The 57,671-nt window shown below is 64.9% G+C and carries 43 protein-coding genes (2 of these 43 only partly in view); 18 read left to right on the top strand and 25 right to left on the bottom strand.

Annotation, left to right across the window (positions count from 1 at the left end; genetic code table 11):
* The 5 genes from CR918_RS15655 to CR918_RS15635 form a co-directional block, all read right to left on the bottom strand.
* Positions 1-181, bottom strand: partial view of a hypothetical protein gene (locus CR918_RS15655; RefSeq protein ID WP_025874099.1) — the 5' portion only. The gene continues 158 nt to the left of window position 1, outside the view; the window shows 181 of its 339 coding nt (coding positions 1-181); its start codon is at positions 179-181; its stop codon lies off the left edge, out of view.
* A gap of 78 nt (positions 182-259) precedes the next feature.
* Complete coding sequence (locus CR918_RS15650) at positions 260-1,201, bottom strand: DegV family protein (RefSeq protein ID WP_099843636.1); 942 nt, start codon at positions 1,199-1,201, stop codon at positions 260-262.
* Positions 1,202-1,296: 95 nt separating this feature from the next.
* The gene (locus tag CR918_RS15645; RefSeq protein ID WP_099785363.1) at positions 1,297-1,929 is read right to left on the bottom strand and encodes a 2-hydroxychromene-2-carboxylate isomerase; all 633 of its coding nucleotides are present in this window, start codon (positions 1,927-1,929) and stop codon (positions 1,297-1,299) included.
* A gap of 19 nt (positions 1,930-1,948) precedes the next feature.
* Positions 1,949-3,211, bottom strand: a complete 1,263-nt coding sequence (locus CR918_RS15640) for an amidohydrolase family protein (RefSeq protein WP_099843634.1) — start codon at positions 3,209-3,211, stop codon at positions 1,949-1,951.
* Positions 3,211-4,620, bottom strand: a complete 1,410-nt coding sequence (locus tag CR918_RS15635) for an amidohydrolase (RefSeq protein ID WP_033831986.1) — start codon at positions 4,618-4,620, stop codon at positions 3,211-3,213. The genes CR918_RS15640 and CR918_RS15635 overlap by 1 nt, the downstream gene beginning before the upstream one ends.
* A 255-nt stretch (positions 4,621-4,875) precedes the next feature.
* On the opposite strand from CR918_RS15635, the gene CR918_RS15630 reads away from it, so the two are divergent.
* The 3 genes from CR918_RS15630 to CR918_RS15620 all read left to right on the top strand — a co-directional run bounded on the left by CR918_RS15630 (position 4,876) and on the right by CR918_RS15620 (position 9,782).
* A complete protein-coding gene (locus CR918_RS15630; protein WP_025874104.1) occupies positions 4,876-8,292 on the top strand; it encodes an autotransporter domain-containing protein in 3,417 nt (1,138 codons plus the stop codon).
* Positions 8,293-8,422: 130 nt separating this feature from the next.
* A complete protein-coding gene (locus tag CR918_RS15625) occupies positions 8,423-9,199 on the top strand; it encodes an AMP nucleosidase (protein ID WP_099843632.1) in 777 nt (258 codons plus the stop codon).
* A gap of 43 nt (positions 9,200-9,242) precedes the next feature.
* Positions 9,243-9,782, top strand: a complete 540-nt coding sequence (locus CR918_RS15620) for a DUF924 family protein (RefSeq protein ID WP_059065070.1) — start codon at positions 9,243-9,245, stop codon at positions 9,780-9,782.
* A gap of 120 nt (positions 9,783-9,902) precedes the next feature.
* On the opposite strand, the gene grxD is transcribed toward CR918_RS15620, so the two are convergent.
* Entirely contained in the window at positions 9,903-10,829 is a 927-nt protein-coding gene (gene grxD / locus CR918_RS15615) for a Grx4 family monothiol glutaredoxin (RefSeq protein ID WP_025874107.1), read from the bottom strand.
* A gap of 60 nt (positions 10,830-10,889) precedes the next feature.
* Here grxD and CR918_RS15610 point away from each other — a divergent pair, with 60 nt between their 5' ends.
* Positions 10,890-11,696, top strand: coding sequence for a polysaccharide deacetylase family protein (locus tag CR918_RS15610; RefSeq protein ID WP_099843630.1), 807 nt, complete (start codon positions 10,890-10,892; stop codon positions 11,694-11,696).
* Positions 11,697-11,791: 95 nt separating this feature from the next.
* On the opposite strand, the gene CR918_RS15605 is transcribed toward CR918_RS15610, so the two are convergent.
* The 7 genes from CR918_RS15605 to CR918_RS15580 form a co-directional block, all read right to left on the bottom strand.
* Complete coding sequence (locus tag CR918_RS15605) at positions 11,792-13,891, bottom strand: peptidase domain-containing ABC transporter (protein ID WP_133119693.1); 2,100 nt, start codon at positions 13,889-13,891, stop codon at positions 11,792-11,794.
* Between the two features lie 3 nt (positions 13,892-13,894).
* Positions 13,895-15,214, bottom strand: coding sequence for an HlyD family secretion protein (locus tag CR918_RS15600; protein ID WP_099843626.1), 1,320 nt, complete (start codon positions 15,212-15,214; stop codon positions 13,895-13,897).
* On the bottom strand, positions 15,198-15,920 hold the full coding sequence (locus CR918_RS21075) for a TraB/GumN family protein (RefSeq protein ID WP_133119692.1): 723 nt from the start codon (positions 15,918-15,920) through the stop codon (positions 15,198-15,200). The genes CR918_RS15600 and CR918_RS21075 overlap by 17 nt, the downstream gene beginning before the upstream one ends.
* A gap of 140 nt (positions 15,921-16,060) precedes the next feature.
* Positions 16,061-17,173, bottom strand: a complete 1,113-nt coding sequence (locus CR918_RS15595; RefSeq protein WP_099843624.1) for an MvdC/MvdD family ATP grasp protein — start codon at positions 17,171-17,173, stop codon at positions 16,061-16,063.
* A 762-nt stretch (positions 17,174-17,935) separates the two neighbouring features.
* Positions 17,936-18,649, bottom strand: coding sequence for a class I SAM-dependent methyltransferase (locus CR918_RS15590; protein WP_099843622.1), 714 nt, complete (start codon positions 18,647-18,649; stop codon positions 17,936-17,938).
* Between the two features lie 4 nt (positions 18,650-18,653).
* Positions 18,654-19,271, bottom strand: a complete 618-nt coding sequence (locus tag CR918_RS15585) for an SGNH/GDSL hydrolase family protein (RefSeq protein WP_099843620.1) — start codon at positions 19,269-19,271, stop codon at positions 18,654-18,656.
* Between the two features lie 3 nt (positions 19,272-19,274).
* Positions 19,275-20,549: a pyridoxal phosphate-dependent aminotransferase gene (locus tag CR918_RS15580; protein ID WP_099843618.1), complete on the bottom strand. Its 1,275-nt coding sequence runs from the start codon at positions 20,547-20,549 to the stop codon at positions 19,275-19,277.
* Between the two features lie 121 nt (positions 20,550-20,670).
* On the opposite strand from CR918_RS15580, the gene rsgA reads away from it, so the two are divergent.
* Both rsgA and CR918_RS15570 read left to right on the top strand, forming a co-directional pair.
* A complete protein-coding gene (rsgA, locus tag CR918_RS15575) occupies positions 20,671-21,771 on the top strand; it encodes a ribosome small subunit-dependent GTPase A (protein ID WP_207759525.1) in 1,101 nt (366 codons plus the stop codon).
* Positions 21,772-21,963: 192 nt separating this feature from the next.
* The gene (locus CR918_RS15570) at positions 21,964-23,217 is read left to right on the top strand and encodes a flavohemoglobin expression-modulating QEGLA motif protein (protein ID WP_099843614.1); all 1,254 of its coding nucleotides are present in this window, start codon (positions 21,964-21,966) and stop codon (positions 23,215-23,217) included.
* A gap of 525 nt (positions 23,218-23,742) precedes the next feature.
* On the opposite strand, the gene CR918_RS15565 is transcribed toward CR918_RS15570, so the two are convergent.
* The 4 genes from CR918_RS15565 to CR918_RS15550 all read right to left on the bottom strand — a co-directional run bounded on the left by CR918_RS15565 (position 23,743) and on the right by CR918_RS15550 (position 29,517).
* Positions 23,743-26,031 (bottom strand): TonB-dependent receptor, encoded by a 2,289-nt coding sequence (locus CR918_RS15565; protein WP_099843612.1) that lies wholly within the window; start codon positions 26,029-26,031, stop codon positions 23,743-23,745.
* 176 nt (positions 26,032-26,207) lie between these two features.
* A complete protein-coding gene (gene phbB, locus CR918_RS15560) occupies positions 26,208-26,948 on the bottom strand; it encodes an acetoacetyl-CoA reductase (RefSeq protein ID WP_025874115.1) in 741 nt (246 codons plus the stop codon).
* A gap of 25 nt (positions 26,949-26,973) precedes the next feature.
* Positions 26,974-28,302, bottom strand: a complete 1,329-nt coding sequence (locus tag CR918_RS15555; protein WP_025874116.1) for a CitMHS family transporter — start codon at positions 28,300-28,302, stop codon at positions 26,974-26,976.
* Positions 28,303-28,380: 78 nt separating this feature from the next.
* Positions 28,381-29,517: an OprO/OprP family phosphate-selective porin gene (locus tag CR918_RS15550; RefSeq protein ID WP_025874117.1), complete on the bottom strand. Its 1,137-nt coding sequence runs from the start codon at positions 29,515-29,517 to the stop codon at positions 28,381-28,383.
* Positions 29,518-29,844: 327 nt separating this feature from the next.
* Between CR918_RS15550 and CR918_RS15545 the strand changes: the two genes are divergently transcribed.
* The 4 genes from CR918_RS15545 to CR918_RS15530 all read left to right on the top strand — a co-directional run bounded on the left by CR918_RS15545 (position 29,845) and on the right by CR918_RS15530 (position 33,699).
* Entirely contained in the window at positions 29,845-30,534 is a 690-nt protein-coding gene (locus CR918_RS15545; RefSeq protein ID WP_025874118.1) for a response regulator transcription factor, read from the top strand.
* On the top strand, positions 30,527-31,918 hold the full coding sequence (locus CR918_RS15540; RefSeq protein WP_032975453.1) for a sensor histidine kinase: 1,392 nt from the start codon (positions 30,527-30,529) through the stop codon (positions 31,916-31,918). Before CR918_RS15545 ends, CR918_RS15540 begins: the two co-directional genes overlap by 8 nt.
* On the top strand, positions 31,915-32,970 hold the full coding sequence (locus CR918_RS15535) for an ABC transporter substrate-binding protein (RefSeq protein WP_099843610.1): 1,056 nt from the start codon (positions 31,915-31,917) through the stop codon (positions 32,968-32,970). Before CR918_RS15540 ends, CR918_RS15535 begins: the two co-directional genes overlap by 4 nt.
* Positions 32,971-33,042: 72 nt before the next feature.
* Positions 33,043-33,699 carry a response regulator gene (locus tag CR918_RS15530; RefSeq protein ID WP_025874121.1) on the top strand — a complete coding sequence of 219 codons (657 nt, stop codon included), beginning with the start codon at positions 33,043-33,045 and terminating at the stop codon, positions 33,697-33,699.
* A gap of 45 nt (positions 33,700-33,744) precedes the next feature.
* On the opposite strand, the gene CR918_RS15525 is transcribed toward CR918_RS15530, so the two are convergent.
* From CR918_RS15525 to CR918_RS15515, 4 genes are all read right to left on the bottom strand, one after another.
* Positions 33,745-35,103 (bottom strand): GlcNAc-transferase family protein, encoded by a 1,359-nt coding sequence (locus tag CR918_RS15525; RefSeq protein ID WP_099843608.1) that lies wholly within the window; start codon positions 35,101-35,103, stop codon positions 33,745-33,747.
* A 58-nt stretch (positions 35,104-35,161) separates the two neighbouring features.
* Positions 35,162-35,824: a hypothetical protein gene (locus CR918_RS21070; protein ID WP_133119691.1), complete on the bottom strand. Its 663-nt coding sequence runs from the start codon at positions 35,822-35,824 to the stop codon at positions 35,162-35,164.
* 528 nt (positions 35,825-36,352) lie between these two features.
* Complete coding sequence (locus CR918_RS15520; protein ID WP_099843606.1) at positions 36,353-39,004, bottom strand: hybrid sensor histidine kinase/response regulator; 2,652 nt, start codon at positions 39,002-39,004, stop codon at positions 36,353-36,355.
* Between the two features lie 68 nt (positions 39,005-39,072).
* The gene (locus CR918_RS15515) at positions 39,073-40,242 is read right to left on the bottom strand and encodes an OprO/OprP family phosphate-selective porin (protein ID WP_025874124.1); all 1,170 of its coding nucleotides are present in this window, start codon (positions 40,240-40,242) and stop codon (positions 39,073-39,075) included.
* 331 nt (positions 40,243-40,573) lie between these two features.
* Here CR918_RS15515 and CR918_RS15510 point away from each other — a divergent pair, with 331 nt between their 5' ends.
* A complete protein-coding gene (locus tag CR918_RS15510) occupies positions 40,574-41,929 on the top strand; it encodes a dicarboxylate/amino acid:cation symporter (protein ID WP_025874125.1) in 1,356 nt (451 codons plus the stop codon).
* Positions 41,930-42,158: 229 nt separating this feature from the next.
* Positions 42,159-44,450: an NADP-dependent malic enzyme gene (locus CR918_RS15505; protein WP_025874126.1), complete on the top strand. Its 2,292-nt coding sequence runs from the start codon at positions 42,159-42,161 to the stop codon at positions 44,448-44,450.
* 531 nt (positions 44,451-44,981) lie between these two features.
* Here the strand turns inward: CR918_RS15505 and CR918_RS15500 are convergent.
* Positions 44,982-45,737, bottom strand: coding sequence for a basic secretory protein-like protein (locus CR918_RS15500; RefSeq protein WP_032951610.1), 756 nt, complete (start codon positions 45,735-45,737; stop codon positions 44,982-44,984).
* Positions 45,734-49,078: a GH92 family glycosyl hydrolase gene (locus CR918_RS15495; protein ID WP_099843604.1), complete on the bottom strand. Its 3,345-nt coding sequence runs from the start codon at positions 49,076-49,078 to the stop codon at positions 45,734-45,736. The genes CR918_RS15500 and CR918_RS15495 overlap by 4 nt, the downstream gene beginning before the upstream one ends.
* A gap of 437 nt (positions 49,079-49,515) precedes the next feature.
* Here CR918_RS15495 and CR918_RS15490 point away from each other — a divergent pair, with 437 nt between their 5' ends.
* The 4 genes from CR918_RS15490 to CR918_RS15475 all read left to right on the top strand — a co-directional run bounded on the left by CR918_RS15490 (position 49,516) and on the right by CR918_RS15475 (position 52,928).
* Positions 49,516-49,713, top strand: coding sequence for a zinc-finger domain-containing protein (locus tag CR918_RS15490; RefSeq protein WP_025874129.1), 198 nt, complete (start codon positions 49,516-49,518; stop codon positions 49,711-49,713).
* A gap of 15 nt (positions 49,714-49,728) precedes the next feature.
* Complete coding sequence (locus CR918_RS15485; RefSeq protein WP_025874130.1) at positions 49,729-50,844, top strand: glycosyltransferase; 1,116 nt, start codon at positions 49,729-49,731, stop codon at positions 50,842-50,844.
* Positions 50,825-52,156 carry an O-antigen ligase family protein gene (locus tag CR918_RS15480; protein ID WP_099843602.1) on the top strand — a complete coding sequence of 444 codons (1,332 nt, stop codon included), beginning with the start codon at positions 50,825-50,827 and terminating at the stop codon, positions 52,154-52,156. Before CR918_RS15485 ends, CR918_RS15480 begins: the two co-directional genes overlap by 20 nt.
* Positions 52,157-52,478: 322 nt before the next feature.
* A complete protein-coding gene (locus CR918_RS15475) occupies positions 52,479-52,928 on the top strand; it encodes an REP-associated tyrosine transposase (RefSeq protein WP_099843600.1) in 450 nt (149 codons plus the stop codon).
* Between the two features lie 108 nt (positions 52,929-53,036).
* On the opposite strand, the gene CR918_RS15470 is transcribed toward CR918_RS15475, so the two are convergent.
* A complete protein-coding gene (locus CR918_RS15470; protein ID WP_099843598.1) occupies positions 53,037-53,954 on the bottom strand; it encodes an LpxL/LpxP family Kdo(2)-lipid IV(A) lauroyl/palmitoleoyl acyltransferase in 918 nt (305 codons plus the stop codon).
* A gap of 60 nt (positions 53,955-54,014) precedes the next feature.
* On the opposite strand from CR918_RS15470, the gene waaA reads away from it, so the two are divergent.
* Positions 54,015-55,313 carry a lipid IV(A) 3-deoxy-D-manno-octulosonic acid transferase gene (gene waaA, locus CR918_RS15465; RefSeq protein WP_099843596.1) on the top strand — a complete coding sequence of 433 codons (1,299 nt, stop codon included), beginning with the start codon at positions 54,015-54,017 and terminating at the stop codon, positions 55,311-55,313.
* 235 nt (positions 55,314-55,548) lie between these two features.
* On the top strand, positions 55,549-56,877 hold the full coding sequence (locus tag CR918_RS15460) for an amino acid transporter (RefSeq protein WP_243379117.1): 1,329 nt from the start codon (positions 55,549-55,551) through the stop codon (positions 56,875-56,877).
* Positions 56,878-56,963: 86 nt separating this feature from the next.
* Here CR918_RS15460 and CR918_RS15455 read toward each other — a convergent pair whose 3' ends face one another.
* Positions 56,964-57,671: the 3' portion of a TolC family outer membrane protein gene (locus CR918_RS15455; RefSeq protein WP_025874136.1), read on the bottom strand. The gene runs 651 nt beyond the window's last position; only the last 708 of its 1,359 coding nucleotides appear in the window; its start codon lies off the right edge, out of view — the gene reads right to left on this strand; the stop codon is at positions 56,964-56,966.

The following is a 57,671-nucleotide window of genomic DNA, read 5'->3' as shown; positions in this document are numbered from 1 at the left end:
GCTCCACCGCATCCGGGTCCGGCTGCTTGTCGCGCCAGCGCTCGAACAGGCTGCCATTGCGCAGCGCGTTCTGCAGTTCTTCGGCGAAGCCGGCAGCGCCCTGCGAATGGAAAGACAGGTCGGGGTCGTTGCCGCGGGCCTTGGACGGTTCGGGCAGGCTGATGTGGTACTGCGCAGGCATGTTGATCTCCTTGAGGTGCGGCTAGGCTGGCATAGGCGCGGTGGAATCGATGTGCAGATTCCAGAGCGCGGTTGGCCTTCATTCAAATCGATGCGGCCCATCGGCAAAACCCACGGTGACCGCGCCCTTGCCGACGTTGACCATGCCGGTCAGGCTCATCACCGATTCGTACACGGTCACGCCATGGCCGGCGCAGACCTCCTTCATCTGCGCATAGCCGGGCAGGGCACGCAGCTCGTCCAGTTCGCCGCCGTAGCTGACGCACACGGTCGGCGTCATCAGGCCGGCGCGTACGCGCCGGCCGACCACGCCGAACAGCTTCAGCACGGCATTGTCGAAACCCTTGATCTTCGCCACCGGCCCGGTCTGCCCGCGATAGCCATGCAACACCGGCTTGATGTCCAGCGCACTGCCCAGTGCGGCGCTGAGCAGGCCGACGCTGCGGTCGCCCTTGTGCCGGGCGCGGGCACGCATGTAGTACAGGTCGCGGGTGACCATGTAGCCGTGCACGTTGCCGGCCAGTTCTTCCAGGCGCTCGCGGATCTGCTGCACGCTGGCATCACTGGCGCGCAGGCGCACCGCTTCCACCGCCGTCACCGCCTGGGCGGCGAACAGGTTCTGGGTATCCAGCACGCGCAGCGCGAACGGCGAGTTGAAGCCGGCCGCCTGCCGCACCGGCTTGTAGTCGTTGAGGATGGCGAAGCTGGCCTGCAGTGCGTTGTCGTGGATCGGGCTGCGGGTCTTGGTGATGGTCATGCAGAACACATGGTCGTAGTCGATCACCAAGCGTTGCAGGAACAGGTCTCGGATCTGGTTGACGCTGAAGGGGATGGTCTCCGCTTCGGCGCCGTGCTCGGCGACGTGCGCGTGCAGGAAGCTGAGCGTTGCCTGCTCGTCGCGGTGGTCGGCGAGCACCGCTTCGCCGATCCGCACGGTGATCGGCAGCAGCACGATGTTGTGCTCGGCAATGAAGTCCTGCGGCAGGTCGCAGGCCGAGTCGACGACGATTCCGATGCGCATCCGCGGCTCCCCCTCCAGGGCGGTTGTAGGTTCGGAAATGTGAAAACTATCTCAAAACGGGGGCGGGCGCGCGAGGGAAACGCGCCGCTCCCTGTTCAGCGACTGCGCTGCACCGCCACCGGCAGGGCCACCGCCTGCTGCCAGTCGGGGCGATCCAGCAGGCCCGGGTCGTCCAGCACCGCCGCCATCAGCGGGTGGCTATCGTTGCCCCAGAACAGTTCCCCATCGATGGCCAGGGTCGGCACACCGAACACCCCGGCCTCGATCGCCGCATCGGTGTTGCGTCGCAGCTGTTCCTTGATTGCCGGCTCGCCAATGGCCGCCTCTACGTCGCTGATACCCAGCCGGGCGGCGGGTTCGCGCAGGGCCTCGGCCGTGTCGCCGGCGTGGCCGTCGCGCCAGATCCAGTCGAACAGCACGTCCACCGCCGCAGTGCTGGCACCGGCGGCCAGGCACAGGCGCAGGGCCGCCAGCGGATTGAACGGGTGCCCGGGCGGGAAGCGCAGAGGGGTGCCCTCGGCCTGCGCAGTCCACAGCAGCTGGCGGTACATGAAGCGGCGCTTGGCCGGGATCTCCGCCGGGCCCAGGTTGCCCAGATGGTGCAGTACCGCACCAAAGGCGATGGGCACCGGTTGGATGCGCCCGAACTGCGGCAGCTGCTTCACCTTCTGCCAGTGCAGGTAGGAATAGGGCGAGACGAAGTCGAAATACCAGCGCAGAGTGGGCATCGATGGCTCCTGGTTACGGTCAGGGCTGCGCGTTGCGCTGCAGGTAGCGGTCGCGCAGTTCGGTCTGGCGCGAGCGCATCGGCATCGCGCGGCCGCCCAGCCAGACCTGCTCGGCATAGTGCGCCACATCCAGCGGATCGCCTTCCCACAGCACCAGGTCGGCACGCTTGCCCGGCTCGATGCTGCCGATCTGGTCGGCCACGCCCAGCACCTCGGCCGGCACCCGGGTCAACCCGGCCAGGCCGTCGGCCCAGGGCAGGCCATTGGCCACCGCGTTGCCGGCCAGCTGGCGCATCTTGCGTGCATTGTGCGAGGCGTCATCGCGCTGGGCGAAGGCCACCGGTACGCCCGCGCGCCGCAACCGCGCGGCGTTTTCCAGGGTGGCGCCGATCTGGTCGAAGGTCGTCGGCAGGTTGCCCAGCGCGTCCACGAATACCGGCACCCTGGCTGCTGCCAGTTCCGGCGCCAGCTGCCAGGCCTCGGCACCGCCGGCAATGGCGATCTTCACCTTCTCGCGGGCCGCCCAGCGCAGCAGCTGGCGGATGTCGGCCGCGCGGTCCACTTCCACCACGATGCGGCCCTGCCCGGACAGATAGCGGGCGAGCGTGCGGCGGCCGGCCGGGGTCAGCAGCGCATGCGGCGAGTCGGCGGCCACCTGGCCGCGTGCCTCGTCCACCATCTGCTGCAGCAGCATCCACTGCGCCGCGCGCGATTGACCGGTCAGTTCAGATGCTGCAGCACCCAGGCGCAGGAACAGCGCGCGCGGGCCGATCGGGTCGGCACTGCCATCGAAACGCACCACGCCGCCCTGGCCGGCGACGAAGCCACCGCCGGTGGCCGCGCCCAGCGCAGTGAAGCCGATGCCGTCCAGGCGCGCCACCGGAATCAGCACGGACGCCGGGTTATAGGCCAGTGTCACGTCGAACTCCGGGCGCAGCGGCTGCTCGCCGATCTTCAGGGCGCTGTCGACCGTGCTTGATTCACCGGATACCTCCTCGATGCCGATCTCGGTGATGCCACCGAACAGGGCAGGGGTCAGCATGCGTCCCTTGGCTTCGACCACCGGCACACCGGCCGGTGCGGACAGGCCCCGGCCCACCGCACGGATGATGCCGCCCTGCACCAGCACATCGGCATCTTCCACGTTGCCACGTGCGCTGGCGGTAGCGACGGTCGCACCGCGCACCAGCAGGTCCTGCGCCGAGGCTGCGGTTGTCATCACCAACAGCGCAACCAAGGTAGCGCCGGGCCATGCCCGGCGGCGCTTGTTCAACATGCCCATCAGCGCAACTCCTGTCCAAGCTGGAAATCCGACCGCGGCGTTGCCGGTGGCGTGCTGCGGTCGTACACACGGCGGCCGTCGACGAACACCTGTTCGGCCAGTGCATACGAACTGAAGGGATTGCCGTTCCAGATCACCACGTCGGCCATCTTTCCGGCCTCCAGCGTGCCGGTCTGCGCCTCGATGCCCAGCGCCTTGGCGGCGTTGGCGGTCATCCAGGTGATCGCGCGTTCCGGCGCGATCTCCGGCATGTGCGCGCGGCGCGCGGCGGCCATCACCTTGGCTGCTTCCTGGTTCAGGCGCTGGATGCCCTCGGGCGAGTCGGAGTGGACGATGGCGCAGCTGTTCTTCGGCCGGTCGACCAGCGCGATGTTCTCGGCGATGCCGTCGAAGGCTTCCATCTTGAAGCCCCACCAGTCGGCCCACAGTGCCCCGCACACGCCTTCGGCCGCCAGCCGGTCTGCTAGTTTGTAGGCCTCCACGCCGTGGTGGAAGGCGGCCACCTTGAAGCCGAATTCCTTGGACAGGTCGAGCATGGTGGCCATTTCATCGGCGCGATAGCAGTGGATGTGCACGCGGATATCGCCCTGGATCGCACCGGCGAGCGTATCCAGCTTGAGGTCGCGCTTGCCGCCGGCATCACCGGCGCTGTCGCCCTTGTCGCTGCCGAACCAGCCCTTGCGCTTGGCCGGCTTCGGCTTGTTCTTGGCGATGTAGTCGGCCGCGTCGATGAAGGCTGCGCGGTAACCGGCCACGTTGCCCATCCGCGTTGCAGGTGCCACGCCCTTGCCGCCACCGTAGACGCGCTTGGGGTTTTCGCCGCAGGCCATCTTCAGGCCCCACGGCGCGCCGGGGAACTTCATCGCCTGGTAGGTGGTGGCAGGCACGTTCTTCAGCGTTACGCCGCGGCCACCGACCAGGTTGGCCGAGCCGGGCAGCACCTGCATGCTGGTCACTCCGCCTGCCAGTGCCGCCTGGAAACCGGGGTCCTGCGGCCATACCGAATGCTCGGCCCAGACGTTGGCGGTGACCGGCGCGGTCATCTCGTTGCCGTCGCTGTGCGCGCCGACACCGGGGCTGGGATAGACGCCCAGGTGCGAGTGCACGTCGATCAGGCCGGGCGTCACCCACTTGCCGTCGGCGTTGATGCGGGTGACGCTGGCATCGACCTGCAGCGCATCGCCGACGGCGACGATGCGGCCATCGCGCAGCAGCACATCGGCGTTGTCGAGGCGCTGGCCGGTGCCGGTCAGCACCGTTGCGTTCTGGATCAGCAGCGGCCCATCGGGGTGCGCCTGGTAGGTGCTCGGGTAGGGATCGGCCACGAAGCGCGAAGCGCCCACGGCCGGCGCCGTGCTCAGCGATACCAGCGCCAGACCCAACCCGGCGCGCAACAACGTCGATGTCATGCAGATCCCCTTGGCAGCGTGTTCAACCCACCGACGCTAGCCGGGACGGCGGCGGTTTGCCAAGTGACGTTGGGCAGGGGCGCAGTAGGGACTTTTCCGACATCAAGTATGTGAAAAATGTATTAAGTTCTCGTGACGCCCGCCGATAGCGTCATGCGGGTGAGCGCGCGCTGTCTCGCCGCGCAGGTGTTCCCACACAGCTCCATGAGGGAGCAGCACCTGAAACAATCCATGGAATCAAGGACGTAATCCCCGATGACTGCTGCAACGTCGTATCGCTCCACCTCTCTCCGTCGTTCCTTCCTGCCTTCCCCGCTCGCATCGGCCATCGTAGGCTCGCTGCTGATGGCAGCCACCCTGCCGGCACTGGCGCAGGGCAACCTCGACGACCTGTCCCGCTACCAGTACCAGCGCAGCCTGCAGGCTGCATTCGCTGCGCCTTCGCAGTCGGCCTTCGCCGCGCCGGTTGCAGCGGTTGCAATGGTTGCACCGCCGGCCACCACCCCGGAAACGCCGGTGATGGGCAAGGCCGGCGATCGTGCCAGCTGGCGCACCAGCGAATTCAACCGTGACTGGGGCCTGCAGGCCGTCAATGCCGACGCCGCATACGCGCGTGGCTTGACCGGTGCCGGCATCCGCCTGGGCGTGTTCGACAGCGGCTCGGGCCTGGACCATGACGAGTTCGCCGGCAAGGATCACCGCAGCCTGCGCATCGCCGATCTGTTGCTCGACGGCAGCCGCTGCACCAACACCACGCTGATCGACGGGCCCGATGCCTGCTTCGCCAGCGACGGCGATGACGTGTCGATCGATTACGTTGTCTACGACGACAGCGTTCCGCAGGCGATCCGCGACATCATCGAGTCTGATCCGCGCTACCAGCAGGCGGGGATCGCCTTCCAGACCCATGGCACCCACGTGGCCGGCACCATCGCGGCCAACCGCGACGGCAACGGTACCCATGGCGTGGCCTTCGGCGCGGACCTGACCGCGGCCAAGCTGTTCTTCAACAGCGCCCAGATGTGGACGGACGTGGGCGGCGGCGACTACCGCGTCGTCACCGTGGGCGGCGTGGGCCCGGACGGCAGTGCGTTTGAGAGCATGTACGCGCAGATGAACGCCCAGGACGTGCGTGCGGTCAACCACAGCTGGGGGCTGACCAACGAGCCCACCGATCTGGCCACCCAGGACCAGCTGTATGCCGCCAACGCCGAGTATCTGGACATCTTCGCCGAGGGCTCGCGCAGCAAGGGCATGATCCAAGTGTGGGCCGCGGGCAACAACAACGCCAACGCAGCCACGCCGGAAGCCGCGCCGATTGCCGGAATCTACGCCACGCTGCCGCGCCTGTTTGCCGATATCGAGCAGAACTGGCTGAGCGTGGTCAACGTGCGCCAGGACAGTGCCGCCGGGTACATGCTCGACGTCAGTTCCAACCGTTGCGGCTACAGCGCCAACTGGTGCCTGGCCGCCCCGGGCACCGACATCCTGTCCACGGTCTACGGTGCCGATTCGGCGCTGGATGCACAGCTGCTCCAGGATTCACAGGGCAACGTCCTGCTCGACGTGCTCGAGCGCGTGCCGACCTACAGCTACGATCTGATGACCGGCACCTCCATGGCCGCACCCCACGTTACCGGTGCCCTGGGCCTGCTGTTCGAACGCTTCCCGTACCTGGACAACGCGCAGGTGCGCGACGTGCTGCTGACCACCGCCACCGACCTCGGTGCGGCCGGCGTGGACGACGTCTACGGTTGGGGCCTGATGAACCTGGCCAAGGCCATCGAGGGCTACGGTTCGCTGCGCGTGGATACCAACGTAGTGATGAACCAGAAGGCCGGCGGCCTGAAGGTCTGGGAAGGTGACGCCTGGGATGACTGGACCAACGATATCGGTGGCCCGGGTAAGCTGACCAAGAGTGGTGCCGGCTGGCTGCGCCTGAGCGGCGACAACAGCTTCAACGGTGCTGTGGTGCGCGAAGGCGTGCTGGAACTGGATGGCGTCAATACGCTGACCAGCGCAGTGGACGTGGCCGGTGGCACCTTCCTGTTGAACGGCACGCTGAAGAACACTGCATTGAACACCCAGGGCGGCATCAGCCGGGTCAACGTCAGTGGCGTGCTAGACGGTTCCAACCTGACCATCAATGGCGGCGTGCTGTCCTTCAACGGCGTGCAGACCGGCGGCACCACCTTCGTCGGCCAGAAGGGCACGCTGAAGGGTGTTGGCCAGCTGGGGGACACCACCGTGGCCGGCACCATCGCACCGGGCAATTCCATCGGCACGCTGACCATCAACGGCGACTACGTGCAGACAGAGACCGGCGTGTACCAGGCCGAGGTGGCACCGGGCAGCCGCAGCGACCAGCTGCATGTCACCGGCACCGCCACGCTCGGCGGCACCCTGGTGGCGCTGCCGGAGCCGGGCATCTACTACCTGGGTGAGCAGTTCAACTTCATCCGTGCCGATGGCGGCGTGAACGGACAGTTCGCCATCACCGACTTCAGCACGTTCTCTCCGTTCATGCAGTTCAACCTGGCCTACGGCGCCACCGGCGCACGCATTGAAGTGACCCGCGGCAACTCGCTGGCCAGCTCGGCCAACACCGCAAACCAGCATGCCGTGGCTACCGTGGTCGATACGCTGGCGATCAACCAGGGGCTGCCCAAGCCGTTGACCACGCTGTTCCCGCAGCAGGTGGGCGCAGCGCTGGACAGCCTCAGCGGTGAACTGCATGCAGCCACGTCGATCGCGCTGGTCGAAGGCAGCCGCCATGTCCGCGATGCGGCGCTGTCGCGTCGTGCGGGTGCGACCTCTCCGGGCGGTGACGAAGCGGCCGCGACCGGTGTGTGGGTGCAGGCAATCGGTGGCAGTGGCACGCTGGATGGCAATGCCAACACTGCCCGCACCGAGGCCAACAGCAACGGCCTGCTGATGGGCGTGGACCGCCAGTTCGGTGGTTGGCAGGTGGGCCTGCTGGCCGGCACCGGCCGCACCGACGTCAAGCAGCAGGACGGCCGTCGGGCGAAGTCGAAGATCGACAACACCCACTTCGGTGCATACGCCAGCCACAACTGGGGCGGTTTTGGTCTGCGTGGCGGCCTGGCGTGGAGCGAGCACGACATCGACAGCACCCGCGAACTGGCATTCGCCGGCTACAGCGATACGCTCAGCGCGCGCTACGACGGGCGTACCCGCCAGGCCTTCATCGAAGCGGGTTACCGTTTCGGCGGCCGCGAGGCAGGCCTGGAGCCGTACCTGCAGGTGGCACGTGTTGAAGTGGACATGAAGTCGATCAACGAGCGCGGTGGCGCGGCGGCCCTGCAGGGTGACGTGGACGATAGCCGCACCACCCTGGCTACGGCCGGTGTGCGCTTTGACAAGGGTCTGAAGGCTTCGTTCCAGCAGGACAGCTGGCTGCACGTGCGCGGCGGGGTGGGGTATCGCCACGCTTCGGGCGACCGCAACCCGATGGCCAAGCTGGGCTTTGCCAGCGGCGGCGATACCTTCGCGGTCAGCGGTGCGCCGATCGCCGACAGCGCGGTGGTGGCCGAACTGGGCCTGTCGGCCTGGCTGACGGCCAACCAGCAGCTGGAACTGGGCTACACCGGCCAGTTCGGCGATGAAAGCCGTGACCATGGCGCCAATCTGCGTTGGTCCGTGCGTTTCTAAGCCTGCCGGTTGCCAAGGCAAACCCCGGGAGGGCGGCCGCAGGGCCGCCCTTCTTCGTTGCCGCAGCCGCATGTATGGCGGGGGCGGGCGGGGGCCTACAATATCGGCCCCACGCCGTACCGGAGCGCCCATGAAGAGCAAGCAGGACATCGTCGACAACTGGCTTCCGCGCTATACCGGCGTGCCTCTGGACCAGTTCGGCCAGCACATCCTGCTGACCAACTTCGGGGGCTACCTGCATACGTTCTCCGCGCTGACCGGGGCGCCGGTGATCGGCCTGGACCGGCCGATGGCCACCGCCACCATCGACGGCATCACCATGATCAACTTCGGCATGGGCAGCCCCAATGCCGCGATCATCATGGATCTGCTGTCGGCGGTGATGCCCAAGGCCGTGCTGTTCCTGGGCAAGTGCGGCGGGCTGAAACGCAAGAACGAGCTGGGCGACCTGGTGCTGCCGATCGCGGCCATCCGCGGCGAGGGGACCTCGGGCGACTACCTGCCGCCGGAAGTGCCGGCCTTGCCGGCCTTCGCCCTGCAGCGTGCGGTTTCGACCATGATCCGCGACCTCGGCCATGATTACTGGACCGGCACCGTCTACACCACCAACCGCCGGGTCTGGGAGCACGACGAGGCCTTCAAGGAGCGGCTGCGGGCGATGCGCTGCATGGCCATCGACATGGAAACCGCGACGATCTTCGCTGCCGGCTTCGCCAACCACATTCCCAGCGGGGCCCTGCTGCTGGTTTCAGACCAGCCGATGATCCCGGACGGGGTGAAAACCGAGGCGTCCGACGCCAAGGTCAGCTCGCAGTTCGTGGAAAACCATATCCAGATCGGCATCGAGGCGCTTAAGCTTATCCGGCGCAACGGCAAGTCGGTCCGCCACCTGCGCTTCGACGAATGATGATGATGGCCTGGCGCGGCGCGCCGGCCCTGGGGAGTAGGTGATGGACGTTGCCGCGCAAGTGGTGGATTTCTGGAAAGACGCGGGCCCTGAAAAGTGGTTCACCCGCGATGATGCGTTCGACGCGCGGTTCCGTACGCTGTTCGCGGACGAACACCACGCTGCCGCATCGCGCGCGCGCGAGCACTGGCTGGGCAGCGCCGAGGGCGCGCTGGCGCTGATGCTGCTGCTGGACCAGTTCCCGCGCAACTGCTTCCGCGGCACGGCCCATTCCTATGCCACCGATGGCCTGGCACGGCACTACGCCACGCGCGCGATCGAAGAGGGGCTGGACCTGCAGCTGGTCCCCAAGCTGCGCGCCTTCATCTACCTGCCGTTCGAGCACTCCGAAGATCCGCTGGACCAGGACCGCTCGGTCGCGATGTTCGACGTGCTGGGTGACAAGGAATACCTGCAGTACGCCGAACTGCACCGCGACATCATCCGCCGCTTCGGCCGGTTCCCGCACCGCAATGCGGTGCTTGGCCGCATTCCGTCGCCGGAAGAACTGGATTACCTGGCCGAAGGCGGGTTTGCCGGGTAACCGGAACGTCAGCCCCCGCGCTTGGGGCACGGAAGGAGTAGATCCACGCCATGCGTGGATGGGCTCAACAGAAAACGCCGGCTTTCGCCGGCGTTTTTCCTATGCATCAAGCGCAGCCGATCAGTACTTCGGCACGCCGTTGTCCACTTCGTCCGACCAGGCATCGATGCCGCCGGTGACGTTGAACACCTTGCTGAAGCCCAGCGCACGGAACTGCTCTGCTGCCTGCGCGCTGCGGCCACCGTGATGGCACAGGAAGGCCAGGGCGGTGTCCTTGGGCAGGGCTTCCAGCTCGGCGCGGCCGTTGCCATCGAAGCTCTTGAACGGCACGCCGACAGCGGCAATGGCGCGTTCTTCGGCCGGGCGCACGTCCACCAGCATCACGTTGCCGGCACGCACCAGGTCGTCGGCATCACGCACGCTGATTTCCTGCACCGGCTTGGGCGCGTTCGGGTTGTCGATCGCCAGGCCCTTGCCACGGATGTCGTCGACCCAGTCGATGGTGATGCCATCGGCGCGGCGGGCGCTGGCCAGGTCGAACTGCACGCGCAGGCCGTTGGACTCGGCGGCGATCGCGCCTTCATCGTACGGGGCCAGCTGGAAGTTCGGCTGGAAGCGGGCATCGATGCCCAATTGCAGCGACGCACCCGGCGAATCGGCCAGCGCGCCCTTCAGCATTTCCACCGCGGCCGGGGTGACGGTGATGCGCGGCGGGGTGCGGTCCGGTGCAGCCAGGCCCAGCACGCTGCTCAGCTCACCGCTGGCGGCCATCTGCAGCACGATGTCGCTGCCGCCGACCAGTTCGCCGTCGATGTACAGCTGGGGGATGGTCGGCCAGTCGCCATAGGCCTTGATGCCTTCACGGATCTCCGCGTCAGCCAGCACGTTGACGTGGGCGAACTCCACGCCCAGGTCCTGCAGGGCACCCACGGCCTTGGCCGAGAAGCCGCACTGCGGCATCGACGGCTGGCCCTTCATGAACAGCACGACGCGGTTGTCGTTGAGGATGGTTTCGATGCGCGAACGCAGGGCGGGATCGAGGGACATGGCAGTCATGGGTCCGAAAAATTCGAATCATCAATTCTACCCCCCATGGCATCATGGGGCATGACCAACGCAGGAACATTGCATCGCATCCCGACCCGGCCCTGGCGCTGGGTGCCCTGGCTGGTGCTGTCGCAGCTGGCCGTGATCCTGGTCTGGGTGCTGGCGGGCTGGCACTGGGGTCTGGCCCTGATGGTGGCAAGCCACGCGTTGTTCATGGTGCCGGTGTTCCTGCCCAACAGCCGCTTCTACGCGCCGGTGCTGAGCCGGTTGCCCGAGGCCGGCAACAGCGTCTGGCTGACCATCGATGACGGCCCCAGTGAACAGACCCCGGCGGTGCTGGATCTGCTGGACCGGCACCAGGCGAAGGCGACCTTTTTCCTGGTCGGCGAGCGCGTATTGGCGCATCCGGCCCTGGTGGAGGAGATCCTGCGTCGCGGACACGACCTCGGCAACCACAGCCACAGCCATCCGCAGGCGCGCTTCTGGCGGCTGGGCCCGGGCACGATGGCGGCGGAAATCGAGGGCTGCCAGCAGGCACTGCAGGCGGTGAGTGGGCGACGGGTGCGCTGGTACCGCTCGGTGGTGGGCATGACCAACCCGTTCGTGGCGCCGGTACTGCGCAAGCTGGGCCTGGTGCGCGTTGGCTGGAGCGCCCGCGGTTATGACGGCGTCGGCTGCACCCCGGATGGCGTGCTGGCGCGTCTGCTCCCGGACCTGCGCCCGGGCGCGATCGTGCTGCTGCATGAAGGTGCCGCACATGGCCACAACCTGGCCATCATCGAACAGGTGCTGCAGGTGCTGGACGAGCGCGGCCTGAAGGCGGGGTTGCCCTGCAGTAATTCAGCCTCCCCTCGAGATCACGTCTAAGCGCATGCAGTAGGGCAACTGCGGGGACATGCTCAACGGCAGAACCAGTGCATTGCAGTGTGCCGGGCATGCACCGATTACCCCGCTCATTGACCTCAGGAAACGTCCTGGCGAACGGAACCGTTTCGCAGCTCTATAACCCGATCCGCACTTCTTATTGTTTCAGGACGATGCGCGATGATTATGCGGGTTGCAGCAGTGCTTGAGATATATCTATTAATTTCTTTTTCATTTCCAATGTCTAGGTGGCTCGTCGCCTCATCTAAGAGCAGTATTCTCGGTTTTCTGTAGAGTGCCCTGGCTAGGAGAATTCTCTGCTTCTGGCCGCCAGATAGGGAAGATCCCATGTCGCGCACTAAAGTTTCGTAGCCCATTGGCATGCGAATAATTTCATTGTGGACTTGTGCGGCTGCTGCTGCGTTGTGAATTGATGAGCTTTCCGCATCCATGTCAAAGAATGAGATGTTGTCTGCGATCGATCCAAAGAAGAGTACATCCTCCTGCATCACCGTGCTTAATTGCCGCCGATATGCAGATAAGCCCATATGATAAATGTCAACACCTCCAATCAAGATGCGGCCTTCGGTTGGTCGTAGTAGTCCCGTTAATAGCTTTGCAAGCGTTGTTTTTCCGCATCCAGAGGCGCCCGTGATGGCGATGCTTTGGCCTTCCGCGATTTTTAAGGAGCAGTTTCGAATAATCCAGGGGTCGGCCTCGGAGTATCGAAAGCTGACGTTCTCAATCTGGAGATCTGCTGAGGGCGCAGGGCCGCTGTAGGTAGAGTCCAGATCGATCTCCGTTGGCTCCAGAGCGATGTCGGAAATTCTCTCAACATGCATCCCGACTAGTCGAAGATCGATTATTTTGTCGATTAACGCTGCGCCTCTGTTAATGAATAGCTCGGAGTAGGAAATAACAACAACAAGAGAGCCCGCACTCATCCGCTGGTGCACTACCATCCATGCGCACAGACATATCAGCGCTATTCGCTGCAATCCAAATATCAGTTTGGAAAGCGCAGAGAAGTTGGCCAGAACTCCGCCTATAGCCGCATCATGGTTCGCAATTTCGAACGTGGCATTGCTGATGCTGTTGTGGCGCACTTGCTGATGATTGCCCAATTTTAGCGTCTGAATACCGCCCACAGCCTCGATCATGAGCGTTTGCTGTAGAGCTATCGAGGCCAGTTGATGCTCTTTCATTTGTCTAAGGCGACGAAAACCGATAAGGCGCAGGACTAGATAAAAGGCAAAAGCTATGATTACGGAAAGGGCGGAGACAGGGCTGTAGAATGCCATCAATAGCAGGGCCGAAACTATCATCAGGCTATCCAGTACAGACTCGAGAAGGCTCACGGTAAGTGACTGCTGGATCGAATTAATTGAGAGGAATCTGGATAAAACCCCGCCCATGGTTCTTCTTTCAAAGAAGGTCAGCGGAAGATTTAATAAATGCCCAGAGAGATTCTTGACAAGGTGGGCATTGAAAGAAGCGCCGAGACTGGAAAGGAATAGCCCTCTCGCTGAGGAGATCGCTGATTGAAATACTACTAAGCCAGCAAATGAAATGCCTGTCAGTGCCAGCAATTCCAAGTCGTTCGAGCCAAGGACATGGTCAATTACCACCTGCATGATAAGGGGGGCAATCAAAGTTAGTAGTTCGAGCGAAAGCGCTAACGCAATTAGCTGGAGTGCTGCCAGTTTAATTCCGTCAATCCTTCCAATTATCTTATTTATCGATATTTTCGATTTTTCAGATACTGGGGAGAACGAGTTGGTGCAACTAATCTCGAGAAGGACCCCGGTAAATTTTCTATTGAATTCCTGGGCGGAAATTCTAACCTCCCCTCGGGCCGGGTCATGTATACAAAATTCAGTTCCCTGTACTTTCTTGAGGACGACAAAGTGGTTGAGGCCCCAGTGCAGGATGGACGGTGACCTTAGCCGCCTGACGTACTCCACCTCCGCCCGAACGGCGCGTGCCTCCAATCCAAGTCTATCGGCGATGCTCATGATTTGAGAAAGACTCGCGCCTCTAGATGAAATAGGATGGCGGCGACGCAGGGCCGCTAGATCCAGATCATGGCCATAATATTTCGCGATCATTGCAAGACAAGCGAGTCCGCACTCGGCCATTTCGCTCTGTTGGATGATCGGCAGTTGCCGCATAGAGCTCTTGGTGTATCGGTTCTGCATCAACTAATCGCTCCGATTTTCGACGCTTGTGTTGAATCTCCCGCTACGCGCTGGAATAAGTAGCTCATAGATGTGCTTTCTTCCAAGTATCAAGTCTGCTTCTACGGCACTGCCAGGGCGAAGGTTGATATGGTCAAGATTATCTCTGGGAAGACTTCCAAGAGGGGCTGCCACAATCCTGAATGCGGGCTGCTCAAATTTCAATCCCGCTTTTGAGGTTATTTCCGAAGGAGTAAATGGGGTTCTCCCTAGCTCGATAATTTCGCCTTTCTGACTGCGTTGGAGTCCTCTTGCCTGGGCGCCGTAACGTATATACACGACGCTTTCATTGCTAAGTTGTTCCATCGCTCGAGAATTTACCCATAGCTCTGCATACAAGCTATCTCCTGCGGGAATAATGGAAAATAGTCGTTGTCCCTCTCTTACGGATTCTCCGGTATTGAATCCGATGGCTGATATCGTCCCTGATATAGACGCCTTGACGACTATGGACTGCTGTAAATCATTTTTAGCTATACTCTGTTCGACATCCTTTAGCTTCAGTTCAATTTCACCCTGCTGATTGCTTAACGTCACTGGAAGTTCGGAGATTAATCCAATGGTGTCTCCCAGTTCGCGTCTCAGCCGCAACACGTCTCTTTCAGCGGAAATTTTCCTGGAATCTGCATCGAGCAATGTGTTCTCATATTGCCGGATCTGGATCTCGCTGAGTATTCTTTCCTTCTGCAGCGGTCGAATTCTCGTAAGATTCTCCAAGGCGATCTCGCTCTGCCGAGATCGCAGCTCTACCTCTCGCTTGGCCGCAGCCAGCTCCTGCTGAATTATGGCCGCGCGGCCCTGCAATGCATTTTTCTCGTGCTGCATTGAGATGGATCGGTCAGCAAAAGATTGACGTAGACCGGCCGCCTGTTTTTGCAGCGATGCGGCTACTCTTTCTGCAACTGTACCGTCCAACGAAAAGCCATTCCTGTCGGTAGAAATGACCATAACAACGTCTCCGGAGGATACGAATTGCCCTTCTTCGACGATGGCCTTAATAATTGTTCCGGATGCGGGCGATAGTGTGGAATTTAGCCCCGAGGCCGGAATCATGCGCCCATGTACGCGCGCCTTCTGCTCTACATTTCCAAAAAATATCGCGGCAATGACGGCGCAAACTGCTAGGAATGAAAAGGCCGCTGTTTGCCAGCCCAGCCTAGGTAACGGGGGACTGACACATCCATACGAATCTCTTCGTGTTGCAGATACTGCTTCTTTACGAAAAAGCTGCGCGCCACCTTCGGCTGACATATCGGGACGTGCGTCCTTATTCAGCTGATTCATAGCTCATTTGCTTGGCTGTTATCGTTCGGGCCCTGAGGTACCCCGGGGGGGATGCATGTGACCGACCAAGATAGATCCAGTCAGGATGCCCAGCTGCGTGTGCAGGCGAGGTCCGTACTTTCAGCGATATTTCTTTCTCACCGAGATTATCTTGGCCAAATTTCTGGATTTGGCATGTTGGCGCGCATGTCCATGCACTGCCGCTCGAGTATTCTATTTCGATGACCTTGAGGTCGATGGGAGAAGTTTTGCTTCTATCGGATGCATCGGCCTGCATGTGGATCTTTCTTGCGTGCCCGTTTCCAACTAGTGCTACGATCTTGGTACCTGATTCTTGCTCCGAACTCATGATGTTTCTAAAAATTTCGTCGGTTTGACCAGGTCCCTCACCCCCTATCGCCCGAATGTAAATTTTCGCGCCAGTATGCTTTAGTTGTTTAATCCTCTCCAGCATCTGTAGCATCGCAGAACTAGTCTTTCCGTCTTGGAAATCACGGTTCCAGAATGGGGAAGAAGAAATTACTTCGTTTTTCTCCTTTTGGGTCTTGGCTTTCATGAAATCATCAAGCGTTGACTGTTCGCTTGGCGGGTGTTCGATGCCAACCGTAACTGGTGCGCTTCTGGCAATGTTGCACACAAGCTCCGCAACAAAACGCGGCGCTTCATTTGTTCCATGAATTTCTCCGAAAATAATGATTCTCGGCATGCTATTCCATGCGGTTGGAACGGCTTCACAATTTTCGTTGGCCGGGTCTTCTTGATTGTGGAAAAACAATAAATATATTATTGCGAATGTGGAGATGAATGTCGCCACTGCCATCATGGTCGCAGCTGTAGCTCTCGATTTCACAGCGCGCGAGCCTGATTTATTTCTAGTTCGAGCGACATTTTGTGTGTCGTGCTGAATCTCTCCGAGGCTAGATAATCGGAAAGATTGGGCCATTGCTCAGGAGTGAAGGTTATTCCGCTTTCGCGACATAGGAAGTCGCAGAACTCTCCGAGAATCGCTATCTCCGGGCATCTCTCCTCGATCCAGAGGAACTGCCCCTGCTCGTTAACTTCAAGAAACACATAATCTCCATCCTCGTCTCTTACAAGATCAATGCATCCAAAGCGAAGATTCATTTTCTTCATGAGGCATTCGATTTTGTCCGCGATCTCCCCGGGAATTTCATATGGCTCGATGGAGACTTTGTTCAGCAGGTCAACGCGCCAATCGGATTTTGTGTTTTCTTGAGCCTGCGATTCTATCTTTGCCGAAACAATTTTTGATCCAAGGAAATTTGCTCGAATTTCATATTTTTTTTGAATTTCTTCTTGATATATTCCCGGGCATAGCTCCAGTGCTCCGCTGTTTTCTAGCATCTCGTTGGTCACGGGGGTGGTGTATTGGACAAGTGACCGATTGGACTCATTCCAAAATCCGGGATGAAGTGGTTTGTACACTGTTCCGCCCTTCTGCCTGGAGACAAACTTTCGGATTTCGCTAGCGCTGTTGCTCATCAGGGTCGTAGGGATTTTGAGACCCGAAGCGGCGGCCAAATTCAGTTGACGGGCCTTGCTTCCGGCAACGTAGTGAGCGGGCAGAGGGTTTATCCATTTGCAGCTTTCTGGGAGGTTGGCAATGAGGCCGGCGCAGAACGACCGGCACTCACCGGCCACGTAGTGCAGGTCGCCGGAATGGACGCCGCTTAGCTCGAAGACGGATGTATTGGGTCTTCTTAGCCATATGGCGGTGGCATTCCTCAGGTTAATAATGTTTTCTTTGGTGGCGTCTGTTTCCCCGAACACTATGGATTGAGTAAGATCATCCGCCTTCGATATCGAAATGGTTATGGGTTGCTGTGTTGGAAAATTCGAGAAGTGAACGAGATGGTGAGGAATCTTTTGATGATTAAGCGCCCATGAGACCGCGTCTCCGTGGATGTCTTCCTTGAATCCGACAATCAGGATTGTCATGGTTTGATATTCCGTAGAATTGGCTTCGATACATTCACCAGAATTTCAGAAAGAGGCGGAATTGTTTTTCCGCCTCTTTCCGGTTAATGAATGGTGGAATTAGCCGAACGTCGGTGGGATGTCAATGAAGTCATCGTTCTGAATGCACTGCATGGACGTATTGCAGTTGGTGTTTCTCCCGCCGGACACCATGTCAATTTCCTCTCGGGTCAGCTCGCGCGCCACCTGTCGTCCCAGCACCCTCACGTTTTCCGGAGTAGTCATCTGCTTTATGTCCTTTTGATAGCCCACATTGGGCAATTTTTTTTTGCCAGTTGGTGCGTGGACTGTCAATTGGATGGCGAGACTGTTGATTTGTGCATTGAGTTGCGATAGGTGCGCAGAGCGGGGCGTGAATTGTCGTCCGCAGACCGAACTGTCACGGCCTCTCCCTACCCATGCAGATAGGGCTGTCTCTGAGAGATTATGTGGAAGGGAGCAGTGAGGCGCCTGGCGTTCCTCCAACTCCGCAGAATTGCTGGCTTTCGAAGAAAAAGTTGATGGTGTCAGTCATGGCGCCTCTGACTTCATTGCGGCTTTATCTTCGCTGCTTGAAACAATCCAGGAAGCACGAAGCGCCGGCCCCGCCAGAGGGCAACTCAAGAGATCGTGAATGTGCGGATGAATTCAGTTCGTCGCTTTCAGCCGGGCCTAAGGGATTTTTCTGTTCCGGCTTGCGGTCATTTGCGACTCGCTTACGCGGGTCGCCGCGTCAGAGCGTCTCTATAAGCGCTCGGCCACCAGCAACCAGCTGTTGAACGGCGTGCGCCCATGCAGCGGACGCAACGGAGCCACCTGCATGCCGGCAGCCGCCAGCGTGGCCTGCAGCCGCTGCGGATCCGGGTAGTGGCGCGGTTGCGTGCCCATCCAGCCGACCAGCCAGGCAAGGCGGTCAGCCACCCGCGTGGTGCGGTCGCGGCGGTCGCCGGTCGCCAGCGGTGTGCGCAGCAGCAGGCGGCCACCGGGCGCGACCCGCGCGCTCACCGCGCGCAGCAGCTCCAGTTGCGGCGCTTCGTCCAGGTACTGCAGCACATCCAGCAGCAGCACATGCCCACCATGCGCCGGCAACGGCGCCTGCACATCCAGACAGTCGAACCGTACGTCGGCCAGGCCGCTGCCGGCGCGCTGCGCACGGGCGATCTTGTCGCTGTCCACGTCCACCCCGAGGTACCCCTGCTGGCGACCGCGCTGGCGCAGCACATGCGCGAACAGGCCCAGCCCGCAGCCCAGGTCGAGCACCGGCTGGCCGTCATCGGGAAGGTGCTGCAGCACGCCGTCATACAGCGGGTCGCTGCCCAGCTTGCCGCGCGTGTAGTAGTAATCGCGGCGGCTGCCCCAGGCCTGCATCGGCCGGAAGGACTCGGCGATCAGGCGCGCCTGCCCGGCATCCAGCGGCGAGCAGGGCAGGGGCGTGCCGTTCCGTGGCGTGCCGTCCATCGTCTCAGTCCGTCCTGCCCAACAGGTGTGCGGCCACCGGCAGCGCACGCGCGCTCCACAGCGCGTACATCCGTGCGGACGGGTGCAGGCCATCCTCGGCGATCATCGCCGGGTCAGCGCCGGTGTCGCGGCTGATATCGGTGATATCGACGAAGGCCACGCCCTGCTGGGTGCTGATCACCTCGGCGGCAGCGTTGAACTCGTCGGTTTCCAGTTCGATCTGGCCCAGGTCGCGACCGCTGCCTGCACCGTACGGCGTGGTGCCCCAGTCCGGGAAGGACAGCACCAGGACCCGGTCCGCACGGCCGCCGGCAAAACCAATCGCGCGCTGCAGCAGGGCTTGGAACTGCACCTGGTACTCGTCCAGCGGACGCCCGCGATACTGGTTGTTGACGCCGATCAGCAGGCTGACGAAGTCGAACGGCCCTTGCGGCGCAACGTCGTTGATGCCGGCGTCGAGCTCGTCGGTGGTCCAGCCGGTGGTGGCGATGGTCTGCGGGTCGCCCAGCGCGATGCCCTGCGCGCGCAGGGCGGCGGCGAGCTGATGCGGCCAGCGGCCGTCGACCGCGACCGCTTCACCGATGGTGTAGGAATCGCCCAGGGCCAGATACGACAAGCCCATCGATCAAGCCACCGACCGGCGGGGCTTCATCGGCACCACCTTGGTGGCGTCTTCGGCACGGCGGGCGAGGGCGCGGTCGATACGGGCGAACACGTCGCGCATCACCGACGCCTCCGGCAGCAGGGTCACGCGGAAGTGATGGCGGTAAGGCACGTTGAAGCTCGAGCCCGGCACCACCAGCACGCCGTCGTTGTTCATCAGGTCCAGCGCGAAATTATGATCGTCGAAGCCCTTGGCAGCGGCACCGACCACGGCCGGGAACGCATACAGCGCGCCGGCGGGGGCAACCAGCGACAGGTGCTCGCTGGCCTCGCAGGCTTCGATCACCGCACGACGGGTTTCATACAGGCGGCCACCCGGTGCGCACAGCTCCGAAATGGTGTCCGGACCGTTCACTGCGGCGTCGATGGCGTACTGGCCCGGCACGTTGGCGCACAGGCGCAGCGCGCCCAGCAGGTCCAGCGCGGCGCGGAAGTCGCCCAGCCGCGCGTCGTCGCCGCTGAGGTGCGCCCAGCCCACCCGCCAGCCGCAGGCGCGGTGCACCTTGCTCAGGCCGCCGAAGGTCAGGCAGGGATGGTCACCGGCCAGCGGTGCGACCGGCTGGAACACCGCGTCGTCGTACAGGATCTGGTCGTAGATCTCATCGACCAGCAGCAGCAGGTTGTGGCGGCGCGCGATCTCCACCACCTGCTCCAGCAGCTCGCGCGGGTAGCTGGCACCGCTGGGGTTGTTCGGATTGATCAGCACGATGGCGCGGGTGCGCGAGGACACCAGCGTCTCGATCTCGCTCGGGTCCGGCTGGAAGCCGTTCTCGGCGGCGCAGCGGTAATACACCGGGCGGCCATCGTTGAGGATGGTCGAGGCCGACCACAGCGGGTAGTCCGGCGAGGGCACCAGCACTTCATCGCCCGGGTTGAGCAGCGCACGCAGCGACAGGTCGATCAGCTCGCTGACACCGTTGCCGACGAACACGCGGTCCGGATGGGCATCCGGTGCGCCACGGCGGGCGTAGGCGGCGGCGATGGCCTCGCGGGCGACCGGCAAGCCCTGCTGGTGGGTATACGGATCGGTGCGACCCATGTCATCGGCGATCGCGCGCTGCAGGTGTTCCGGTGCACGGAAGCCGAAAGCGCCGGGATTGCCGATGTTGAGCTTGATCAGCTTGTGGCCCTGCGCTTCCAGCTCCCGGGCTCGCCGTGCCAGTTCTCCGCGGATTTCGTAGCGCACTTCGGAAAGGCGCTCGCGGATGACCAGGGGTTTGGGCGAGGGAGTGGACATGGGCGGTGGGCCGCAAAAGGCATGGGGCTTCCATGGTAGCGGAATTGCTGCAGCGCATGGCAAGGGCCGCAGGGCCCGCCAACATTGGGCTGGGCGGCACCACACAGGTAGAATGGCGGCGATGACCCATACCCCCGATTTCACCGCTCTGCAGACCATTGGCTGGCCCTGGCCGGGCCCGCCGCAGCAGGCCGACTGGCAGGCTGTGATGGCCGCACACCCGCAGGCCCACCCGGCGCGGGTGATCGAGCAGCATCGCACCCACTATGTGGTGGCTGATGGCCCGGAGGCATCGATCAAGGCCGAATCGCTGCCGGAGTGGCAGCGCCCGCGCTTCCCCAGCCACGAACGGCCGGCGGTGGGCGACTGGGTGCTGCTGGATGGCATCCGCATCGTTGCCCTGTTGCCGCGACGTACCGCCATCAAACGTGGCGCTGCCGGTGAGCATTACCACCAGCAGGTGATCGCCGCCAACATCGATACCGTCTTCATCGTCTGTGGCCTGGATGCGGACTTCAATCCGCGTCGTATTGAACGCTACCTGCTGCTGGTGGGCGGTGGCGGTGCCGAACCGGTGGTGGTGCTGACCAAGGCCGACCAGACCGAGTACAGCGAAGATGCGCTGGCGGTGCTGGAAGAACTGGAGATGCAGGGCATCGCCCTGCACGCGATCAATGGCCTGGATGCCGACAGTGTTGCAGTGCTGGAGCCGTGGTTGGGCCCCGGCCGCACGGTGGTGCTGGTGGGTTCTTCCGGTGCGGGCAAGTCGACGCTGACCAACACGCTGTTGGGCGAGCAGCGGATGAAGACCAATACGGTGCGCGCCAACGATTCGCGCGGCCGCCATACCACCACCCACCGCGCACTGATGCCACTGCCGATGGGCGCCTGCCTGATCGATACGCCGGGCATGCGCGAACTGAAGCCGACCGGCGAAGAAACGCTGGCCGAAGGCGGTTTCGCCGACATCGAAGCGCTGGCCGCGCAGTGCCGCTTCCGCGACTGCATGCACCAGCAGGAACCCGGCTGTGCCGTGCGTGCGGCGATCGATGCCGGCGAGATCGAAGAGAGCCGGCTGCTGAACTACTTCAAGTTGAAGGAAGAAGTGGCCGCCGCCGCCGCCAAGCTGGCCGTGCGCCAGGCCGAGACCGCGCAGGAACGCGGTGGCAGGAAGGGAAAGAGCCAGCAGTTCCGCCCGGCGGGCAAACCGCGCCGGCGTTGACCCCGCGGTGCCGGAAACCCGCTTCCGGTAGGTGCCAACCTTGGTTGGCACGGAGGCGTCCGAAGCCGGCCTCTGCCCGCTCTTGGTGGGTGCCAACCTTGGTTGGCACGGAGGTGTCCGAAGCCCGCCGTCGGCGGATGCCAACCAAGGTTGGCACCTACCAACGCGCGGGCAGGGCGTTATAGTCCGCCCATGGAACCGACCGCGACGCTGGACCGTGACGTGGCCCACCATGCAGCGCTCGATGCGCGCCTGGTCGAGGCCGTAGGAGGCATCCGCCTGCTGGGCCTGACCAGCTGGCCGGCGACACTGCAGGCACCCTTCCTGGACAGCGTGGCCCGTGGCCGGCCGACGCTGCCGGTGGTCGACTACCCGAAGCTGGACTTCAGCGACGAGCGTCGCGCGCTGGCCGCGCTCGCTGCCGAGTGTGACGAAAGCCATCCGCTGGGCCATTACGTGCGGCAATCCGCGCAGAGCTGGGATCTGGCAGCGCAGCTGCTGGAAGGCCTCGGTACCGCGGCCGTGGATGCCTGTTCGATGCAGTTGTTCGGGTCACCCGAGCAGCCTTTGCCGGGCAACGGACCGAGCACGCGCGATGCGGCGCGCCACTTCATCCAGATTGCTGCCGAACTGGATCACGAGCTGCTGGCACCGGAAGAGCAGGTGCCGGTCTCGGCCATCGCCCTGCAGCTGCAGCTGCAGAATGATCTCGATGCGTTCTTTGAATCACGCATCATCCAGGTGCAGCTGGACCCGGAGCTGGTCTCGAAGGCGGCTGCCGGACCGACCCGCATCCGCCTGCGCACCAGTGCGCGTTTCAGCGCCTACGATCGCGCGCAGTTGTTCCATCATGAAGCGCTGGTGCATTCGTTGACGGCGTTGAACGGTCGCGCGCAGCCGGTGCTGCCGAGCCTGGCGCTGTCCTCGCCACGGGTGACGGCCACCCAGGAAGGACTGGCGACGTTTGCCGAGCAGATCACCGGCAGCATCGACATCGAGCGCCTGAAGCGCATCAGCCTGCGAACCGAGGCGATCGCGATGGCGCGCGAAGGTGCGGACTTCATCGAGGTGTTCCGCTACTTCTGCGATGCCGGGCAGAACCCGGAAGAGAGCTTCGCCTCGGCGCAGCGGGTGTTCCGCGGAGTGCCGCCAAGTGGCGGCCTGGCCTTCACCAAGGACACGGTGTACCTGCGCGGGCTGGTGTCGGTGCATACCTTCTTCCGCCACATGCTGGCCGAGGATCGCCTGCAGGTCTGCCGCTGGTTGTTCGCCGGCAAGATGAGCCTGACCGATGCGATTGCGTTCGCCCCGCTGTTCGAATCGGGTGTGCTGAAGCCACCGCGCTGGCTGCCGCACTGGATGAGCCGGGCCAACGGCCTGGCTGGCATGCTGGCGTTCTCGCTGTTCGCCAACCGCATCCGGATGGACCAGCTGGCGCCGGAATGAAATGCGTTGGCGGGATGATGCGCTGGCGCCTCGATTGATATCGGTTGGCGGCGGTGGGGCACCCTGGCCAGGACACGCCGTAAACCCATCCATGGGGGCTCGATCGGCGCATCCATGCGCCTCACGGTCCTGGCCAGGGTGCCCCACCGCCGCCAGACAGTTTCCCGCGCGGGCGGCAGCACATCACCGCGCCGAAGGGATTGCGCTTGAAAAGCAAAGAGCCGGGCACTGCCCGGCTCTTTGCTTTTGCTTTTGCTCTTGCTTTCCATTGCCTCCGCGCCGGCGCGGGGAACTGTCCAGCGCGGGTAGGCAGGCCCATGCAGGACCGTTGGCGCCATGGGCCAGTCGCATGCGACTGGCGGGTTGGGCAGGACGCCCAACCCCGGTCTTGCCGTGTGCGCAGGACAGCGCACGCGAGCAAGGCGCCATCGAGCCCCCATGGATGGGTTTACGGCGTGTCCTGCATGGGCCTGCCTACCCACGCCATGCAGGAACAATCAACGCGCCGCAGCGCCCGCTTTCGACTTAGAACTCCGCCGCCACCGTCATGAAGATCTGCCGCGGCGCACTCGCATGGATTGCATACCGCGTGCCCTTCGGATCGGTCGGTGCGAACGAACTCAGCTGGCCCGCATAGCGCTTGTTGGTCAGGTTGGTCGCGTTCAACGACACCCGCACGTTGCGCAGGCCCATGCCCGGGCCGAAGTCGTAGCCGGCGCCGGCATCGAAGGTGGTCACGCCCGGCACCGACTGGTCGTTGGTGTAGGTGTAGTACCGCTTGCCGGTGTACTTGGCGCGCAGGCTGGCGAAGAAGCCATCGCGGTTCCAGCTGATCTCGCTGGACGCCATGCGCTGCGGCGTATCCACGGTGATCTTGCCGGCCACCGGTACGATCGCACCGCCCGAGGTGTAGTCATCCTCGTAGGTGGTCTTGTTCCAGGACAGCGCGTTGTACCACTGCAGGCCATCGACCGGCTTGAGGATGAAGGTCAGCTCTGCGCCATGGCTCTTCACCGAGCCGACGTTGATGAAGCGCGTCACGCATTCCGGACGCGTGCCTACCTCGATGCTCGAGCACGGGTTCAACGACAGCAGACGGTTGTCGAACTTCACGTTGTAGGCCGCGATCGACGCCTGGTATTTCTCGCCGAAGGTACGGAAACCAGCTTCCAGGCTCTTGGACTTCTCCGGCTCCAGGCCGGCGCTGGCCGCGAACGATTCCGGCGACACCTGCAGCGGGCCGCCGCTGCCGCCGCCAACGAAGGCGGCGATGTTCTCGGCGTACGAGGCGAACACTTCATTGTTGGCGTTGAGCTTGAAGCCCACGCCCAGCTGCGGCAGCACCGATTCCTTGGCGGTCAGCGTACCCGAGGCGATGCTGGTTTCCACGCCCGGCTGGGCCTTGGCGCTCATGCGTGTTTTGGGGCTCTTGATGCCCACGTCCACGGTCAGGCGCTGGTCGAGGAAGCGCATGCGGTCCTGCACATAGAACTGGCGGGTACGGATGTCGAAGTCCTGGTTGAACAGGCGACGGTCCGGATTCTGCAGGTACAGGTCGTCCAGGAACGGGCCGCTGATGTAGTAGAAGTTGCGCGAAACGTTATGGTCGTTCTGCTCGTACCACACGCCGGCTTCCAGTTCGTGGATGCCCAGCGTCCACGACAGCGCAGCGGTCACGCCATCGCGGTTGATGGTGTAGTTGGTGCTGCGGATCGAGATCGGCAGCATCCTGTCGGTGCCCGGGTAGGACGGCTGGCCCGGTGCCCACCAGTGGCCCTGGCCTCGGTTTTCGTGGTGGTAGCCCAGTAGTTTCAGGCGGCCCTGTTCACCCAGGCGGATGTCGGCCTCGATCGAGTACAGGTTGTCATCGCGCAGCGCACGGCTCTGGTAGTAGGCATCGTCGATGCTGTTGACGCCGCCACTGAACGCACAGCGTGCCTTGTTGTAGGTGCCCGGTGCGCAGTATGCAGCCGCGACGGCGCGATCCCAGTCCGGTGCATAGATATTCCAGTCATAGCCCAGCCCGCGCGCCAGCATGTCCTTGGACAGGTAGGCATAGTTGGCCTGGCTGGCGCGCGAGGTGGCGACGAAGGCACCGAAGCGGTTGTCGCCCACGTTCCATACTGCCTTGGCATTGAACTGGCGGGTGGTCTGGTTCTGGTACGGCGCGGCCCACATGTCCTGGTCCTGGTGCACGCCGGACACGTAGGCCGAGAAGCCGTTGATGTCGCCGGTGTCCACCCGCAGGTAGCCGCGGCGCTGGTTGTCATCGCCGACGGTGATGCTGGCGCGGCCGCCGAATTCGGTGGACGGGTCCATCGAGAAGTACTGGATGGTGCCGCCAAGGTTGCTGGTCGAGGCCACGCCCAGCGAGCCGATGCCCTGCGACAGCTCGGCGCCGGCCAGGTTCTCGGCGATCAGTGCACGGGCGATGCTCAGGCCGTTGTAGTTGCCGTAGCTGTTGTCGCCCAGCGGGATGCCGTCCAGCGTGTAACCCAGGCGGCTCTTGTCGAAGCCACGCAGGCTGATGGTCTGCGATTCCTCATTGGCACCGAATGCATCGTTGGACTGCACCGACACGCCGGGCAGGCGGTCGAGGATCTTCTGGCCGCTGGTACCCGGCGGCAGCACCTGCTTGTCGACGGTGGTGATGCGCTGCACCTGGCGGGTCTCGCCCTGGCCGATGACCGAGACGGTATCCAGCGTCTGCGCGCTCAGCGCGGTGTCGGCGGTGGCGTCGGTGGCTTCAGCGGCATGGGCGCTGGCGGCGGAAAGCGCGATCGCCACGGCGATCGTCAGGTATCGGGTCTGCATGATGGTCCATTGCATGGGGGATGGTCACCGGCCCGGGGGCGTGGTGCACGGCCACTATGCGAACGGAACATGAAACCTTGTTTACGGAAAACCAACGAACGGCGTCGTGGGGGAAGCCGCGCAGGGCGTGAATCCATCGGGGGAGGGAAGCAGACCCACGCCCTGCGCGGAGAGGGCTAGCCCATGTACAGGCCACCGTTGACCGGATAGTCGGCACCGGTCACGTAGGAGGCTTCATCCGAAGCCAGCCAGGCACACAGGCCGGCCACTTCTTCCGGGCGACCCAGGCGCCGCACCGGTACCGACGCGGCCAGTCGATCCAGCACGTCCGGTGGGAAGCTGCTGATCGCCTGGCTGGCGATGTAGCCCGGCGACAGCGTGTTGACGGTGACCCCGCGCGAGGCGACTTCAGCGGCCAGCGCACGGCTGAAACCGTGCATCGCGGCTTTTGCCGTGGCGTAGTTCACCTGGCCGATCTGGCCCTTGTGGGCGCTGACCGAACCGATGTTGATGATGCGGCCCCAGCCACGCGTGGCCATGCCATCGACCACCTGCTTGGTCAGGTTGAACAGCGAATTGAGATTGGAGGCGATCACTGCATTCCAGTCCTCCACCGTCATCTGCCGGAACAGCAGGTCGCGGCTGCCGCCGGAGTTGTTGACCAGCACGTCCACCTCGCCGACCTCGGCACGCACCTTGGCGAAGGCCGCCGTGGTCGACGCCCAATCGGTGGCGTTGCCTTCGGAGGCGATGAAATCAAAGCCCTGTTCGCGCTGCTCGCGCAACCAGTTGGCCTTGCGCGGCGAGTTGGGCGCGCAGCCGGCGACCACGGTATGGCCGGAACGGGCCAGGCTCTGGCAGATGGCAGTGCCGACACTGCCCATCCCGCTGGTGACGTAGGCGATGCGAAGAGTCATTGCAGAACGCTCCTTGGTAAGGAAATCAGGCCGTGAAGGGATAGAGCCCGAACAACAGGCCGCCGATCATCAGCAGCAGCGAAATGGCGATCGCCCACTTCAGGGTGAATTTCTGGTGGTCGGCGAATTCAACCTTGGCCAGCCCCACCAGCAGATAGGTGGAAGGCACCAGCGGGCTGAGCAGGTGCACCGGCTGCCCGGCCAGCGACGCGCGGGCCATTTCCACCGGGGTGATGCCGTAGTTGCCGGCCGCCTCGGACAGGATCGGCAGCACGCCGAAGTAGAACGCGTCGTTGGACATGAAGAAGGTGAACGGCATCGAGGCCACGGCGGTGATCACCGCCAGGTACGGGCCCCAGCTGTCTGGGATGATCGCCAGGAAGCTGTGCGACATCGCCTCGACCATGCCGGTGTTGTTGAGGATGCCGGTGAAGATGCCTGCGGCGAAGATCAGCGCCACCACCGACAGCACGCTGCCGGCATGGCTGACCACGCGGCGGCGCTGTTCGGCCAGGTTCGGGTAGTTGATCACCAGCGCGATGGCGAAGCCGATCATGAACAACACCGGCATCGGCAGCACACCGATGATGAGCGCGCTCATCAGCGCCAGGGTCAGCACCAGGTTCACCCACAGCAGCTTGGGGCGCTTGGTGTCTTCGGCGTCTTCCACGGTCGGCAGCGTGTTGCCGTCATCGGACACGCTGTTGTCCATCCAGCTGCCGCCCTTGGGCAGGGTCACCACGCCCAGGCGACGACGCTCCTTCAGGCCCAGGTACCAGGCCAGCAGCAGCACGCCGGCGCAGGCGATCACCATCGAGGGAATCAGTGGCACGAACACATCGGCAGGATCCACGTGCAGTGCGGTGGCCGCGCGTGCGGTCGGGCCGCCCCACGGGGTCAGGTTCATCACGCCACCGGCGAGAATGGTCACGCAGGTCATGTTCAGCGCGTTCATGCCCAGCCGCTGGTACAGCGGCAGCATCGCCGAGACGGTGATCATGTAGGTGGTCGAGCCATCGCCGTCGAGCGAGATCAGCATCGCCAATACGGCGGTGCCAAGCACGATCTTCATCGGGTCGCCCTTGACGAAGCGCAGGATGATCCGCACCAGCGGATCGAACAGGCCTGCATCGATCATCACGCCGAAGTAGAGGATGGCGAACATCAGCATCACGCCGGTCGGCGCGATCTTCTTGATGCCTTCCAGCATCATCTCGTCGATGCCGGCGGCGAAGCCACCGATCAGGGCGAAGATGATGGGAATGGTGATCAGGGCAACGAGCGGCGACAGTCGTTTGCTCATGATCAAGTACATGAACGTAATGACCATGCCAAAGCCGAGGATGCTCAGCATCATCTGCGGACTCCTAGAGGAAACAGGACGTGGGACGTGGAAGGGGCTCGGGAGCGTGCGCGCCCGGGGGAAACGCGTTTAGAAATCAAACTGCAGGCGCCCGGTGACCGCGCGCGTGCGATCCACCGTGGTGCCGGCCAGGCGGTCGCGGTTGCGGCTTTCGATCACGTTGAGCATGAAGCGCAGGTTGTCGCGCAGGTACCAGTTGCCGCCCAGCGTCCAGCCTTCGGTGCTGCCCCGGCGCAGGTCCGGCGCACCATCGAGGTGCTGCGCGCCCCACATCTGGTCGTAGCGCAGGGCCACTTCGAAGGCACCGGCCTTGTGGCGGATGTTCTTGACCCGGGCGAAGCGGCCGGTCTTGCGGTCGTAGGCGCGGCTTTCGCCGGTAACGAACCAGCTGAGCATGCCGTAGGCGGCCATCACGTCACCGCGCTGGGCGCCATCATCGAAGGTGGCGCCGCTGAACTCGCCCTGCCATGACAGCGGGCCGCGCACCTGCGCATATTCCAGCGACCACTTGTTGACGTCGGTATCGCGGCCGGCGGAGAAGTCGACCAGGGTCAGGCGGCTTTCGTCGGACAGATGGCCGGCCGGACGCGGACGGATCTTCAGGCCCGGGGTGCCGTTGCCGCCCGGGTTGTCATAGGCCTCGCGGGCCAGCGACAGGCCCAGGTGCAGCACGTCGCCCTCGCTGGGTGACGGCGCCCAGGTAACGCGTCCACCCGCAGCGCGGCCCTTGACCTGCCAGGCGTCGATGCTCTCCAGGCTGTACACGCTGGCCGCCCAGGTGAAATCGCCCGGATTGGCCTGCCACGAGGCGCCCAGCCGGTACAGCGGCGCCAGCGTGGTGCCGGCGTTGCCGCGCTCCAGGAAGCTGCCGTAGTTGGAACCGGTGCGGTCGTCCAGCGAGAAATACTGCTTGAACTGGCCCACGGTGAGGCGGCCGGCATCGCCGAAGCTGCGGCTCAGGTAGACGTCCTTGGCCTCGACACGGTCGCCGGAGAAATCGGCTTCCAGCTTGTAATCGACCACGAAGAACTTGCCGGACACGTCAACCCAGGCGCGGCGGATCTCGGTGTCGTCCTTGTTCGGCGTACCCCGGTTGTCGTTGTCGAAGGTGGCGAAGTCCAGGTGCAGGCGGCCGCCCACCGTGGCGGTCACTGGACGCTCGTCTTCGGCAAAGGCCGGCGCGGCCAGCGCAGCCAGGGCCATCATGGCGGCAGGACGCCGCCAGGCAATGCTCAATTCCACAAACCCTCCCAGGTGCGCGCCAGGCGCGCGGCAATCGTGGGCACCGGACGGTGCGCGGCCGCAGTCTGTGTCGCGCAAGCTGTCATCGTCCTGTCAGCGGTTTGTGCGGTGCAGCGTAAATGGTCTCCGCTGCGCTCGCCGGGCATGGCCCGGCGCTACCCGGCGACGATGCACCCGGGGGCGCCGATCCATGACCGGCGGAACAGGTCAGCATCGGTAGCGCCCGGCCATGCCCGGCGAGCGCAGCGGCGCCATGCGGTAGCATTCGTTTCCCCTCCCACTGTTGTGCCCATGCGCCTGCTGCTGGTCGAAGACAACCCGGACCTGGCCGATGCGATCATCCGTCGCATGCGCCGCAGTGGTCACGCGGTGGACTGGCAGGCCGACGGCCTGGCCGCCGCCAGCGTGCTGCGTTACCAGAGTTTCGATCTGGTGGTGCTGGATATCGGCCTGCCAAAACTGGATGGGCTGCGGGTGCTGGCCGGCATGCGCGAGCGTGGTGACAGCACACCGGTGCTGATGCTGACCGCACGCGATGGCATCGAAGATCGCGTGCAGGCACTCGATGTCGGTGCTGACGACTACCTCGGCAAGCCATTCGACTTCCGTGAATTCGAAGCGCGCTGCCGCGTGCTGCTGCGACGTGCACGCGGGCAAGCCAGCGAAGTGGTGCAGATCGGCGGCTTCCAGTTCGACAACGCTGCGCACCGGGTGACCCTGGATGGCGAGCCGATCGAGCTGCCCAACCGCGAGTATCGCCTGCTGGAGATCCTGGTCGGGCGCTTGGGCCAGGTGGTGGGCAAGGATGAGATCGGCAATGGCCTGTTCGGCTTCGATGACGAAGCCGGGCCGAATGCCATCGAGCTGTACATCGGTCGCCTGCGCAGAAAGCTGGCGGGCGCGCCGCTGCGCATCACCACGGTGCGTGGTGTCGGCTATCTGCTTGAAGCCAGCGACGGCCCGGCCGATGCCGATGGCTGACGCGCGCAGCGCAAGTGCCGCCCCCGGGTCGCTGCGGCGCACCCTGCTGCTGTACCTGGGCGCGTTGCTGGCGGTGTTCGCGGTGGCGCTGCTGTTCGCTGCACGCGACTACGGCCAACGCGCCGCCAACCGCTCCTACGACCATCTGCTGGTGTCTTCGGCCCTGTCGATCGCCGATTCGGTGGCATTGGTCGATGGCCAGTGGCAGGTGGACCTTCCGTATGCCGCGCTGGACCTTCTTGCGATGGCGCCGGAAGACCGCGTGTTCTACCGGATCGCCGACAGCCGCGGCAACCTGATCACCGGCTACGGTGACCTGCCTGCGTCGCCGCGGCGGCCGGGCACGCAACCGCAGTTGTTCGATGCGCCCTACAGCGGCGAGATCGTGCGTTTCGTGGTGGTCGGCCGCAGCTTTGCCGCGGCCTCCGCGCAGGGCGAGGTGCAGGTGCAGGTGGGGCAGACCCGGCGTGCACGCGAAGCGGTGGCGCAGGAACTGGTCACCCGCGCGCTGTTGGCCATCGGCGTGTTGTCGGGATTGCTGCTGGCACTGGTGGCGTTCGGCGTGCACCGCGCGTTCCGGCCGCTGGTGCGGGTCGAGCGCGAGCTGTCACGCCGTGAGCCGTCCGACCTGAAACCGCTCGATGCGCGCGTGCCACGCGAGATGGACCAGATGGTGGCCGCGCTGAACCGCTTCATGGAGCGCCTGTCCAGCAGCAATGAAACCCTGCGCGCGTTCATGGCCGAGGCCGCGCACCAGATGCGCACGCCGTTGGCCGCGCTGCGTGCGCAGGCACAGCTGGCGCTGGACGACGACGATCCGGAAGACATGCGGCGCAGCCTGCAGGCGATCGAGCGCAACGCCACCCACATGAGCCGGCTGCTCAACCAGCTGCTCAGCGATGCCAGCGTGATCCATCGGTCACATCTGCAGCGCTTCGCCACCGTGGACCTGGCCGAGACCGTGCACCAGGCCCTGCATGAAGCGCTGCCGCAGGCAGGGCCCGCCCCGCGCGTGCAGCTGGCGATGACGGCCGAGCCGGTGCAGGTGCATGGCGACGCGCTGCTGCTGCGCGAAGCCATCAAGAATCTGGTCGACAACGCGCTGAAGTACGGCGGCGATGGCCCCTTGCAGATCGCGCTGACCGCTGAAGGCGGGCAGGCCGTGCTGACCATCGCCGACCACGGCACCGGCATCGCCGCCGCCGATGCCGAACGCGTGTTCGAGCGTTTCGCGCGAGGCGAAGGCGCACCCTCCGGCGGTGCAGGCCTTGGCCTGGCCATCGTCAAGCGGGTGGTCGACAGCCATGGCGGCCAGATCGATCTCAGCAATCGACCGCAGGGTGGCCTGGTCGCCACCATCCGCCTGCCCCGGAGCAGCACATGATCCGCCTGTTCGTCGTTGTTGTTGCCCTGTTGCTGGCGGTGCCGGTCCTTGCCGCGCCGGGCGATGTACGCCGCTTCCCCGCCCAGGGCGCCGCCACCGCGCAGCTGCGCATCCACGGCACCACCGATATCGAGGTCTTCGCCGAGGTCATCGCCGACTACCAGCGGCTGCATCCGGGCAGCGAGGTGGTGTACGAAGACATCATCACCCAGGGCCTGTACGCGCGTTACCTGCGCGACCGCAGCGGGCCTGCGTCGCCGGACCTGCTGATCTCCAGCGGCATGGACCTGCAGACCAAGCTGGTCAACGACGGCCACGCGTTGCCACACCGCTCGCTGCAGACCCAGGCGCTGCCAGCGTGGGCGCAATGGCGTGGCGAGGCATTCGGCATCAGCTACGAACCGGTGGTGATGGTCTACAACACCCGCAGTCTGCCGGCGGCGAAAGCGCCGCACACGCGTCGACAGCTGCTGGACCTGCTGCGCGCGGAGGGGGCGCCGTTGCGCGGCAAGGTTGGCACCTACGATATCGAACGCAGCAGCGTGGGCTACCTGCTGGCGACCCAGGACGCCCAGCGCGGCAGCATCGCCGGCGCGTTGCTCGGTGCGCTGGGCGACAACGCGGTGGTGCGCGAGGAGCGTACCGGGGTGCTGCTGGACCAGGTGGCCAGCGGCCAGTTGTCGCTGGTTTACAACGTGCTGGGCTCGTATGCGCAGGCGCGTATCGATGCGGGCGCACCGCTGGCCATCGTCGAGCCGGAAGACTACACGCTGGTGGTGCTGCGTACGGCGGTGATTCCGCGCACCGGCGCGCACCCGCAGGAAGCGCGGCGTTTCCTCGATTACCTGCTGTCGCCGCGCGGCCAGCAGGTGCTTGCGCGGGAAGCGCGGCTGATGCCGATCGTGCGCAGCGATGCAGGCGGCGGGGATGCCCCTGGCCGCAGCCGTCGCCCGATCCAGCTCGGCCCCGGCCTGCTGGTCTACCTGGATGCGCTCAAGCGCCGCCAGTTCCTGGATGCATGGCGCAGCAGCGTGGAGCCGGCGGGGCGGTAGCGCCCGTACTGGTGCTCCGGTAGCGCCGGGCCATGCCCGGCGGAGGCAGTTCGCTGCCCGTACAATGGCCGCATGAGCGAATACACCATCCTGATCGCCGATGACCATCCGCTGCTGCGTTCGGCGGTGGTGCAGTCGTTGCGGCAGAGTCTGCCGCTGGCGCAGGTACGCGAGGTTGCCAGCGCCGAAGCACTGGCCACCTCGCTGGACGCACAGCCCGATGTGGATCTGGTGCTGCTGGACCTGACCATGCCGGGCGCACATGGATTCTCCGCGCTGCTGCACGTGCGCGGTTCGCACCCGGACATTCCGGTGGTGATCCTGTCCTCCAACGACCACCCGCGGGTGATCCGTCGCGCGCAGCAGTTCGGCGCGGCCGGTTTCATTCCCAAGTCCGCGCCTGCCGAAACCATCGGTGAAGCGGTGGCAGCGGTGCTCGATGGTGGCCTGTGGTTCCCGGCGATGGCCGCTGAGCGTTCCGAGGCCGACGCGTTGCTGGCCAGCCGCCTGGCGCAGCTGACGCCACAGCAGTTCCGGGTGCTGCTGTGCCTGGCCGACGGGCTGCTCAACAAGCAGATCGCCTATGAGCTGGGCCTGGCCGAAAACACGGTGAAGGTGCACGTGACCGCCATCCTGAAGAAGCTCGAATGCCACAGCCGCACGCAGGCGGCAGTGCTGGTGAAGGCGCTGGAGCCGGAAGGCGATGCGCGGGCAGGGATGGATGGTTGAACAAGGCAGAGCGTTCAGGCGGAAATCCTTCGTCTACTGCTGCCGTCAGAGAAGGACCTCTTCAACGAAGATCGAAAGCTGATGGTCCGTCGGCGTATCGTCGCTGCGCACATGTACCGCATAGCGGACAGGCAGTTGGTCTAGCGGTGCCCTGAGTGTGTCGACATACTCGACTTGACCTTCTCTTGAAAGAGCTTTCATTTCGGGCTTGGACAACTCGCGGGTGGACTGCCTTGCGCCATCCGACGAGTAGGAAGAGACGAGCACCGAGGCCGGGAAGGAAGGACAGCGAGTGGTGCAGAAAATGTGGACTCGCATTGCGCGGAAGTAGACGAGACTCCGCTTCCATTCATTCTCCTCAATGGTCTCAGACAAACTGATTGGTTCTTGGACAGTAAGGGATTCCTTGCGAACTGCTCGGAGTCGAAAGTTGATTCCAGCGTATCGCTCATATTGAAGCAATGTGCGCTGTGAGCCCAGTCCAAAGATTCCTAAGTCTTCTATATCGGATCCCGCAAGAAGGCCGACCAGAGCGAGTGTCTTTCGTAGCGCCGCGCTGGAGCGATCTTCGAGTGTCATGGAGGTGGCGGAGTTGGCTGCTGGCGGCTCTGACTGGTCGTCCCAGACCTTTGGGGCATGGTTGTCGTACAGATGCCACAGTAGGGGTACATATGGATGGTAGAACTCATATCCCTTTGTGAACGCTCGTATGGATGTTGCGATCTCTTCCGTGCAGAAGAAATGATCAGGGTCGCTCATTACTTCCTGTGTGAAGCTCCCGTCGGAGAAGATGAATCCGCCGGCTACGAATTTCGCCTTGAATGCGATCTCGCCATGAGCTGGAGAGGGGAGGCGGACAGATCGAAATTTGACTACACCGCTTGGCGAGAAGGAGTCGACGATGATTGCAGCTGTGTACTCCTGCCTTCCCGAAGGATAGGTGTCAGGCTCGAAGCTGGGGGGATATCCTGTTAGAAGCGGTTTTGGTGAGCGTACCCTTAGAAGCTCGAGTAGGCTCTTCATCTTGACGTCCCATTCGCCTGAAAAGCGGTGGTGCGAGTCGATCTGAAGATTGTAGTGCTCACCCCGGTAGCGCCGCTGGGCCAGGTTTCTTGCCCATCCGCATCCCTCGGAGTGAACATAGTCCATGTCGATCAACTCGATGTTTGCACCATGCATCCGTAAGAAGTGGACTGTCGAGCCTTCTTCGCTTGCTGTATGGGTCAATTCAAATCCGTTCGCTTCAAAGGTCTGGAGGTCCTGCTCGGCTCCGTGTTGCCAGCAGACGACAATGCGCAACAGAAATGGTGAAGTCGCGTTTCCTATCATATCCTTCAGCGTGGGTAACAACTGAACGTCTCGATAGCTTGGTATCTGTACAAAGATGGTTCTTTCCAGATTCATCAGGGATGCGGGCCTTTTGCGACCTGATGCATTGGGATGCTTCAGTCTGGTTGAAGGATTAATTGCCGCTGATCGAATTCATCGCTGGATCGGTGGAGAATATGAATCTGTTCTCATATCCTGCGCCGAGATTCTCAGATGCTTCGGCGTAGCTGTAGGTCGGGGAGGACGTGTCTGATGCAAGCCTACGCCCCCAGGCTTCATGGTCGGCATTGCTTCTGGCTCGAGCGATGCCGATGCAGATGCTAAGGCCGCATGACAGACGCTCCAGTACGGCGTCCTCACTCATTGCGCGTGTTATTGAGGATCGGTAGTGCTTTGCGAGATCCTGTGCCTCGGTGCTGGAAGCAGCGTCCTGGGTCATGCGGTCGATCGCGTCTGACGTGCTTCTGCCGGAGCGCAGGAGGTCTCCGGCAATCTGGCTTGAGATTCCGCCGTCGAAGATGAGTGCGGATTCTGACTGAAGATGTTCGAGTGATGAGACTGCGCGATGGATGGTCGCCGCCGAGTTGTCTGTTTTTGATCGCGTAGCCAAGGGCTGTGTGCTGAGATCGCTCGATCTCGCTTGATTGATTTGTGCGTCTGCCTCGGTCTTATCAAAAATGGTGCTGGCACCTGACGCTCTGTCATCGGTACATCCTCCGCAGCACATGCATAGCAGTGTTGCAGTGATCAGGCGTGAGATTTGTATGATCGAACTGGGTATGTGATTGGAACTCACGGTGGATCCTCGGTCGCGGGCTGTGGCTGTCAATCAATGGGACAATCAAACGGCCCATTGCAGTCCGGCGGTCGGGTTGTCTGGAACACTGTTCTTACGCGTCCGCCACAGCAATCGGTGACTTTCCAAGCTCCGGAAGTGTCAACATTGACGACACAGCTGTTTGTGCAGCGGTACCTCACGCCATTGAAGGTTGTTTCACTTTCTGCACTTGCATCGCCGGTTGCCAGTGCCAAGCCAGCTGCAAGAACAACGCTACCAAGAGAACACTTGTCCATTATTTACCTACGTTGTGGTCGGCCGATCTGCCGGGGAACTAGATATTCCGTACTTCAGCAGCGTAGGTCTGTCAGGGGACTGCTTGTCTTTGCTCGGAATTTGTCCACGCCTTATGGGTCTATGCTGCGCATCTCGCTCTTTCTCACTCTGCGGATATAGCGCGAAGAGGCGAGGAGATTCGGTGCGGAGTCAGCAGGGAGCAACGCCACTCGGACAGTGGCACGGCGATGTCCTTCGTGGAGGAGTCGTCTATCGCCGATGCCGCAACAGCAGCTGCGTCATCAACGCCCGCAGCGCCGGCGGCCGCACGGGCTTGAGCAGGAAGCCCCAGCCGTTCTCGGCAGCATGCACTTTCAGCGCATCATCGCGCTCAGCGGTCACCAGGATCACCGGTGGCCGCGCCTTCCACAGCGTGCACAGCGCTTCATACAGGTCCGGTCCGTGCCATTGCCCCATGCGTACGTCCAGCAGCAACAGCTGCGGCACGTTCAGCGCACTGGCGATTTCCAGTGCCCCCTGGGGGCCATCGGCAAGTTCCACATGGCAGCCCCAGCGTTCCAGCAGAGCACGGGTTGCCGCACAGACGTGGGGGTCATCATCGATGCTCCAGACCCGACATTCGCGCAGCGGGCTGTCATCGGACGGTTCGGTCGCGACGACCGGCGCCGTCGGCGGCGCAATCACCTCGTCGGCGCGCCCGAGTGCCACGCTCACCGTGAATACGCTGCCCTTGCCCAGCGTGGAACGCAGGCTGATGCGGTGGCCGAGCAGTCGACCGATGCGTTCGACGATGGCCAGGCCCAGGCCGGCGCCACGTTCCTGCTCCACGCCGTCGTTCAGGCGCCGGAATTCTTCGAAGATCTCGCCCTGCAGGCTTTCCGGAATGCCTGGTCCCTGGTCATGCACCTCGATGCGCAGCTGGTCGCCTGCACGCCGGCAGCCGATCAGCACGCGGCCACGTGGCGTATAGCGCAGTGCATTGGACAGGAAGTTCTGCAGGATGCGCCGCAGCAGTGCTTCGTCGCTGACGATCACCGCACGGGTGTCCACCCAGTCCAGCTGCAGGCCGCGGCTCTGTGCGGCGATGCCGAACTCGCGCGCCAGGGTTTCCAGCAAGGGAGACAGCGCGAATGCGCGCACCCGTACCTGCAACGACCCCGACTCCAGCCGTGAAATATCCAGCAGGCTGTTGAGGATCGCGTCCTGCGCGGCCAGTGCGGCGTCGATATGGTCGCTGGTCTGTTGCTGTTCGGGGTCGGTGAGCTTGCCGCGCAGCACCGACACGAACATGCGCGCGGCGTTCAGCGGCTGCAGCAGGTCGTGCACGGCCGAGGCGACGAAGCGGGTCTTGTAACGGTTGGCCTGCTCGGCTTCGCGGCGGGCTTCGTCCAGATCCTGGGTGCGTTCGGCCACGCGGTGTTCCAGCGCATCGGCGAGCGAACGCAGCTCGCGTGCAGCGTTCTTGTAGCTGGTGATGTCGGCATAGCTGGTGACGAAGCCACCGTCGGGCAGCGGGTTGCCGCGGATCTCCAGCACCGTGCCGTCGTCCTTCTCGCTCTCGCGCATGTGTGGGCGGCCACTGCGCAGGTGGGTCAGGCGGCGTTCGATGGCCTCGTCGATCGGGCCGGGCCCCAACAGGCCGCGACGTGCGTTGAAGCGGAACAGTTCCTCGATCGGACGGCCCACCCGCACCAGCCCCGCCGGGAAGCGGAACAGCTCCAGATAGCGCGAATTCCACGCGACCAGACGCTGTTCCTTGTCGATCACCACCACGCCCTGCGGCAGATGTTCGAGGCTGCGGCTCAAGCCAACGTCGGCATCGGTCGCGGCTTCCAGCAAGCCGTCCTGGGCGGTCCGCAGTTCCTGTGCATGCTGCTTGAGCAGGGTTTCCAGTTCACGCCGGCTGCGCTGGCGGTGCTTGGACAGGCGACGCCGTTGCTGCACGAACAGCACCAGGAAACCCAGCGCCAGCCAAGCGGCGGCGCCGGCCACTGCCGCGCCGCGGCCGGCGCTGGTGGCCGCGCTGGCGTCGTGCAGCAGGTGCAGGCTCCAGTCTTCGTCGGGCAGCGGCAGGGTCTGCCACAGCATCGCCTGCGGCAGTGCCGGGTCGAGCAGGCGCACCATGCGGCCGCCATCGGCCAGCACGTCCTCGGTGCGCACGCGCAGCGGCTGCAGCGAGCGGTCGGCGTACTGCCGCGCCGCGCGCATCTCGCGGCGTTCCTCCGTGCCGAGCGGGCGCAGCAGGCGGTAGCGCCAGGCATCGCGGTTGGCCAGGAACACCACGTCGTGGTTGTCGCTGGTCAGCACCACATCCGGGCTGTTCAACCATTCCTGTTCCAGCGCCGACAGCTCGATCTTGATCACGATCACGCCGATGCGCTGGCTGTCGGCATCGAGGATGGCCTCGGACATGAAGTAGCCGGGCACGCCGGTGGTCATGCCGATGCCGTAGAAGCGACCACGACCATGGGCCAGCGCCTGCTGGTAGTACGGACGGTAGCTGTAATCCTCGCCGACGTTGCTGGTCGGCTGGTCCCAGTTGCTGGCGGCCACGGCCACGCCATCGCGGCCGACCAGGGTCAGTGTCGAGGTGCGGGTAACCTGGTTGGCGCGCTGCAGTTTGAGGTTCAGGCGCTGCCGCTCGGCGGGCTGGGGCGGCACCTGCAGCGCATGCAGCAGGTCCGGGTCCAGCGCCATCACCTGCGGCAGGGTGCCGAACCGGTCGATGCGCTGTTGCAGGCCCTGGCCATACAGCTGCAGCTGGCGCTGCACCTGCGCGCTTTCGGTGCCCAGTGCGCGACGCCAGGCATAGTGGCCTGCGGCAGCCGCGCACAGCACGGTGCCGGCCACCATCACCAGAACGGTCAGCAACTGCAGGCGGTGGCGGCTGAGCCAGTACATGGCGGCAGTCTACGCAGGGCCGGCGGGCGTGGCATGCACGCCCGCCGGGATCTGACGCGTGGAAGGGATCAGAAGTGCATCTGCGCGCGAAGTTCGAAGATCTCCGGGGTGCTGCGCACACCGCGACGGCTGGCGTCGACCTTCACGTAGTTGGCCTGGAACTTGAAGTGGCTGGTCAGGTACCAGTTCGCGCCCAGGGTCAGGTCGTGCTGGCGGCCACCAAGGATGCTGCCGTCGTCCAGGTCCAGGCGGCTGTAGCGGGCCACCAGTTCCACCGCACCGTAGTCGTGCGCCGGCTTGATGTTGGCAACGGCGCCGGCGTTGTAAGGGCGTGATTCGCCGGTCAGCACCCAGCTGGCCATCGCGTACTGACCGTGGCCGGTGTAGTCGGGCTTGCCATCATTGCGGGTGACGGTGGCCTGCAGCGCTTCGGCCTGCAGCGAGAACGGACCGCGGATCCAGATGCCTTCCAGGCCGGTGCGGCGGATCTGGTCGGCGGTGACCAGCGCCCCCGAATCGACCAGGCGGATGTCGGTCAGGCCGGCTTCCGGACGGGCCCGCAGGCGCGCGCTGGCTTCGTGGTGCACGTCGCGGCCATCGTGGTAACCGCGCGGATTTTCCTGCGAATAGGCCAGGCCGAGGTGGATCACATCGCCCGGTGCCTTCACCGGCGTCCACACCGCACGCACCGCCTGGGTGGTGCCGGGGTTGTCGCCCTGCAGGTCCTTGCCGCCATAGGCGCCGGCCTGCAGCAGGTACTGCGGACGCTCCAGCACCCATTCCACGCCGGTGCGGCGGCCTGCGTAGAACGCCTGCACGGGCAGCGCGGTTTCCAGGAAGCTGCCGGCGCGCGAGGAGGTGTTGGCATCCAGGCCGACCGGGGTCTTCATGTAGCCGAAGCGGAAGCGGCCGACATCGCGGCCGAAGAACGCCTTGCTCTCCAAGCGCACGAACACGTCCAGCCAGGTATCGGCCTGGAAATCGTAGTAGACCATCGCGTCGTACACGCCCTTCTTTTTCAGGGTCGCGCCGAACTCCTTGCGACGCACCGCATCGTCATCCTCGATGCCGCTGGCGGACGAGAAGTCGTTGTAGTCGTAGGCGATGTTGGCGGTAGCGGCCAGCTCGGTGCCGTCGCCGAAGGCGTACTTGGTCGGCCAGTTGTCGAAATCCGCAGCGGATGCGAAGGCGGGGAGGGCGGCCAGGGAAAGGGCCAGCAAGGTGGGAATCGGGCGCATGGGTGGTGCGGCTCTCTCGGATTGCGTGTGGACAGGACAACAACGGCCGCGATGGCCGGAACTTTCGCAATGACGCGCCCGGCCGTTCAGGTCGGGCCACCGGCGTCCCCGCGATCAGGGGTGCGGCGCCAGTGTAGGCAGCGCAGCCACCTGAACCGGGGGGCTAGTACCAATAGGTTATCTGCGCCGGCGTGCCCGGCGCGTACAAAGGCGTCCATTGGTCGCACCCCTGCGCCTGCAGTCACGGGGCGTGCGGTCAGTTTCCACGGTAACGGTTCCCGTGCATTTCCGGGGCCGTACGTGCCTGAAAACGCCCCTTCCGGAGTCCGCCATGCACATCCCGACCGCTGCGCCGGTGCCCAGCAAGCCGTTGCCGCTCTACCGCCAACTGTATTTCCAGGTGATCGTGGCGATCGTCCTGGGTGCTGTCCTCGGCCACTACGAGCCGCTGATCGGCGAGAAGATGAAGCCGCTCGGCGATGCCTTCATCAACCTGGTGAAGATGATCATCGCCCCGGTGATCTTCCTGACCATCGTCACCGGCATCGCCGGCATGACGCACCTGCGCACGGTGGGCCGGGTGTTCGCCAAGGCGATGGCGTATTTCCTGTTCTTCTCCACGCTGGCGCTGATCGTCGGCATGATCGTGGCGCACGTGGTGCAGCCCGGCGCCGGCATGAACATCAACCCGGCCGAGCTGGACCAGACCGCGGTGCACAGCTATGTCGAGAAGTCGCACGACCTGACCCTGGTCGGCTTCCTGATGGACATCATCCCGAAGACGCTGATCAGCGCCTTCGTTGACGGCAACATCCTGCAGGTGCTGTTCGTGGCGGTGCTGTTCGGCATCGCGCTGGCCTCGGTGGGCGAGAAGGGCAAGCCGATCCAGAACTTCCTGGAAGCGCTGGTCGCGCCGGTGTTCAAGCTGGTGCACATCCTGATGAAGGCCGCGCCGATCGGTGCCTTCGGTGCCATCGCCTTCACCATCGGCAAGTACGGCGTCGGCTCGCTGGTCAACCTGGCCTGGCTGGTCGGCTCGTTCTACCTCACCGCGTTCCTGTTCGTTGCGGTGATCCTGGGCGTGGTCTGCCGCCTGTGTGGCTTCTCGGTGTTCAAGCTGGCCCGTTACCTGAAGGCCGAGCTGCTGCTGGTGCTGGGCACCTCGTCGTCGGAGTCGGCGCTGCCGTCGCTGATGGAGAAGATGGAACGTGCCGGCTGCAGCAAGTCGGTGGTCGGCCTGGTGGTCCCCACCGGTTACTCGTTCAACCTGGACGGCACCAACATCTACATGACCCTGGCCGCGCTGTTCATCGCCCAGGCCACCAACACCGAGCTGACCCTGGGCCACCAGATCGCGCTGCTGCTGGTGGCGATGCTCAGCTCCAAGGGCGCTGCCGGCGTCACCGGTGCCGGCTTCATCACCCTGGCCGCCACCCTGGCAGTGGTGCCGGAAGTGCCGGTGGCCGGCATGGCGCTGATCCTGGGCGTGGACCGCTTCATGAGCGAGTGCCGCTCGCTGACCAACTTCATCGGCAACGCGGTGGCCACGGTGGTGGTCTCGCGCTGGGAAGGTGCGCTGGACCGCGACCGCCTGAAGCTGGCGCTGGATGGTCGCGAAAGCGAACTGCCGCCGCCGGTCGATGCCGTGCCGCTGGCGATGACCGAGGCGCTGCCCGCCAAGGGCTGATCCGGGTGTGTGGTACTGCGGGGCCGGTCACGACAGTGGCACGGCCCCGCAGCGTTTCAAGGCGTCCCACGGCTGTCATCGCCAGCGCCGAAGCTGTGCTCTGGTAACGTCGCATACGCCATGGAATTGTGCGGTCGCAGCATCACTGCGACAGCATAGCGACAGGTCCGACCGCTCCAACGGGGGTATGATCCCCTGTCCCTTCTGCCCATTCATGTAACCCACATCGATGTCCAACGAAGATTTCAAACAGGCCGCCCTCGATTACCACCGGATGTCTCCGCCCGGCAAGATCAAGGTTTCCGCTACCAAGCCCATGCTGACCCAGCGCGACCTGTCGCTGGCGTATTCGCCGGGCGTGGCGTACGCCTGTGAAGCGATCAAGGCCGATCCGCAGCAGGCCAGCGAGCTGACCGCCCGCGGCAACCTGGTGGCGGTGATCTCCAACGGCACCGCGGTGCTGGGCCTGGGCAACATCGGCGCGCTGGCCGGCAAGCCGGTGATGGAAGGCAAGGGCGTGCTGTTCCAGAAGTTCGCCGGCATCGATGTGTTCGACATCGAAGTGGACGAGAACGACCCGGACAAGCTGGTCGACATCATCGCCTCGCTGGAGCCGACCTTCGGCGGCATCAACCTGGAAGACATCAAGGCACCGGAGTGCTTCATCGTCGAGCGCAAGCTGCGCGAGCGCATGAAGATCCCGGTGTTCCATGACGACCAGCACGGCACGGCGATCATCGTCGGTGCTGCGGTGCTGAACGCCATGGCGATCACCGGCAAGAAGATCGAAGAAGTGAAGCTGGCGACCACGGGCATGGGCGCGGCCGGCATTTCCTGCGTGAACATGCTGGTGCAGCTGGGCCTGAAGCCGGAGAACATCCTGGCCTTCGACCGCGAAGGCGTGATCCACACCGGCCGTACCGACCTGGACCCGGAAAAGCTGCGCTATGCGCGCGACACCGACAAGCGCACCCTGGCCGAGATCGTCGATGGCGCGGACATCTTCCTGGGCCTGTCGGCGCCGGGCATCCTGACCGCCGAGATGGTCAAGACGATGGCGCCGGACCCGGTGATCTTCGCCCTGGCCAACCCGACCCCGGAAATCATGCCGGAACTGGTGCGCGCCGCGCGTCCGGACGCGATCATCGGTACCGGCCGTTCGGACTACCCGAACCAGGTCAACAACGTGCTGTGCTTCCCGTACCTGTTCCGCGGTGCGCTGGACGTCGGTGCGACCGCGATCAACGAGGAAATGAAGATCGCCTGCGTGCGCGCGATCGCCGCGCTGGCCCGCCGCGCCGCCACCGACATGGGCTCTGCCTATGGCGGTGAGACCCCCAGCTTCGGCCGCGAATACCTGATCCCGCGTCCGTTCGACCGCCGCCTGCTGGTGGAGCTGTCGGCCGCCGTGGCCCAGGCCGCGATGGATTCGGGCGTGGCCGCCCGTCCGATCGCCGACATGGAAGCCTACCGGCAGAAGCTGTCGCAGTTCGTCTACCGCACCAGCCTGATGATGAAGCCGGTCTACGATCGCGCGCGCAGCGACAAGCAGCGCGTGGTGTATGCCGAGGGCGAAGAAGAAGTGGTGCTGCAGGCGGTGCAGAACGTGGTCGACGACGGCCTGGCACATCCGATCCTGATCGGCCGCCCGGAAGTGATCGAATCGCGCATCGAGCGCCTCGGCCTGCGCCTGAAGATCGGCGAGAACATTGAAGTCACCAACATCAATGACGATCCGCGCTTCAACGAATACTGGCAGTACTACCACGGCCTGACCGGCCGTCGTGGCGTCACCGTGGCCGCCGCCAAGAACCTGATGCGTTCGCGCCCGACCCTGATCGCTGCAGTGATGGTGGCCCGTGGCGAAGCCGATGCGATGCTGACCGGCATCGTCGGCCGCTTCCACAAGAAGCTGGGTTACGTGCGCAGCGTGCTGCCGCTGGAATCGAAGGTCACCTCGACCTCGGCGATGACCGGCGTGATCAACCAGCAGGGTGTGTTCTTCTTCGTCGATACGCACGTGCAGGAAGACCCGACCGCAGAGCAGCTGTGCGAAGCGACCCTGCAGGCCGCTTACCGCATGAAGTTGTTCGGCGTCGAACCGAAGGTGGCACTGCTGTCGCACTCCAACTTCGGCAGCCACGATTCGAAGGATGCGCTGAAGATGCGCCAGGTGCGCGAGCTGCTGCTCAAGCGCAACCCGCGTCTGAACGTGGACGGCGAAATGCAGGGCGACACCGCATGGGATGAAGCCCTGCGCCAGAAGCTGCTGCCGGGCTCGACCCTGCAGGGCCGTGCCAACCTGTTCGTGCTGCCGAACCTGGAAGCGGCCAACATCGCCTACAACCTGGTGCGCGTGTTCACCGATGGCGTGGCGATCGGTCCGATCCTGATGGGCGTCAACAAGCCGGTGCACATCCTGACCACCAGCGCGACCTCGCGCCGGATCCTGAACATGACCGCGATCGCCGCGGTTGATGCGCAGATCCGCAAGCAGATCGAAGCGGAAAAGAAGGCATAAGTCTTCGTTCCGCTGCGATCTGCAGAAACGCGCCCCACGGGGCGCGTTTCTGTTTCCGCAACGCGGAAACGGTAGTGCCGGCCGCTGGCCGGCAACCGCGCAGCGCGGCGCTTCCCGTATTCCGCCGGGCATGGCCCGGCGCTACCGGAGAAGCAGCGCGGAAACGGTAGTGCCGGCCGTTGGCCGGCGAGCGCGCAGCGCGGCACTTTCTGTATTCCGCCGGGCATGGCCCGGCGAGCGCGCAGCGCGGCGCTTCCCGTGTTCCGCCGGGCATGCCCCGGCTCTACCGGAGAACTGCAGCCGTCCGGTAATCGCCCTGCAACCTCGCTGCGGCCCAATACGCCCACGCGGCCTGGCCGTGGGAAGGGACCGGACCGGCCTTCCCACCCTGGGCCCGACCAACTTTCCATGGGCGGAGCAGTGTCATGCGCAGTCGAGTGAGCAAGCGGTATTTCCAGCAGTTGTTCGCGCTGTACGCCGGCTTCGTGCAGTTGCGTTGAAAGCCGGGGCATCGCCCCGGCAACGTCGAGCTTACCGCCGCTTCGCGCGCCGCGCGGGCGGCGGCGCAGGGGCCGGGGAGCGCGGTTTGGCATACTCCGCCCACAGCGCCGGCAGGGTCTTGCCGGTGTGTTTCTGCCACAGCGCCGGCGCATAGCGCCCGTCGCGCAGATCCTTGTCCAGTGCCAGCACCAGTCCCGGGTGCGCCGCTTCGGCCCACTTCAGGAAGGCACCGGTCACCCGGTAGCCGCTTTCCACCGTCTGGCCCTGGCTCAGCTTGTCCGGCAACGCCCAGCCGGCAGCGGCGTTGTTCATGCCGTAGCGATCGCGGGCGTAGTCGGCAATGCCCTCCACCAGCCAGCCCGGCACGCGCTTGTCGCCATAGCTGGGGTAGCCCTGCACGATGTGCATCGCTTCGTGGGTGACCAGATCGATGTCATCCGGGTGCTGGACCAGCCAGCCCGGATTGATCGTGATCGTGCTGGCCTTGTCCTTGTCGCCGACGAAGGCGACGCCGTTGTACGCCGGATCGATCACGATGCGCACCTCGTTCGGCGCGGCCGGGCGGAAGTCCGCACGCTCGCGCAGGTAAGCAAAGTAGAACGTATCGATGATGCGCTTGCGCACCGGCGCGGCCAGCGCGCCGGTGGCATCCTGGTAGTACAGGGTCACCCCGTCACGGCTGACCTGGCCATCGAAGGCCTGGGTCTGCGGTTGTGCGTGGCTGAGGCTGGGAAATACAAGGGCGGCAAGAGCGAGGGGGAGCAAACGTAGGCGCATGGACGTCATTGTAGGGGGGAGGGCGCCAACAGTTCGATCTCGGCCAGCTGCAGGCGCCCCGGCGCAGCCAGGCGCAGACGGTACTCGGCGTAGCGTGAGGGCGAGGCGATACGGAACGGGCGGGTCTGCCGCGCCGAGGTGAAGTCTTCGCCGCGTCGCTGGTCCAGCGTTACCCAGCGCCCGTTGCCGGCACGCGCTTCCAGCGTCCACTCACCGCCACGGATCGTGCCGTCACCGCTGGTCAGCGTGTACATCGTCGGTACGCCATCGCCCACGTGGCTCAGTGCGATGGTCACGCCGCCGCCCAGCGGCACGGCCGTGTTGGCATCGTCGTCGATCAGCGCGGGCAGGGCACGGCCATCAGCCAGTGCCGCCTGCGCGCCGTTGCCGAGCAGATCGTGCAGCAACTGCGGGCGCTGGCCACGGGCGGTCAGCGAGCGCGGTACATCATCCGCGCCGCTGCCCCAGCGTGACGGCTGCGGGCCCATCACGAAGTCCAGGGTTGCACCCTTGGCGATCACTTCGTGCGGCACCCAGGTTTTGCTCCACGGCTTGCCGTTGATCTTCAGCGACTGCACGTACACGTTCTCCGGCGAATTCTGCGGTGCATTGACGGTCAACACCGCGCCGCCCTGCAGCTCGACGCGCGCATGCTGGAACGCCGGCGAACCAATCACGTACTCCGGCGCACCCATGCGCAGCGGATACAGGCCCAGCGAGGCCAGCACGTACCACGCCGAGGTCTCGCCGTTGTCCTCGTCGCCCGGATAGCCCTGGCCGATCTCGCTGCCGACATACAGCCGCGACAGGATCTCGCGCACATGCTGCTGGGTCTTCCACGGCTGCCCGGCATACAGGTACATCCACGGGATGTGGTGTGCCGGCTGGTTGCTGTGCGCGTACATGCCCATGCGCACGTCGCGCGCTTCGGTCATCTCATGGATGGTGCCGCCGTAGGAGCCGGCGAATGCGGCGTCGGCGGTTTCCGGGGTGGCGAAGAAGGTATCGAGCTTGGCGGCCAGCTTGTCGCGGCCACCGTACAGCGCGGCCAAGCCTTCGCCATCGTGCGCGGCGGTGAAGGCGAACGTCCAGCCATTGGATTCGGTGTAGTCGTGGCCCCACACGCGCGGGTCGTAGTCCTTGGCCTGCAGGCGCCAACTGCCATCGGGCCTGCGGCCCTGGAAGAAGCCGGCGGCCGGATCGAACAACGTCGCGTAGCTGCCGGCGCGGTGGCGGAAGTAGTCGGCCTCGGTGGCGTAGCGTTCGCGTGCGGACGGTGTGGTCGCGCGCTTGGCCAGGGCATCGGCCATGTTGGCGATGCCGAAATCATTGAGCGCACCTTCCATCGTCCACGACATGCCTTCATGCACGTCGGCGCTGGCATAGCCGCGGAACGTCGAACGATCCATGCCCTTGCGGCCGACGTGGCGGTCCGGTGGCACCACGGTGGCGTTCTTCAGCGCTGCGGCGTAGGCCTCTTCCGGATCGAAGCCACCGATGCCCTTCAGCCACGCATCGGCGAAGGCGACGTCCGAGCTGGTGCCGACCATCAGGTCCGCGTAGCCCGGCGAGGACCAGCGCGCGACCCAGCCACCGGCGCGGTACTGCTCGATGAAGCCCTGTACCAGCTGCCCGGCATCATCCGGGGTGAACAGCGCATACGCCGGCCAGGTGGTGCGGAACGTGTCCCAGAAGCCGTTGTTGACGAAGACCTTGCCGTCGCGCACCGGTGCGAAGCTGCGCGTCGCGCTGCCGTCGGTGTTGTCATCGGCGGCGCTGGCCTGGCTGGCATAGCGCCACTCGGGCGCGGCGGCGGTGCCCACATTCTCGTGGCCGGAATTGGGGTACAGGTACAGCCGGTACAGGCTGGAGTACAGCGTGGTCTTCTGGTCGTCACTGGCATTGCCGATGTCGAAACGGGCCAGGCGCGCATCCCACGCATCCTGTGCGCGTCCGGCCACGCTTTCCAGCGTATCGGCGGCGGCGATTTCCAGTGCCAGGTTGTGCCGCGCCTGCTCGACGGAGATCAACGAGGTGGCGATGCGCATCGTCACCCGGCGCTCGCTGCCTGGGTCGAACTTGATGTAGCCGGTCGGGCGGCCGGTGCCGATCTGGCCGCTGCTGCGCCACGGCCTGTCGAAGCTGGCCACCACGTACATGCGGGTGGCGCCGTTGGACAGGCCGCTGCGGGTATCGGTGTAGCCGGTCAACGTCTGCGTGGCGGCATCGAGGGTGAGTCCGCCGCGGGCATCGACGTTGTCGAACAGCAGGTTGGCGTCGCCGCCTTCGGGGAACTCGAAGCGGAACAGCGCGGCATGGTCGGTGGGGGCGATGGACGCGGCGATGCCGTTGTCGAAGCGCACGTCGTAGCGGTACGGGCGCGCGTTTTCCTGCGTGCGGTCGAAGGACAACGCCCGCTTGCTGCGGTCCGCTTCGGGCACACCGCGCGTGGCGGAGGGCATCACCTGGAAGGTCTGGCGGTCGCCCATCCACGGGCTGGGCTGGTGGCTCAGCGCCAACGCCTGCAGCTGCGGCCGGTTCTTCGCATCGTTCTGCTCGTTCCAGCGGTACAGCCAGTTCAGTGCGCCGGCATCGGTCACCGGCGTCCAGAAGTTGAAACCGTGCGGTACCGCAGTGGCCGGGAAGTTGTTGCCGCGCGAGAAGGTGCCGTTGGCCTGGGTTCCGCGCGTGGTCAGTACCCAGTTGGAGACCCGCTGCGGCGCCTGCCGTGGCTGCACGTCCAGGCGCACGTCGTCGATCCAGCCCGACACAGGCGCGCCATTGGCGCTGGCCACCTCGAGCTCGATGGCCAGCACGCGGCGGCCCTTCAGCGCCGGCATGTCGCCCAGCCTGACCGCCTTGCGCGCCCACTGCTGCGGGTACAACGTCTTCGAATCGCCCTGCGCCCGTGCGCCCAGCGCTACGCCGTGCTGGTCGCGCGCGCCACTGGCGGAGACGCGGCTGCCATCGTCCAGCAGCAGGTCCAGCGAGACATAGGTGGAGGCCACGGTGTCCTTGCCGACGATCTCCGGCAATACCAGCCAGGACAGCGTGGTGTCGGTGTCGATGGGCAGATCGGTCTTGAACAGTTCGCGGCGTGCCTGGCCGCCACTGGTGCTGTAGTGCAACGCATGCAGGCCGCTGTAGCCGACGTTGCGCTTGGCCGCGTACGGCGCGCCGGGGCCACTGCCGACGTCGATGGACAAGGTGCCATCGGACCTGGCCGGTGCCGGTTCGCCCGGCTCGAAGGAGGTCTGCAGCCCTTGCGCCAGCACCGGCGTCGCAGTGGTCGCACAGGCCAGGGCCAGGGCGAGCGGAAGCAGGGCGCGGCGCGGATCGTACAGGGTCATGCAGGGTCTCCCGGTAGGGCAGGCGGCAGGCAGAACCCGCATCGGCGAACACCACGGACAGCATCGCCCCGTCCGCCGCAGGGCAGTCGGGAGGCGATGCAGGTCCGGTGGGGGGCGGGCCATGCGATCGGGTCAGGAATGGATCGCTGCCGATGCTGCAACAGCCGGCAGCGCCCTGACAAGTGCCATTTAGTTCGATCCAAATGCGGGAAATTCGAACGACGACCGATTCCGCGCGGAACTGACTGGCCTGCCTGGGATTTCCCGCCGACGGGGGCAGGGCGACGGCGGCGCGGGAGGGGCAGGGCGGTCGCACGTGGCTGCACCGGCGAAGGCTGCAAGCGGGCCGCCGCGCGCAGCGGCCACGCCGCGCACGGTGTTTGCCGGGCCCAGATGCTAGAATCGCAGGCCTCGCAATCCGTTCATCGACATCCGCCATGAGCCATACCGCCACCGCGCCCGCCAACGCCGAAAAGCGCTACACCGTGCACCGCAGCGATCTGCCGCTGAGCTGCCCGACCCCGGAAATGGCGCTGTGGAACTCGCATCCGCGGGTGTACCTGCCGATCGAAGACGAACCCAACGGGCAAGCGCAGTGTGCTTACTGCGGCGCCGTGTTCGTGCTGGCCGACTAAACGGCTGCCCCCTCGATGCGCCGATTGACCGTGGTGCAGTTGCTGCCGGCGCTGCACTCCGGCGGTGTCGAGCGCTCGACCCTTGAAATCGCCGCGGCCCTGGTCGCTGCCGGCCATCGCGCGCTGGTGGTGTCCGCTGGTGGTCGCCTGGTGCAGCCGCTGCTCGACAGCGGTGCCGAGCACCTGACCCTGGATATCGGCCGCAAGTCGCTGCTGACGCTGCGCCATCTGCCTACCCTGCGTCGCCTGTTCACCGAAGTGGGCGCCGACATCGTCCACGCCCGTTCGCGCCTGCCGGCGTGGCTGGGGCTGTACGCGATCCGTGCGATGCAGCCGGCGCAACGCCCGCATTGGGTGACTACCGTGCATGGGCTGAATTCGCCCAGCCGCTACAGCGCGGTGATGACCAGCGGCGAACGCGTGATCTGTGTGTCCAACAGCGTGCGCGACTACGTACACACGCATTACCCGACGGTGCCGCACGACAGGCTGCAGGTGATCCCGCGCGGGGTGGATGTCAGCCAGTTCCCGCGCGTGGCACGCGCTGATCGGCGTCCCCGGCTGGCGCTGGCGGCCGACTACCCGTGGCTGGCCCAGGTCGACGGACCGCTGTTGCTACTGCCCGGTCGCGGCACCCGCCTGAAAGGCCACGCCCACGCGTTGCAGCTGCTTGCCGATGTCCGTGCAGCAGGCGTGCCGGCACAGTTGTGGATGCTGGGCACCGACGAGCCTGGCCGGGAAGCCTATGTGGCAGAGCTGCGCAGGCAGGCGGCCGCACTGGGCGTGACCGGGGCGGTGCACATCAGTACGCCGACTGCGCGCATCGCCCAGGCGTACGCCGCCAGCGATCTGGTGCTGCAGCTGTCGGACAAACCGGAAGCCTTTGGTCGCACCGTGGTCGAAGCGTTGTCGGTCGGCCGCCCGGTGCTGGGTTGGAACCATGGTGGGGTCGGCGAACTGCTGCAGCAGCTGCAACCCAGTGGCGCCGTGCCGCTGGGCAATGCGCAGCTGCTGGGTGAACGTGCGCTGGCCCTGCTGGCACAGCCGCCGTCGCTGCCGGGCCGTATCCCGTTTACCCTGCAGGCCATGCAGCGCGATACCCTCCGTCTTTATGCCGACCTCGCTGGCTGACGCCACGCCGCCCCTGCGCGATGAGCGCGCCGGCCGCTGGGCACCTTGGTGGGTGCTGGCCTACGTTGCGTTGTGGCCGCTGCCGGGTATTGCCGAAACAGTGCTGGGCCTGGGGGCGTTGTACGCCGCCGCACGCATGGTCATCCGCCGGGTGCAGCATCGCCCTCATCTGCTGAGCCCGGCAGCGTGGGCACTGACATCGATTCTTTTCCTTGGCTACTGGTTGCCGCAGGCCTTCTCGGCCTTCGATGCCGTGGACCCTTCGGCGTCGTGGACCAAGGCTGCGGCCGGGCTGCGCTATCTGCCTTTCATGTGGCTGGTGGCGATCGCCGTGGCCACCCCGCAGCGGCGGCGCCTGACCTTGGGTGGGTTGGCGGTGATCACCGGCCTGTGGACGCTCGATGCGCTGGTGCAGGCACTGGCAGGCACCAGCCCCTGGTTCTGGTCGCTGCAGCAGATCAAGCTGGCCATCAGCGGCAACGCATTGTGCCCGGCTGAAGAAGCCGCGCTGGCCGACCGTCTCAGCGGCGCGCTTGGGCCGTGCAACCTGAAATTCGGCCAGGTGCTGGCAAGTCTTTCGCCGTTCCTGTTGTTGCCGGTGGCGCGCCGTTTCGGCAATGCGGGCTGGTTGCTGGCCGTCGCCGCGGTGGGCGTGGTGCTGCTGCTGGCCGGCTCGCGTGCCTCATGGATCACCTTCGGCCTGGTGGTCGCCTACAGCGGCGTGCGCCAACTGGGATGGAAGCGGCTGGGTCTGCTGGCACTGGCCGCTGTGCTCACGGCGGGCGTGTTGACGGCCAGCGTGCCGCAGCTGCGTGAGCGTGTGGCGCGAACGGCAATGGCCTGGGACGGTGGCGAGGACGGGGTCGAGCAGGCTCTGTCCGGTCGTACCCGCATCTGGAGTGCGGCGGCCTGCATGATCGAAGCACACCCGATCAATGGTGTCGGTGCACGTGGCTTCCGCGATGCCTATCCCCACTGCGTTGCGGATGAAGGACCGGCGGTGTGGGGCACCATGCCCGCGCTGCACGCCCATCAGATCGTGCTGGAGATCCTGGCCGAGACAGGTGTGCTGGGGCTGCTGCTGTGGCTGGCGGCGGTGGCACAGGCATGGCGGGCATGGCGTTTCGCCCCGGCCCCGGCGCGCGAACGTGCACGCCCGGCAATGCTGGCACTGGCGGTCACCGTGTTCCCGCTCAATACGCACCTGGCGTTCTATTCCGCGTTCTGGGGCGGCTTGACCGTCCTGCTCGCCGCGCTGTTCGTCGGCACGTTGCTGGCGCGCGAACCGGACGATCAGCCGGGCGCCGGGTAATTTCCGCATCCACGCATGGCGTGGATCTACTGAATCGCGCGGGGTTGGGGAACGTCTCGTCCACGCATGGCGTGGATCTACTTGCGTGTGCGGGTTGGGCCCTATCCACGCATGGCGTGGATCTACTGGATTGTGCGGGGTGGCTGGTCGTATCCACGCATGGCGTGGATCTCCGGGGACGTGTCTGGCGGGGGAGCAGTAGATCCACGCCATGCGTGGATGGGCTTTCCCATGAACATTGGCCGGTGTCGCGGCTTTTCCCGACTGGCCGCAGGGTGGTCCGCCAATGCAAGGATGACCGGGCAAACCGCAGTCTGTCCCCATGGCAAGCCCCAGACTCCGCTACGGTCGCTACTCCCGCACGGGAAATGTCTATTCCCTGACCGCGACAACACACGGCCGGGAGCCATTCTTCTCCGACGCAGGCAATGTCGCTGTGCTGGTGGACGCGCTGCGCTTCGTCGAACGCAGCGGCATCAGCCACAGCCTCGCCTGGGTGGTGATGCCCGACCACCTGCACTGGTTGATGGAGCTGCAGAAGGGAACGCTGGCCCAGTGCATGGCATTGCTGAAATCACGCAGCAGCCGGCAGCTGAACCGGATATCGGGACGAAAAGGGCCGCTCTGGCAGCACGGCTATCACGACCATGCGGTGCGTACCGATGAATCCCTTCATGACAAGGCGATGTACATCCTGGGCAATCCGGTGCGGGCCGGATTGGCTGGTGGGCTGGGGGACTACCCTCACGCCTGGTGTCGTTGGCCGTTGTAGATTCCGGCATCGGAAGAGAGAACATCCACGCATGGCGTGGATCTACTGATCGGCATTCCCAGTAGATCCACGCCATGCGTGGATGGGACGTTCCTTCCCTGCCACCCGTCACTTGTAGAAATCGCTGCGCCCACCGGGCTGGCGCTTGAAGCGGCGATGGATCCACAGGTACTGGTCCGGTGCCTCGCGCACCATCTGCTCGATGGCCTGGTTGACCCGCGTGGTATCGGCTTCGACGTCCTCGCTGGGGAAATTCTCCAGCGGCGCGCCGATCTTCAGGAAGTACTTCCCGCCTTCGCGGCGATGGAAGTAGGGGATGACCGCACAACCGGTCATCCGCGCCAGCTGGTGGGTGGCGGTGATGGTGGAGGCAGTGTGGCCGAAGAACGGCACGAACACGGTGTCCTTGCCGCGCATGTCCTGGTCGGGTGCGTACCAGAGGAAGCCGCCCTTTTTCAGGTGGCGCACCGTCGCGCGGATGTCCTCGTTGGCGTACATCGCCTTGGCATAGCGCAGGCGGCCGAACTTCACCGCCCACTCGTACACCGGGTTCTTGTGCTTGCGGTACATGCCCGACAGGTCGACGTGGTCGCACAGCAGGCGGCCGCACATCTCCAGGGTCATGAAGTGGCCCGAGACCAGCAGCACGCCGCGGCCTTCGGCCTGCATCTGCTTGAGATGTTCCAGCCCTTCGATGTGCACCTGCGGACGGATGCTGTCGATGCTGCCCCACCAGGAACGCGCGCATTCGAAGATGCCCACACCCAAGGCGTCGAAGCTGTCGCGCACCAGGCGCTTGCGCCAGGCCTCGTCCTTCTCGGGGAAGCACAGCTTGAGGTTGACCTCGGCGGCATGGCGGCGGCTGCCGGCCAGGCGCCAGGCGATCGAGCCGACCCCGCGGCCCAGCACGCGCTGCAGCGTCCACGGCAGCCGGGCGATCCCGAAGGCAGTGAACATGACGGCAAACATCGGCCAGTTGCGTGGATCACGCAGCGACGGACGGACGGCGGTGGTGGCATCGGACATGCCGCCATTCTACCAACCCGGCCGCGTGTCTTTCCCGGGGGGCTCCCGTATCCTTGCCGCATGCGTAAAGACCCTGTCGAATGGATCCTGCGTGGCCTGTACTCGGCCGTGCTGTACCTCCTGCTGCCGATCACCGTGTACCACCTGGTCTGGCGCGGCTTCCGGGTCCGTGAATACTTCCGGCGCTGGGATGAACGCTATGCGTCCTATCCGCAGCCCAGCGGCCAGCCCCGGGTCTGGCTGCATGCGGTCTCGGTGGGCGAGGTCAACGCCGCTGCGCCGCTGGTCAATGCGCTGCGCGCGCAGCGGCCGGACATCCGCTGGGTCATCACCACCATCACCCCGACCGGCTCGGAACGGGTGCGCGCGCTGTGGGGCGATGCGCTGGACCATGTGTACCTGCCGTACGACGTGCCGGGCAGCGTCAACCGCTTCCTGGGGCACTTCCAGCCCAGCCTGGCGCTGATCCTGGAAACCGAGCTGTGGCCGAACATGCTGTTCGGCTGCCGCGACCGTCGCATTCCGGTGTACATCCTCAATGCGCGCCTGTCGGCCCGATCGCTGCGCGGCTACCGCGTGCTGGCGGCGTTGATCCGGCGTGCGCTGCGTACGGTCACCTGCGTGGCCGCACAGTCGCAGGATGACGCTGCGCGGTTCGTGCAGCTGGGCGCGGCGCCGGAACAGGTGCAGGCACTGGGCAACCTGAAGTTCGACATCGCCACGCCGGACGTGCAGCCCTTCATCGAACAGTTCCATGCCCATGTGCCGGCCACGCGCCCGGTGTGGATCGCGGCCAGCACGCATGATGGTGAAGAGCAGGCAGTGATCGACCTGCACCGCCGCCTGCGCCAGCAGCATCCGGACCTGCTGCTGCTGTGGGCACCGCGGCATCCGGAGCGCTTCCCCAAGGTGGAGGCGCTGGCCCGCGAGCAGGGCTGGAACGTGTCGACGCGGCGCGCACAGCAGTGGCCGGACGCGCGTAGCGATGTCTTCGTCATCGACACGCTGGGCGAACTGATGCCGTTCTATGGCTGTGCGCAGGTGGCCTTCGTCGGTGGCAGCCTGCAGGCCATCGGCGGCCACAACCTGCTGGAACCGGCAGCGATGGGCACCGCAGCGGTGACCGGCCGGCATCTGCACAACTTCGCCGAGATCTCGCGGCGCATGCGCGAGGCCGGTGCACTGCTGATCGGCGAAGACGTGCAGGCGGTGGGTGATCTGCTGCTGCACCTGCTCGACGACGTGCAGGCGCGCGAAGACATGGCCCGCGCCGGTTGCACGCTGGTCAGCAATGGCCGCGGCGCGCTGCAGCGGACCCTGCAGCTGGTGGCTCCACACCTGCCGCCGCCGCTGGCCTGAGCCCCCGCCTGTCGCCATCAGGTGTTTCAAGGGCGCCCCGCCTTTGCGCTGTCGTGAACGCCTGCATCAAGCCTGCTTGATGGTGGTGAATCTGTCGTAGCTGGACCGCTCGCGCCGACCACGGCGTGCAAGCTGTCACATCATCGTTCGTATGGCGCAGATTCCGATTCCGCTTACCGCGTCAGGCTGCCAGCCTGTTGTCGACCACGCTTGGGCGACATCAAGGGAGCTTTGAATGATCGGTGACAACGGAGGCGCGCTGCACGCCAGCGCGAAGCCCGGGAGGCTGGGCACCGACCATCTGCTGGTGGTGGCGCTGACCCTGCTGTTGGGCGGCAGCGTTGTCGCCCTGGTCGGGCAGCACACGGCGGCACAGGCGGGGCCCGCCATTGTCCTCAGCCTGTTGCTGGCGGCGTTGGGCGCAGTGCCGATGCTGTATTGCCTGCGCATGGCGATGCGGCGCCTGCCGGATGCTTCGGGTCTGCATGGTCTGCTGCGTGCCGCCTGGGGCAGGCTGCCTGCCGACGTACTGGTGATTGCCCTGCTGCTGGAACTGACGGCGACCATCGCAGGGCTGGCGCAATCGATGGCGCGTCATCTGTACGCAGCCGCCGAGGTCATCGACGCCGCACCCGGGCAGTGGCTGCCCTTGCCGCTGGCGGCGGCGATCCTGGTGCTGCTGCTGGGGGCTGCCACTGCAGTGCTGCGGACGCCGCGCGCGCTGTTGTTGGCCAGTGCACTGTTGACGGTGAAGCTGGGCGTGGGCCTGCTGCTGTTGTTGCTGGCAGCACGCCATGTGCACTACGCGCATTGGATTCCGTGGCTGCCATCGGCTACCGCGCCCTATCGCTTCGGGTTGGGTGGCGTGCTGGCAGCGGGCGTGGCATTGCTCGGCGTCCTGCTGGGTGCAGGTCTGCTGGCAGGGTTTTCCGGGCGGGTGCCGCGCCCTCGTTCGCAGGTTTCCAGAGCCGCTGGCGCAGCGGTGCTGATGGCGATGTTGTGGCTGATGGTATTGGCTGCGCTGCAGTCGGGCCTCGTCGAGTTTGCCGCGTTGGCCAGCACGCGGCCGCTGTCGGTGGCGTTGCAGGGGATCCCGCAGCTGCAGTGGTTGCTGCCACTGTTGCCGTTGGCGGGCGGCGCGGGGCTGGCGGCCCTGCAGTTGGTGCTGCTGCTGTTGGCCGCGCGGCTGGGGGTGGAAGTCTGGCCGCCGAAGTCCGGCGAAGTGGGTACCGGTGCGCCTTTGCTGCTGACGCTGACGCTGGCGCTGACCGTGCTGTCGGCGGCGTTGGCGCTGTCGCTGCCGGAGGGGTGGCTTCCACAGCTGCCGGGGCCTGCAGGCCTGCTGGTCCTGGCCGCCGTGTGCCTCGGCGTTGCCCGCAGCCAGTGGCAGGTGCGGGCCGCGGCCGGCGAACGGCGGCTGATCCCGATGCTGCTCTCCCCAGTGGCAACCGCACTGTGCCTGTTGCCGGCAGCCACGTCGCGGCTGTTTCTACCGGTGCTGGTGGTGCTGGCGGTCGTGTTGGCAGGCGTCCTGTTGCGTCGGCGCGCCGGGCGTTCGCGCTAGCGCACCCCCCCACACCGCAGGCCACCTGCAATCAATAAAAAAGCCACCCTCGCGGGTGGCTTTCTGACCAGGCCGGCCGCGCCGACTCAGTTCGTGGTCGTCGACGGGTTGCCCGCGTCCTGGGTCAGCAGGCGGTTGATGTCCTGCAGTTCGGCGACATCCAGGCCACCCACGGCCTGGCTCAGCAGCAGGCGGTTCTGCAGGAAGTTGTAGCGGGCCTGCGCGTAATCCAGCTGTGCCGAGAACAGGATGCGCTGGTTCTGGATCACGTCCAGCACGGTGCGGGTACCCACTTCCAGGCCAACCTGCGAGGCATCGTAGGCGCTCTGCGCGGAAACCACGGCCAAACGGCGCGCTTCCACTTCGCTGATGCCCTGCACCAGGGTCTGGTAGGCATTGCGGGTGTTGCGGTCCAGCGCGCGCTTCTGCTGCTCGAAACCGTCCTGGGCGATGTCACGCTGGGCCAGCGCCTGGCGCACGCCGGACTGGGTGGCGCCGCCGGAGAAGATCGGCACGCTCAGGGTCAGGCCGATGCTGTTGGTGCGTGCATCGGGGGAGAGCGAACCGGCGCCGACGCTGTCGCCCCAGGTTGCGCTCTTGCCCCAGCTGCCGCCCAGCGACAGGGTCGGGTAGTGACCGCCACGGGCGGCCTGCACGCCGGCTTCGGCGGCACCGACCTTCAGCTCCTGCGCCTTCAGCGCCGGATTCTGCGTGGTCGCCTGCTGCACCAGCTGGTCCAGGTTGCCGCGGTTGGCCGGCACTTCCGGACGGAAATCGGCCGGCAGGCCCTTCAG

The sequence above is a fragment of the Stenotrophomonas indicatrix genome (assembly GCF_002750975.1).
Lineage (GTDB): Bacteria > Pseudomonadota > Gammaproteobacteria > Xanthomonadales > Xanthomonadaceae > Stenotrophomonas > Stenotrophomonas indicatrix.
This window is presented reverse-complemented; position numbering and strand designations above follow the sequence as displayed.

Coding starts and splice junctions, on each gene's coding strand:
- CR918_RS15650 (WP_099843636.1), bottom strand. CDS start 1,201: ATGCGCATCGGAATCGTCGTCGACTCGGCCTGCGACCTGCCGCAGGAC.
- CR918_RS15645 (WP_099785363.1), bottom strand. CDS start 1,929: ATGCCCACTCTGCGCTGGTATTTCGACTTCGTCTCGCCCTATTCCTAC.
- CR918_RS15640 (WP_099843634.1), bottom strand. CDS start 3,211: ATGGGCATGTTGAACAAGCGCCGCCGGGCATGGCCCGGCGCTACCTTG.
- CR918_RS15635 (WP_033831986.1), bottom strand. CDS start 4,620: ATGACATCGACGTTGTTGCGCGCCGGGTTGGGTCTGGCGCTGGTATCG.
- CR918_RS15630 (WP_025874104.1), top strand. CDS start 4,876: ATGACTGCTGCAACGTCGTATCGCTCCACCTCTCTCCGTCGTTCCTTC.
- CR918_RS15625 (WP_099843632.1), top strand. CDS start 8,423: ATGAAGAGCAAGCAGGACATCGTCGACAACTGGCTTCCGCGCTATACC.
- CR918_RS15620 (WP_059065070.1), top strand. CDS start 9,243: ATGGACGTTGCCGCGCAAGTGGTGGATTTCTGGAAAGACGCGGGCCCT.
- grxD (WP_025874107.1), bottom strand. CDS start 10,829: ATGTCCCTCGATCCCGCCCTGCGTTCGCGCATCGAAACCATCCTCAAC.
- CR918_RS15610 (WP_099843630.1), top strand. CDS start 10,890: ATGACCAACGCAGGAACATTGCATCGCATCCCGACCCGGCCCTGGCGC.
- CR918_RS15605 (WP_133119693.1), bottom strand. CDS start 13,891: ATGCAGAACCGATACACCAAGAGCTCTATGCGGCAACTGCCGATCATC.
- CR918_RS15600 (WP_099843626.1), bottom strand. CDS start 15,214: ATGAATCAGCTGAATAAGGACGCACGTCCCGATATGTCAGCCGAAGGT.
- CR918_RS21075 (WP_133119692.1), bottom strand. CDS start 15,920: ATGCCGAGAATCATTATTTTCGGAGAAATTCATGGAACAAATGAAGCG.
- CR918_RS15595 (WP_099843624.1), bottom strand. CDS start 17,173: ATGACAATCCTGATTGTCGGATTCAAGGAAGACATCCACGGAGACGCG.
- CR918_RS15590 (WP_099843622.1), bottom strand. CDS start 18,649: ATGGACGGCACGCCACGGAACGGCACGCCCCTGCCCTGCTCGCCGCTG.
- CR918_RS15585 (WP_099843620.1), bottom strand. CDS start 19,271: ATGGGCTTGTCGTATCTGGCCCTGGGCGATTCCTACACCATCGGTGAA.
- CR918_RS15580 (WP_099843618.1), bottom strand. CDS start 20,549: ATGTCCACTCCCTCGCCCAAACCCCTGGTCATCCGCGAGCGCCTTTCC.
- rsgA (WP_207759525.1), top strand. CDS start 20,671: ATGACCCATACCCCCGATTTCACCGCTCTGCAGACCATTGGCTGGCCC.
- CR918_RS15570 (WP_099843614.1), top strand. CDS start 21,964: ATGGAACCGACCGCGACGCTGGACCGTGACGTGGCCCACCATGCAGCG.
- CR918_RS15565 (WP_099843612.1), bottom strand. CDS start 26,031: ATGCAGACCCGATACCTGACGATCGCCGTGGCGATCGCGCTTTCCGCC.
- phbB (WP_025874115.1), bottom strand. CDS start 26,948: ATGACTCTTCGCATCGCCTACGTCACCAGCGGGATGGGCAGTGTCGGC.
- CR918_RS15555 (WP_025874116.1), bottom strand. CDS start 28,302: ATGCTGAGCATCCTCGGCTTTGGCATGGTCATTACGTTCATGTACTTG.
- CR918_RS15550 (WP_025874117.1), bottom strand. CDS start 29,517: ATGATGGCCCTGGCTGCGCTGGCCGCGCCGGCCTTTGCCGAAGACGAG.
- CR918_RS15545 (WP_025874118.1), top strand. CDS start 29,845: ATGCGCCTGCTGCTGGTCGAAGACAACCCGGACCTGGCCGATGCGATC.
- CR918_RS15540 (WP_032975453.1), top strand. CDS start 30,527: ATGGCTGACGCGCGCAGCGCAAGTGCCGCCCCCGGGTCGCTGCGGCGC.
- CR918_RS15535 (WP_099843610.1), top strand. CDS start 31,915: ATGATCCGCCTGTTCGTCGTTGTTGTTGCCCTGTTGCTGGCGGTGCCG.
- CR918_RS15530 (WP_025874121.1), top strand. CDS start 33,043: ATGAGCGAATACACCATCCTGATCGCCGATGACCATCCGCTGCTGCGT.
- CR918_RS15525 (WP_099843608.1), bottom strand. CDS start 35,103: ATGAATCTGGAAAGAACCATCTTTGTACAGATACCAAGCTATCGAGAC.
- CR918_RS15520 (WP_099843606.1), bottom strand. CDS start 39,004: ATGTACTGGCTCAGCCGCCACCGCCTGCAGTTGCTGACCGTTCTGGTG.
- CR918_RS15515 (WP_025874124.1), bottom strand. CDS start 40,242: ATGCGCCCGATTCCCACCTTGCTGGCCCTTTCCCTGGCCGCCCTCCCC.
- CR918_RS15510 (WP_025874125.1), top strand. CDS start 40,574: ATGCACATCCCGACCGCTGCGCCGGTGCCCAGCAAGCCGTTGCCGCTC.
- CR918_RS15505 (WP_025874126.1), top strand. CDS start 42,159: ATGTCCAACGAAGATTTCAAACAGGCCGCCCTCGATTACCACCGGATG.
- CR918_RS15500 (WP_032951610.1), bottom strand. CDS start 45,737: ATGACGTCCATGCGCCTACGTTTGCTCCCCCTCGCTCTTGCCGCCCTT.
- CR918_RS15495 (WP_099843604.1), bottom strand. CDS start 49,078: ATGACCCTGTACGATCCGCGCCGCGCCCTGCTTCCGCTCGCCCTGGCC.
- CR918_RS15490 (WP_025874129.1), top strand. CDS start 49,516: ATGAGCCATACCGCCACCGCGCCCGCCAACGCCGAAAAGCGCTACACC.
- CR918_RS15485 (WP_025874130.1), top strand. CDS start 49,729: ATGCGCCGATTGACCGTGGTGCAGTTGCTGCCGGCGCTGCACTCCGGC.
- CR918_RS15480 (WP_099843602.1), top strand. CDS start 50,825: ATGCCGACCTCGCTGGCTGACGCCACGCCGCCCCTGCGCGATGAGCGC.
- CR918_RS15475 (WP_099843600.1), top strand. CDS start 52,479: ATGGCAAGCCCCAGACTCCGCTACGGTCGCTACTCCCGCACGGGAAAT.
- CR918_RS15470 (WP_099843598.1), bottom strand. CDS start 53,954: ATGTCCGATGCCACCACCGCCGTCCGTCCGTCGCTGCGTGATCCACGC.
- waaA (WP_099843596.1), top strand. CDS start 54,015: ATGCGTAAAGACCCTGTCGAATGGATCCTGCGTGGCCTGTACTCGGCC.
- CR918_RS15460 (WP_243379117.1), top strand. CDS start 55,549: ATGATCGGTGACAACGGAGGCGCGCTGCACGCCAGCGCGAAGCCCGGG.